We start from the raw sequence: 52,176 nt of genomic DNA on the forward strand, positions 1-52,176 counted from the left end.
CAGCACCGGCAACTGATACCGCCAGGACGCCCAGCATTCCGGGAACCCATGCAGGCACAGTACCAGCGGGGCACCGGCCTCACCGGACTCCGCCACAAAGAAATCCAGCCCATTCGCGGGGACCTGCCGCTCTCGCGTAAACGCCATACTCATATCCTAATTCAGGGCCGGGTAATAAACAGTCAGACGGCTACTTACCCGGCACGACGAAAATGCTATTGTTGGCATAAGGCACATGCCTGAATTTGACAGCAAGGACTGCCGCTGACAAGCACAGCGGGGGCCTGCTTGTCTTAGAAATCCGGAGAATCACCGGACAGCTATACCAGGGACAAGACGTGAGCACTGCACAGGGACCCGAACAATCCAGCCCGCCTCAACGCACCCGCCTCGGCGAGTGGCTTGCTCCCTATGTGCCCGCATATTTCCCGGTGGCCTGGAAGCTGGGGCTATCCATCTCCCTGCTGATTCTTTGCGGCATGACCATCCTCGGCACGCTGCTACTCAACAATCAGCTCAGCCGCATGCGCGACCAGGCCGACAGCTTTGGGACCGCCATCGCTCAGCAACTCGCTAACACGGCCCGGGAACCCCTGCTAGCTGACGACACCTTCTTTCTCAAAGTACAGCTCAACAACCTCACCCGCAGTGACAGTGTTCGCGGCGCCGCCCTGTTTGGCCGGGACGGAAACCTGATCGACAAGGCCGGCATTCTGCCGCTGGCCGCCAGCCCACTGCACGAACAAGTAAAACGGTGGGACTTGGAAGATGAGCCAGTCACCACCTACTACGCGCCCATCAAAATTAACGATGCAGTAGCCGGGCATACCGCCATTTCCCTGTCCGACCGCCCCATCATGGCTGCCCGCCAGGCCGTTCAGGACACCATGGTGACCGCCACCCTGATCATGAGCGTAATCGCCATTATCGTGGCCTTTCTGATCAGCCGCCGGCTTGCTCAGCCCATTCATGATCTGCTGGCCGCCACTAGCGCCATGCGCAAAGGCGACCTGAACTACCGCATTCAAGACCGCCGTAACGATGAAATCGGCGGTCTGATCGAAGCCTACAACACCATGGCTCACGGCATGCTGGAGAAAGACCAGGTGGAACGGGTGCTGCAACGTTTTGTCAGCCCCTCTGTGGCCCGCAACATGATGGCTGACCTGGATCAGGTGCAGCTCGGTGGCCGTGACGTTTCCGCCACCGTGGTCTTTGCCGATATTGTCGGCTTCACCCGGCTGTCCGAAAATCTGACGCCCGAAGCGATCGCCGACATGCTCAACGTCTACTTTGATGCTATCACCACGGCCACCAGCTTTTATCGGGGTACCATCGACAAATACATGGGCGATTGCGCCATGATTGTCTTCGGCGTGCCGGAGAAAGATGACGAACATCTGTTTCACGGATTGTGTTGTGCCGTGATGATCCAGCGGCTGGTTGAACGGCTCAATGAATATCGCAACGCCCGTGGCGAAACCACCGTGGCATTTCGTATCGGCATCAATTCCGGCGACATGCTGGCCGGCAATCTTGGCTCGCGCGATCGCATGCAATACACCGTGGTCGGCGATGCGGTGAACCTGGCTTCGCGACTGTCGAACATGGCCGGTGGCAACGAGATCATTGCTGCCGCACCGCTACTGTCCAACCCCAACATCGCCTCCCGGGTGCGTGCTACGGAATTCGGCGCCATGCGAATTCGCGGCAAGGCGGAACCGGTGAGCACCCACCGCATCGACGGTGTCCACGCCTTGTCGGAAACCCTGATGGAACAGCGTATTGCCCAGTTCCTGGCAAAACTGAACACGGAGCATCAACGTGTACAAGGCGAGTAGCCTAACCCTGGCCACGGTACTGGCTGGCTGCACGACCTTCGGCAATCCTCACCCGGAAAGCGACATCAGCGCCGCGCTGGAACAGCACGACTACGCCCGGGCTGCCACTATTATTGAAGAGACAAAACCCGGCCACCCCGAATACCCGGCCCTGCAAGAGCAATATCCCGGGATTCGCCAGGCCAGCAAGGCGTACCGCCAACACATCATTCAGCAGGCACAGGAACTGGGCAGAAACCAGCAATGGGAGGACGCCTTCACCCTGCTGAACAAGAACCGCGACAAGGTGCTGAATCCGGCGGCCATGGATGAATTAAGCACCGCCCTGTCGACCCTGGAAGAGCGCCAGCTGAACCATTTACTGGCAGAGCGACGCCAGGCCCAGGCTACCGCCATGCTGGCCCACGATAGACTGGAGCAGCAGCTGGCCGCCTTCCACGCCCCCCACGCCAAGCAGGAACGCCAGACCCTGGCCGAAGAACGTCAACAGCTGGTTCAGGACCTGACCACCCTGGGCGAATATTTCGGTGAACGGGAGCAGTGGATGCAGGCCCGCGACCTGCTGCGCTCCGCTCACCTGCTGGCTCCCCAAGCCGACGCCTCCCCGGTACTGGCTCAAGCCCAGCAAGTACTGAACAACGAAGAACAACGCGCCCGCGCCAAGCGTAACCAGGCCCTGCAAACCGAAGCGGAACAACTAATGAGCCGCTACCAGCGCAATGGCCAGCTGCAATCCCTGCTCGCCGCCCGCGCCTTCCTGAACCGGCATCAGGGCAACCCGGCCCTGGCCAGCCACCGAAAACGGCTGGAGCAATGGTGCCGCCGCCGCTTCGCGGAAGAGATGAACACTGGGGAAGCGCTCTACGCCCGCGGCCAATATCGCGAGGCTTACCGCATCTGGAAACAGGTCGCCCCGCTATATCCGGACAACGAAGAGCTCAATAAGAAACTGGAGCGCAGCCAGCGTGTACTGACCAACCTGCGCAGCCTCCAGCAATCCTGATCAGATTCTGATGCCTGATGCCTGATGCCTGATGCCAAGACATTCGTGGCAGCACTTACCCAGGCACAAGCCCATAAAAAAACGCGCCGAAGCGCTTTTTTTTGCCGAGAAACGAGCCCTGATTAAATATCAGGCTCACTCTCCGCCTTGCGATCGACACCAGGCACCTTGCGCGGCTCCTTGTCCTTGATCTCTTTCTGAGTGGCCGGAATCGGCGCATCCTGCTGATCAAAGTAGGCATCACGGAAGTCCTGTGGGACCGGGTTGCGCCCTTCAAAAATATGGTCCAAGGCCTGCGGGATCGGGTGTTTCTCTACCTGCTCCAACTCGCCCTCTTTGTTAAGACGGAACTGCAAGGCGGTGAGCCCCATGTACTTCTCGCGGCTCATCTGCACCAGCCGATCGTTGTTGGCCAGAATCGTCGGCTTCAGAAAAACCATCAGGTTACTCTTTACCCGATCCTTACTGGTGGACCGGAACAAAAAGCCCAGCACCGGGATATCGCCGAGCAACGGCACCTTGCGCACCGTAACGCGAATATCGTCCTTGATCAGACCGCCCAGCGCGATGGTTTCACCGTCGTCCGCCAGCACCGTGCTTTGCAACTTGCGGGTAGTCGTCACGATATCCACCGCATCACCGGCTGAATCTTTCACCGCGGAGTTTTCCTGCTCCAGCTCCAGACGAATGGTGGACAAGCCCGCCACATGAGGGGTGACCTTGAGAGTCAGGCCCACGTCTTCACGCTGAATGGTCGTAAACGGGTTAGACACCCCGGAACCGGTGTTGGTGCTTTGCCCGGTCACGAAAGGCACGTTTTCACCCACCACGATGGAGGCTTCTTCGTTGTCCAGGGTCAGAATGCTGGGCGTGGACAGCAGGTTCACATCCGATGACGTGGACAGCGCCTGAATCAGCGCCCCCCACTTCAAGTCGCCATTGGAATCGGTTTCGCCCAGGCCAGCAGTGATGCCATCGCCCAGACTCAGACCGGAAGGATCATCGGTGGCCACCGCCTGCAGCACAGAGTTGATGCTTAGCCCGTTGCCGCCAAAATTCACTGCGCCCACACCACTATCATCGCTACCGGCCACATACTGGAAGCCCAGGTTTTTGCCCTGCTCCCCGGAAATTTCCACAATCGCCGCTTCTATCAGAATCTGCGCTCGGCGCACATCCAGCTGGCTGATTACCGATTGCAGCTCTTTCATCATGGCCGGCTCGGCCCGGATCACCAATGCATTGAGTGACTCGTCTGCCTGGATGGAGACCTTGCTGTTGCCCGATGTCGTGCTTGCCGTAGTCTTGCCGTCGCCACCAGCCTTGGTCACCGAAGCGCCTTCGGCAAAGTTCTTGAGCAATTCGGCCAGGGTCTTGGCGTCGCCATGGCTGAGGCGCACGACCTGCACACCGCCGTTGTCGCTTTCTTCGGTATCCAGGCTGTTCACCATCTGCACCATGCGCTGACGAGTGATCCGATCACCTTTAATAATCAGGCGATTGGTGCGCTCATCGGCGACCACTGTGACGTCGCCTTCCGACGTTTTGCCACGTCGACCGCCGGTCTGGGGTGTCAGGCTTTCCAGCATTTTCACCATATCGCCGGCGAACGCATGCTTCAGCTTAATCACCTGCAGATCTTCGGATTCCGCATTGTCCAGGCTGGCAATAATGGCTTCCATACGGCGAATATTGTCCAGATGGTCACTGATAATCAGCGCATTGGCCGAGCCCACCGCAGCCAGGTGGCCGTACTGTGGCACCAAAGGACGCAACACCGGCACCAGCTCTTCCACCGGCGAGTTCTCCACCGGAATCACGCGAGTCACCAGTTCCTCACCGGAGGTGGTCCCCTTACCCACCAACGGCAGATTGCTCTGCTTGGCAGTAGTATTGGGTACAATCTTGATGATGTCGCCGGCCGGCACCGCCGCGTAGCCGTGCACCTGCAGCACGGACAGGAACAACTCATAGACTTCATTGGAAGTCAGTGACTTGGTGGACACCACCGTCACATCCCGAGCCCGAACCCGAGGATCCACCACGAAGTTCTTGCCCGTCATGTCAGCTACCTGACTGATAAACGCCTGAATGTCCGCATTGCGGATATTCACCGTCCAGCTCTTGCCGTCGTCACTGGCCTGCACTTCATTCGTTGTCCGCGCATGGGCTGTGGCCATGACAGCCGACAGCGCCAGCAGCATTATTATTCTTGATAGAGACGTTCTGAAAAAAGGCGTCATAAAACCACTCACTAAGGCGGATAGTTCACGGTAAATTGCTGGTCACCCCGTTGCACCACGATGGATGCCTGCTGGGTGTCCTGATACGAACGCAGAGCCGCCATGTCGTTGCTTTCTGTTCCCAGCGGGTGTCCGTTAACCGAGAGAATTACGTCATCGCTTTGCAGGCCAACCTGCGCAAGCAACTGTTTTGGCGCACGTTTGCCCAACCGGTAACCGGCGCTGCCACCCTCTGTGACAGGCTCCAGCCCCAGTTGGCCGATAATGGCGGTGCGCTGGCGTCCCAGGTCGGCTTCGCCCCCTTCATTGCCGGCAGGCGCGGGGCGCGCAGGACGCGTGGGTTCACGACGCACTTCGGTGACACCGCCCAAAGCGTTGTCACTCCAGCGCAGCGTTTCCAACCGACCCGCCCGGCGTAGGATCACCCGGTCGGGGTACACTTCTTCCAATTTGGCGTTACCCGGAATGCTGTCACCGATATGGTACAACTCACCTTCTTTGCCTTTCTCGGCAATAATCGCCGTGGCGCGCTTGGTATCGGCATTCTGGAAGACTCCCAGCAGCTCCAAGCGCAGGCGAGTATCGGGGGCGTCGGTGGGCTTGTCATTGCCGGTGCTGGCGACGGGTTCATAGTTACCGAACAGTTGCCAGTTATCGATCTGTGCCTGGGTGAGGGTCGGGGCATCGCCAGAGGAAGACACCTCCAGGCGCGTGCCGGTATTGGCCGGCACAGGCTCACTGGGCCCATACCACAATAGCCACACGGTCTGCGCCAGCACATAGGCCAGTGCGACCACCAGCAACACAGCGATCACCCACCGAAGCGGTGCGCCCCATTGCTGCTGCTTTCCCCAACTCGCCAGTTGCGACATAACCGTCCTGCGACTTCCTTTATCGTTATTGCCCATTACCGATATAACACAGGCTACAAATCTACCGGATTCTACGGCTTATTATTGCAATATAGTGTTACTGACCATCCAACAGGGCGAAAGGTTGCGACATCTGGAACACCACATCTTCCGGGTTGCCACCCTGGCTCACCCCCAGCAGCATGGGCCAGGCGCGCCGCACTTCCAGTTCGAAGCGCCCATCAGCAAGCCGGGCATCCACCAGCGACTCACTTTCTGGCCCCACCACCTGCAAGGTAGGCTGCGTATTTTCCATACTCAAACGGCCCTGCAGCACAGGGACCGTTGCGGAGCCATTGCGCCCCCAACTCACCGTACCACCACCGTACTGCAGCGTGCCTTGCAGCTGCTTGATCTTGCCATCGCCAAGGGTAATCTGCATCAGCGTCGCGTCCACGCGCCCGTCTGCGCTGCCCTGGGGAATATGATCAGCCACCAGCGACACCGGCAAGGAAAGCCGGGTCTGCTGCAATTGCCAATCGCCCCAATCCGCACCAAGCCAACCGGACAGGCGCGCGGCGTCATCATTACTGCGGGTCTTCAGCGCCAGGCCCGGCACTAACCCGTGCCAGTCCAGCGCCCACTGCACAGACCCTTGGCGGCGCTGCCATTGCCAATCAGCCTGACCGTCCCACCAGAGCCCCTGGGGGTTAGTGAGCACCAACGGTGCACCGCCGGGCCGCAAGGCCGGTACGCGCTCCACTAGTACGGCTGCCGGCATTAGCAGCAGCAGAAACAGTAGCAGGCTGACGCTGAAAAGCAGCGCCAGTGTTATTTTTCGTGGCATAACGGAGCCGCTTTCCTGTCTACCGATCAGAACGGGATGTCGTCGTCGAAGTCATCCGCCGGGCCGCTGAAACCGCCGCCCTGGTTGCTATTCTGGTTCTGCGCCGGCTGGCCACCACCGGACTGGCTATCATTGCCGTAGCCACCCTGGTTGCCTTGGGCCGGGGGAGACTGGGTATATCCGCCGCCCTGGCCGCCACCTTCACCGCGGCCATCCAGCATCTGCATTTCATTGGCCACAATTTCGGTGGTGTAGCGGTCCTGGCCATCCTGCCCCTGCCATTTGCGGGTACGGATGGAGCCTTCGATGTACACCTTCGAGCCCTTTTTCAGGTACTCGCCAGCAATCTCGCCCAACTTGTTGAAGAACACCACCCGGTGCCATTCAGTGCGTTCCTGCATCTGGCCGCTCTGGCGGTCTTTCCAGCTTTCGCTGGTGGCCAGCCGCACATTCGTGACAGCGCCACCGCTGGGCATAAAGCGGGTTTCCGGGTCCGCCCCCAGGTTACCGATCAAAATTACCTTATTAACGCCGCGCGCCATGTTTCTCTCCGTGACTTCTTATGGTCTGACTACTGTCTATCATCCTGTCATCGCCGGTGGACAACACACTCGGCCAAGCTGTCCATTGTGTCAGCTTTGCCCGGCTCCGGCGACACCCTGTAACTGTTGCTCATCCAGCTGGTCGGCATCCACCTTCAGCAGGGCTAAAGCCTGCTCTTCCACAATCACGGTTTCCACCACACCGGGCACGGATTTCAACCGCTCTGCGAGGGCCTGCCAGTCCTGTCCGGGTGACAACGGCAGAACCCGATTATCCAGCTTGGGCAGCTCTTTCATGCCCGCCAGCACCAAAAACCAGACCAGTGCCAGCAGCCCGCAGCCATAAAACACCGCTTCCGCACCCACCCATTGATACAAGGCGCCACCCATTTGCCCGCCGACGAACACACCGAGAAACTGGCTGGTGGAGTACACCCCCATGGCCGTTCCCCGGGTGCCGGCTGGGGCAGCACGCCCCACCAGCGAGGGCAGCAAGGCTTCCAGCAAATTAAAAGCCGTAAAGAAGACCAGCAATGCCAGCACGAAATGCCACAATTGTGCTCCGGCCAAGGCCAACAACAACTGGGAAATCGCCAGCAACACCACTGCCAGGCGCTTCATGGGCACCGCCCCGCGGCGCTCAGCCCGGATAATCAACGGCACCATGGCCAAAAAGCCCGCCACCAGCACGGCCAAATACAGCAAACTATGGCTTTGCAGCGTCAACCCCAGGCGCTCACTGAGCAGGGCTGGCACCACCACAAAAGACGCGGTCATAATCAGATGCAGGCTGAAAATGCCCATATCAAAACGCAACAATGTCTTGTTGCCCAGCACGCGCCGAAAGCGCTCCGACACCGGCAACGCCTCACCTTGCAAGGCTTTCGGGGCCGGCACCACAAAGGCAACCAGCAGGGCAAAGCCCCCCAGCACCGAGGTCATCCAGAACAGGCCAGATAAACCCAGCCAGCCCGCCAGCAGAGGCCCCAAAATCAGTGCCAGAACAAAAGCGCCGCCCACGGACATACCGATTAATGCCATGGCCCGGGTGCGGTGCTTCTCGGTCACCACATCGCCAATGAGTGCCATGATCACGCTGGCGATGGCCCCGGCGCCCTGCAGGGCACGCCCTGCAATGACTCCGTAGATATGGTCACTCATGGCCGCCACCGCGCCACCGGCAATGAATAACAACAGACCGATTAATAACAATGGGCGACGCCCAAAACGGTCCGAGAGCATGCCGAAAGGAATCTGCAGCAGGGCCTGCATCAGGCCATAGGCGCCAATAGCAGTACCAATTAATAGTGGAGACGCTCCTTCAAGCGCCTGCCCGTAGACTGCGAAAATCGGCAGAATCATGAACAGACCAAACATCCGCAACGCGAAAATGGTTGCCAAATACCCTGTGGTTTTCAGTTCTGTCCGCTGCAGGGCTTGGGAAGATGATGCCGTCATGAACCGTGATCGCTCCTAACCCGGGGAGGCCGCAAACACCGCAGCACACAGCTGCCGTCACCCCGGCCGATACAAAAGGGCACGCAGTGTAGCAGATTCCTGCCCCGTCAGGACTAGTGGGCCGAAGACGTAGCGCACAGCCTTTGATCGTGAAATCGGTAAAACTCGACTGCATCAAATTGAACCCCCGCCAAAGCGGTGATAAATTGGCAGGCTGATCAGTTTTTTTTCTTAGGTGTTTGCCTGAGCAATCACGGACGGGGCCAATGAATAGCCAAGAACATACCCAGCAAGTTTACGTGGTCGGCAGCCAACAGCTGCAAAACGCCCTGCTTACAGAGTTTCTCGTCAAGGAAGACGTGGCAGCCAAGAGCATTCCCACCGCCCTGGATATCACCACCGATATTCTTCGCGAACTGAACCAGAACCTGTTTCTGGTGGATTACCACTCCGTGGACGTGAATGAAGTCATTGCCCACTTGCTGGAAGCCGACCAGGAAGTGGAAAGCGATGTACTGATCGCCGTTTTCAACGTGGACAGCGATGAGTCGCTATCCAAGCTGGCCGGCCTGCCCATGGTGAACGGTGGTTTCCAGCACGACTGCCCCCAGGCCCTGCTTAGCAAAGGCATCAAGGCAATCTTCGATGGCGAATTGTGGTTCCCGCGTGCCGTCCTGCAAACTTACCTAATGAAGAGCCGGACCTTCAACAAGACTTTCTCACGCAGCGAAGTCAGCCTGACTGACCGGGAAGTAGAAGTGTTGAAAGTAATGTCCACCGGCGCCAAGAACTCGGAAATCGCCAGCAGCCTGAATCTGAGTCCACACACCATCAAGACCCACATCTACAATATCTTCAAGAAAATCAACGCCTCCAACCGCCTGCAAGCGGTGAACTGGGCCCAGGAAAATCTGTAACGGCGCCTGACACAAGACGCTCCGTGCCTGACAACGGCTTTTCGCGTCCTGCGTCTAGCGTCAGGCATCCAGCGTCCCTTATACTGCCCTGTTCATTTTGACAGTACTCAGGGGCAGTTGATGGATACCATTCTGGTTCGTGGCGCACGCACCCATAACCTGAAGAACGTGGACCTGGATATTCCCAGGGACAAGCTGGTGGTAATCACCGGCCTGTCCGGTTCCGGCAAATCCTCCCTCGCATTCGACACCCTGTACGCCGAAGGGCAGCGCCGTTATGTGGAATCGCTGTCCACCTACGCCCGCCAGTTCCTGTCGATGATGGAAAAACCCGATGTGGACCACATCGAAGGGCTAAGCCCGGCCATTTCCATCGAACAGAAATCCACTAGCCACAACCCTCGCTCCACCGTGGGCACCATTACCGAAATCTACGACTATCTGCGCCTATTGTTCGCCCGGGTCGGGGAACCCCGCTGCCCCGAACATGATGCCCCGTTGGCAGCACAAACCATCAGCCAGATGGTCGATCAAGTATTGACCATGGAAGAAGGCAGCAAGCTCATGCTGCTGGCACCGGTGATCCGGGAAAAGAAAGGTGAGCACGTCCACCTGTTCGAAGAACTGCGCGCCCAGGGTTTTATTCGGGTACGCATTGACGGCCGCATCTACGACATGGACGACACGCCGGACCTGGACAAGAACAAGAAACACACCATCGAAGTGGTCGTCGATCGTTTCAAGGTGCGTGATGATCTGCAGAACCGTCTGGCGGAATCTTTCGAAACCGCCCTGAATCTGGCCGACGACATTGCCGTGATCGCCCCCATGGAAGGCGACGGCGAGGAAACCACTTTCTCTGCCAAATTCGCCTGCCCCACCTGCGGCTACTCGATCCCGGAGCTGGAACCTCGCCTGTTCTCATTCAATAACCCTGCCGGCGCCTGCCCCAGCTGTGACGGTTTGGGCATGAAACAGTTTTTCGATGAAAGCAAGGTGATCAATTCCGACGAGCTTTCTCTCTCTGAGGGCGCTATCCGGGGCTGGGATCGACGAAACGTATATTATTTCCAGATGCTCAACTCCCTTTCCCAGAGCATTGGTTTCGACATGGATGCGGCCCTCAAGGATCTGCCCAAAGACGTGCGCAAGAAGGTGCTGCACGGCACCGGCAAAGAAAGCATCGAGTTCCGTTACCTTAACGACCGCGGCGATATCATCAAACGCAACCACCCGTTCGAGGGCATCATTCCCAACATGGAGCGTCGCTACCGGGAAACCGAATCCGACGCGGTACGTGAAGACCTACTCGGCTATATGTCGACCTCTAGCTGCCCCAGCTGTAACGGATCACGTTTGCGTGAAGCGGCTCGCCATGTCTTTATCGAACAAACCAACCTACCGGATGTAGTGCGCCTGGCCGTGGGCAAGGCGCACGCCTATTTCAGCGACTTGAAACTGCCTGGCAGCAGAGGTGAAATTGCTGACAAGATCCTCAAGGAAATCCGCGACCGGCTACAGTTCCTGGTCAACGTGGGGCTGGAATATTTAACCCTGGAACGTAGTGCAGAAACCTTGTCCGGCGGTGAAGCCCAGCGGATTCGTCTGGCCAGCCAGATCGGCGCGGGCCTGGTAGGCGTGATGTATGTACTGGACGAGCCATCCATCGGTTTGCATCAACGCGATAACGAGCGCCTGCTGAGCACCCTGACTCGACTGCGCGACCTGGGTAATACCGTCATTGTGGTGGAACATGATGAGGATGCCATCCGTCTGGCCGATCATGTGATCGATATCGGCCCCGGCGCTGGCGTCCACGGCGGCGAAGTCATCGCCCAGGGCCGCGCCCAGGATGTAGCCGACAACCCGGCCTCACTCACCGGCGATTATCTCTCCGGCCGGAAGCAAATCGCCATTCCGGCCCAACACCGACAACACAATGACGATCGCTGGCTGACACTGCACGGCGCCACTGGCAATAACCTGAAAGGGCACCCACTCAATATCCCGGTAGGACTACTGACCTGTATCACCGGCGTGTCCGGTTCCGGCAAGTCCACCCTGATCAACAGCACCCTGTACCCGTTGGCAGCCACCAAGCTCAACAAGGCCACCACACTCACCGCCTCACCCCATGAGTCCGTCGAAGGCCTTGAGCATTTCGACAAGGTGGTGGATATCGACCAGAGCCCCATCGGTCGCACCCCCCGCTCCAACCCTGCCACCTACACAGGCATTTTTACTCCGGTGCGCGAACTGTTCGCTGGCACCCAGGAAGCCCGCGCCCGCGGCTACAAGCCGGGCCGCTTCAGTTTCAATGTGAAAGGCGGCCGCTGCGAGGCCTGTCAGGGCGACGGCGTCATCAAGGTAGAGATGCACTTTCTACCCGATATCTATGTTCCCTGCGAAGTCTGTGATGGCAGACGCTACAACCGGGAGACCTTGGAAATCACCTACAAGGGTAAAAATATCTTCGAAGTGCTCGACCTGACTATCGAAGATGCCCGCGAGTTTTTCGATGCCGTCCCGTCACTGGCGCGCAAGCTACAGACATTGATGGATGTAGGCCTCAGCTATGTGAAACTCGGCCAGGCCGCCACCACCCTGTCCGGCGGTGAAGCGCAACGGGTCAAGCTGGCCAAAGAGCTGTCTCGGCGGGATACCGGCAACACCCTCTACATTCTCGACGAGCCCACCACCGGCCTGCACTTTCATGATATTCAGCTACTGCTGGACGTGCTTAACCGTCTGGCTGACCACGGTAATTCCGTGGTGGTGATAGAGCACAATCTGGATGTCATCAAAACCGCAGACTGGATTGTGGACCTGGGCCCAGAGGGCGGCGATGGCGGCGGCGAGATCATCGCCGAAGGCACCCCGGAAGAGGTAGCCAACGTCAAAGGCAGCCACACCGGCCGCTTCCTCAAACCCATGATGAAATAAGGCCGTTCGCCTGACACAGAAACGGGCAACGCAGTGCGGAAAAAGACTTCCCACTTATCCGCCAGCTCGTCAAAGAGGCTTAATCACCTGGAGCTACGCCGCTGCCCGCTCAGCGCTACCTGATCGCCTGCCTACTGGAGCCAGCCATGCAAGCGCGGGGCGGGCACAACCCAAGCATGGCTTCCGCCACCACCACCTTTTATGCCAACTGCCTGCGACCACACCGCCCGGCACGCTCCCACGCACAACAATAGCGCAACCACCCCACACTTTGCCCCGCCCGCCCCGCCACGGGGCACTATCCCCATCAGGAAAACCTGGATTAATGGCACGTTTTCTGCTTTGTACAACCCAATACACAGGCCGAGGAGTACGAGTATGGAATCCACCCCGGACCACCGTTGGCTGATGCAGTACAACATCGTCAATCTGGTCAATCAGTGCCGACGTTTGATCCGTGCCGAATTCGACGAAAACCTGTCCCTCACCGACCCACAGCTCCGCTTTAAACTGGCTCATTTTGCAGGCCATACCCGCTCTCAGGGATTCCAAAGGCTGTACTGCGAAATCCGGCTGGCGTTACTCAACCTGGAAGGTGCAGATCCGGAACCACAACAGCCCGCTGCCGCTACCGTGCGACGTTACCGAGGACAAGCGATCGATCCTTCACCTGAAGTCAGCAAACAGATGCCCACACGCAGCCGCTCAACACAGAAGGCCGTTATTTACCGGGGAAGAACGGTGGCACAAGGGTAACAAGAGGAAAGAGCCTGACATGTCAGGCGGAGAACTGAAAAATGCTTAAATCCAATGGCAGGCTCTCCCCCAGCCACATCACCAGCTCGCTATGATCGCGGAGATCGTCGCCGCTGAGCCCATGCACAAACACTGTTAGCCCGTTCCGGCTGGCCATCAGCCAGGGGATCACCTCTCCCGCCAAGCGCCGCGGAATGGTCAGCTGACAGCTCCAACAAGGGTGCGGCCCCACCGGCTTACGGTGCATGTGCCCCATGGGCACAGCAAAATGTTGATGGGCGGCCTGACAGAGAGCGGCCGCCTGAGAGAAGGTGTGCTCGTCGAAATAGACGTGTGCATGAAAACCGTTAATCGCCATACGCTATGCCTGTTAATCACAAGCCCAGCATAGCCGATGCTTTCACACTTGCAACAGGCACAAAAAAACCGGGCACAGGCCCGGTTTTTTCTGGAACCGTTAACGCTTACTCTTCGTCAGCGTCAGCCAGCTCAGGACGATCAACCAGTTCAACATAGGCCATCGGTGCGTTATCGCCCGCACGAAAACCCATCTTGAGAATGCGGATGTAGCCACCCGGACGCTCCTGATAACGAGGACCCAGCTCGTTGAACAGCTTACCGACCATTTCCTTTGAACGGGTGCGGTCGAAAGCCAGACGACGGTTAGCAACGGAGTCTTCTTTAGCCAGAGTGATCAGCGGCTCAGCCACACGGCGCAGCTCTTTGGCTTTCGGCAGAGTGGTTTTGATCACTTCGTGATCAAGCAGAGACACAGCCATGTTACGGAACATCGCCTGACGATGAGAGCTGTTCCGATTCAGTTTTCTGCCGCTTTTGCGATGACGCATGATTCTGTTCCTATGTTCAGGGGCGCTTCACAGCGTCCACAACAACTAATTAGCGCAATTTGGTGTTCAGCCGGTCATCATCCCGCAGGCTGACCGGTGGCCAGTTCTCGAGACGCATGCCCAGTGACAGACCTTTAGAGGCCAGCACATCTTTGATCTCGGTCAGCGACTTCTTACCCAGGTTCGGGGTTTTCAGCAGCTCAACCTCAGTACGCTGTACCAGATCACCGATGTAGTAGATGTTTTCCGCTTTCAAACAGTTAGCGGAACGAACGGTCAGCTCAAGATCATCCACCGGACGCAGCAGGATAGGATCGATCTCCTCACGCTCCTGCTTCGGCTCAGGCTTGGCATCCTGCTCCAGGTCTACAAACACCGCTATCTGCTGCTGCAGAATCGTTGCTGCACGACGAATCGCTTCTTCCGGATCAATGGTTCCATCTGTTTCCAGATCGATAACCAGCTTGTCCAGGTCAGTACGCTGCTCAACACGAGCTGCTTCTACCACATAGGCCACGCGACTAACCGGGCTGTAGCTGGCATCCAGCTGCAGGCGACCAATACCACGAGTCTCGTCGTCTTCTGACTGACGGGAATCCGCAGCAACATAGCCACGTCCTTTCTGAACCTTAAGCTTCACACGCAGTTCGGTGTCGCCTGTAATGGTGCAGATCAGGTGATCCGGGTTAACAATCTCAACGCTGTGGTCGCGCTGGATGTCATTCGCGGTAACAGCACCCGGGCCTTTTTTGACCAGCTCGAGGGTCGCTTCTTCGCTATCTTCCATTTGCAGGGCAACGCCCTTCAAGTTCAGCAGGATGTTGATCACATCTTCCTGAACACCTTCAATGGAAGAATATTCATGCTGCACACCGTCGATCTCCACTTCGGTGATCGCACAGCCGGGCATGCTGGAGATCAGGATGCGGCGCAGCGCAGTCCCCAGAGTGTGGCCAAAACCACGCTCCAGCGGTTCCAGAACCACTTTGGCGCGGGTCAGGTTGATCGCGTTGACCGCGATCGAGCGGGGCGTGAGAAAGTCGTTCACGGCGGTCATAGAGATCCCTCAGGCAGTCCTTACTTGGAGTACAGCTCGACGATCAGATTTTCGTTGATCTCGGCAGGCAGGTCGATACGCTCAGGCTTCGCCTTGTAGGTACCTTCCAGCTTCTTGTCATCAACTTCAATCCACGGCATAAAGCCGCGCTGTTGAGCGAGCTCCATGGCGTTCTTCACGCGCAGCTGGGTCTTAGACTTCTCGCGAACGTTGATCTGATCACCAGGCTTCACCTGGTAAGAAGCAACATTCACAGACTGGCCGTTAACCAGGATTGCACGGTGGCTAACCAGCTGACGCGCTTCGGAACGGGTAGAACCAAAGCCCATGCGGTAAACCACGTTATCCAGACGACCTTCCAGCAGCTGCAGCAGGACTTCGCCTGTGGCACCTTTGGAAGCAGCCGCTTTCTTGTAGTAGCTACGGAACTGCTTTTCGAGCACACCATAGGTACGACGAACTTTTTGCTTCTCGCGCAGCTGAACACCGTAGTCAGACAACCGTGCCGGGCGACGGCCGCTGGCACCAGCAGCCTGGCCAGGAGCCTGGTCAGCTTTACACTTGGATTCCAGAGGGCGGATACCGCTCTTCAGGAACAGATCAGTGCCTTCTCGACGGGAAAGCTTGCACTTGGGACCGATGTATCTTGCCATCTTGCTCTAACTCCCGTTACACGCGACGCTTTTTAGGCGGACGGCAACCGTTATGGGGAATCGGCGTTACGTCCTCAATATGGGTGATCTTGTAGCCGCAACCGTTCAGGGCGCGAATAGAAGATTCACGACCGGGACCGGGGCCTTTCACCCGCACTTCAAGATTTTTCAGACCGTAGTCCTTCGCAGCATTACCCGCAGTTTCAGCCGCCACCTGGGCAGCAAACGGGGTGCTTTTACGTGAACCACGGAAACCAGCGCCACCGGAGGTCGCCCAAGACAACGCATTGCCCTGACGATCAGTAATGGTGATGATGGTGTTGTTGAAGGAAGCGTGCACGTGCGCAATACCGTCTGCAACGGTGCGCGTTACCTTCTTACGACGTGCGCCACTATCTTTCTTTGACTTAGCCATAATGCCTATCCAAATCCAGCCGCTGTCTAATTCAGCTTATTTGCGAATCGGTTTACGCGGACCTTTACGGGTGCGCGCATTGGTCTTGGTACGCTGGCCGCGAAGCGGCAAGCCGCGACGATGGCGAATACCACGGTAGCAACCGAGGTCCATCAGACGCTTGATGTTCATGTTGATTTCCCGGCGCAGGTCACCTTCGGTAGAGAACTTGGCCACTTCACCACGAATGGCATCAAGTTGCTCACCGGTCAGATCGCGAACTTTCGCGGTCTGCTCAATACCAGTCGCCACGCAGATTGATCCTGCGCGGGTGCGACCGATCCCGAAGATGTAGGTGAGAGAAATCACCGTGTGCTTATTTTCCGGGATGTTAACGCCTGCAATACGGGCCATCCGAATATCTCCGATTCACAAAACGGGTGGCGCCAGGCTCACAGGCGCCGAAAGGCGGCAGAGTCTAGCGCTACACCGACTGAATTTCAACCAAACACTTAAAAGAAGACTAAACCTTAACCCTGGCGCTGCTTGTGCCGGGGTTCGGCACTGCAGATTACCATGACACGTCCCTTACGACGGATCACTTTGCAGTTACGGCAGATCTTCTTTACAGAAGCCTGAACTTTCATCGCACTCGCCTCGTTCGTTAACGCACCAGACCGGTGCCACCATACCCTTTCAGGTTGGATTTCTTCATCAACTTCTCGTACTGGGTGGACGTCAGGTGCGAATTAACCTGCGACCAGAAGTCCATAACCACTACCACAACGATCAGCAGAGAGGTGCCGCCCAGATAAAAGGGCACATTGGCAACAGCTTGCAGACCTAGCGGCAGTAAGCACACCAGCGTCATGTATACCGCACCGATCAGAGTCAAACGCCCCATCACCGTGTCGATATAGCGAGCGGACTGCTCGCCCGGGCGAATGCCCGGAATATAAGCACCGGATTTCTTCAGGTTGTCCGCGACATCCTTCGGATTGAATACCAGCGCTGTATAAAAGTAGCAAAAGAACACAATTGCCAAGGTAAACAGCAGAATGTACAGCGGTGTACCTGGCAGCAGGGCTTCACTGACATTACGCAGCGCCTGGCCCCACCATGAATCCGGATTGGAATCACTGAACCATTGGGTCAGCGACGCCGGAAACAGCAATATAGAGCTGGCAAAAATCGCAGGAATCACCCCTGCCATATTCACCTTCAGCGGCAGATGACTCTGCTGCGCTGCATATACACGACGCCCTTGTTGGCGGCGCGCATAGTTTACCGTAATTCGGCGTTGTCCGCGTTCCACGTATACCACACCGAAAATAACGGCCATGGCGACCAGGAACACAAACAGCATCATGATCAGGCTGAGGTCACCGGTACGCGCAGATTCAAACGTCTGCGCCACCGCACCGGGCAAGCCGGACACGATGGAGGCGAAAATCAGCATGGAAATACCATTGCCGATACCGCGCTCGGTAATCTGCTCACCCAACCACATCAGGAAGACAGTACCTGTTACCAAGGTGCTGACTGCCACAAAGTAGAAGCTGGCAAGCTGCATGGTGCTGGCTGTTTCAGGCAGCAGCGTAATGCCCTGACTGTTAAGACCGGCCACCATGCCGAAAGACTGAATCGCCCCCAGAACTACCGTCAAATACCGGGTGTACTGGGTAATCTTGCGCCGCCCTTGCTCACCTTCTTTACGAAGCTGCTCAAGCGTGGGGACTACAGCAGTCATCAGCTGAATCACGATGCTGGCTGTAATGTAGGGCATAATGCCCAACGCAAAGATACTCATGCGCTCCAGTGAACCACCAGAGAACATGTTAAACAGGCCAAGAATTGTGTCCCGGTTATTGTTGAACATCTGTTGCAACGCTTCCGGGTTCATGCCCGGGACCGGGATATGAGCCCCGACCCGGAACACCACCAGGGCGCCCAACAGAAAACCGATCCGCCGCCACAGTTCACGCATTGCGTTACCGTCAGCTTTCGGCGCACCGCCATTTAGTGTTTGAGCGCGATTCTTCGCCATAAAGCGCAGCCTTACTCTTCGACTTTACCGCCAGCTTTTTCAACCGCTTCACGGGCGCCTTTGGAAATGGCCACACCACGAACGGTCACTGCACGATCGATTTCACCTTGCAGAACAATCTTGGCACGCTTCATGTCACGACGAACAACGTTGGCAGCTTTCAAAGAAGCCAGGTCGATCACGTCACCTTCCACTTTTGCCAGTTCAGCAAGACGGACTTCAGCAGTACCCATTGCCAGCTTGGACGTGAAACCGAACTTCGGCACACGACGCTGCAGCGGCATTTGACCACCTTCGAAACCGGGCTTAACGGTACCACCGGAGCGAGACTTCTGACCTTTATGACCACGGCCACCAGTCTTACCCAAACCGGAACCGATACCGCGACCTACGCGCTTACCTTCCGGACGGGAACCTTCAGCGGGATGCAAATCATTAAGACGCATCACTTATTCTCCCTCTACCTGCACCAGGTACGAGACCTTGTTAATCATGCCGCGTACTGACGGGGTATCTTCAACTTCAACGGTGTGGCCAATACGGCGCAGACCGAGGCCACGCACGCAGGCCCTATGCTTTTCGAGCCGGCCGTTGGTACTTTTAACCAGCTTTACCTTGATCTTTTCAGCCATCGTATCGATTCCGCTTATCTGCGCTTAGTTCAGAATCTCTTCAACAGACTTGCCACGCTTGGCAGCCACAGATTCCGGAGAAGCCATGGATTTCAGACCATTGAAAGTAGCCCGAACCACGTTTACCGGGTTAGTGGAACCATAGCACTTGGCCAGTACGTTCTGAACGCCTGCGACTTCCAGCACGGCACGCATGGCGCCGCCGGCAATCACACCGGTACCTTCATCGGCCGGCTGCATGTACACCTTGGAGGCGCCGTGACGGGCCTTCATTGGGTGCTGGATGGTAGAGCCGTTCAGCTCTACCTGAATCATGTTGCGGCGGGCAGCTTCCAGGGCTTTCTGGATAGCAGCAGGCACTTCACGCGCCTTACCACGACCAAAGCCAACTTTGCCCTTGCCGTCACCCACTACAGTCAACGCGGTAAAACCAAAAATACGGCCGCCTTTTACTACTTTAGCAACCCGGTTTACCTGAACCAGTTTTTCCTGCAGACCTTCGTTGGGATCAACCTTCGCCATAACCAAGCACCCTTAGAATTCAAGCCCGTTTTCACGCGCGGCATCAGCTAGCGCCTTTACGCGACCGTGATATTTAAAACCAGAACGGTCAAAGGCTACGCGCTCAATGCCCGCTTCTTTGGCACGCTGAGCAATAATCTGACCAACTTTGGTCGCTGCATCAGCATTGCCGGTAGCGTCAGCACGCAAATCTTTCTCCACTGTACTGGCAGAAGCCAGAACCTGGTCGCCTGCCGCAGAGATTACCTGCGCATAAATATGACGCGGGGTACGATGTACGCAAAGACGAACTTCGCCCAACTCGCGGATCTTCAGACGAGTGCGCTTGGCCCTGCGTAGACGTGCAACTTTTTTGTCTTTCATGGCATCAATCTCGACGATTATTTCTTCTTGGCTTCCTTACGGCGCACTTGCTCATCAGCATAGCGCACCCCTTTACCCTTATAAGGCTCAGGCGGACGGAAGGCCCGAACATTGGCAGCAACCTGACCAACCAGTTGCTTATCAATGCCCTTAATGACAATTTCAGTCTGGCTCGGGGTTTCTACGGTAATCCCTTCAGGCAACTCGTAAGCCACCGGGTGGGAAAACCCGAGGGTCAGGTTCAACACCTTGCCCTGAGCCTGTGCGCGGTAACCAACACCCAAGAGTTGAAGCTTACGCTCAAACCCATCGGCCACGCCGGTTACCATGTTATTCAGCAGAGCACGGGTGGTCCCTGCCAGAGCCCAGGCCTTCTGGGAGTCGTCGTGAGGCTTAACAGACATCACGCCTTCTTCCAGAGACACGGCTACCAGCTCGTGAACTTCATGCTCCAAGCTGCCTTTGCCACCTTTTACGGCGACTTTCTGGCCGTCGACTTTAACTTCGACGCCCTTCGGCAGATTTACCGGATTTTTTGCTACTCTAGACATTGTTGCACCTAACCTGTCTACGCCGCTTCTGTTAGGACACTTCGCAGATCAGCTCGCCACCAATATTGGCTTTGCGCGCTGCGCGGTCAGAAATAATGCCCTGATTAGTGGATACGATCATAACACCGAGGCCGTCTTTGACCTTGGGGATCTCACCAGCGGACTTGTAAACCCGCAGACCAGGACGGCTTACCCGTGCGATCTTTTCGATCACTGGGCTGCCTTCGAAATACTTCAGATCAACCGTCATTACCGGTTTTTTATCGCTGGTCACTTCGTAACCTGCGATATAGCCCTCGTCCTTCAGTACTTTGGCAACAGCTTCCTTTGCTTTTGACGCAGGAATCTCTACCTGTACTTTCTTGGCCATCTGGGCGTTACGGATACGAGTAAACATATCCGCCAAGGTATCTTGCATGCTCATGCCGCAATCGCTCCGCTACCTAACTCTTGGCTTACCAGCTGGCCTTAACCAGACCGGGAACATCACCGCGCATTGCTGCTTCACGCAGCTTGATCCGGCTCAAGCCGAACTTGCGGTAGTAACCGTGCGGACGACCGGTGATACGACAGCGATTACGCTGACGAACCGGGGAAGAATCGCGCGGCATTTTTTGCAGCTGAAGCTGAGCATCCCACTTCGCTTCAGGTTCTGCATTGGGATCCTGGATGATCGCCTTAAGCGCTGCGCGCTTGGCGGCAAAACGCTGAACCAGCTTAGCGCGTTTTGCTTCCCGGTTTTTCATGGATTCTTTAGCCATGACAAATCCTCTTAGCCCTTCAGCGGGAAGTTGAAGGCGCGCAGCAGCGCCCGTGCTTCGTCATCGGTCTTGGCTGTAGTGGTAATGGTAATATCCATACCACGCAGCTTGTCGACCTTGTCGAAATCGATCTCCGGGAACACGATCTGCTCACGCAGACCCATGGAGAAGTTGCCCCGGCCATCGAAGGATTTCGGATTCAAACCACGGAAGTCACGGATACGCGGAATGGCGACAGAAACCAGGCGTTCCAGAAATTCATACATTCTCTGGTTGCGCATGGTCACCTTGCAGCCAATCGGCCAACCCTCACGGATCTTAAAGCCTGCAACAGACTTGCGAGCGTTGGTTACCAGCGGCTTCTGACCAGAAATGGCCGTCATGTCCGACAGTGCACCTTCCATCGCTTTACGATCCGCAGAAGCTTCACCAACACCCATATTCAGGGTGATCTTGGTGATCTTCGGCACTTCCATGATGTTACCGAGACCAAGCTCTTCTTTCAGCTTGGGCGCGATTTCGTCTAGATAAATCTTTTTTAGATCACTCATGGGTCACCTAACCTACAGCGTTTCGCCGTTGGACTTGAAGAAGCGAACTTTTTGGCCGTCTTCAAAACGGAAGCCCACACGATCCGCTTTCTGCGTCTTGGGATTCCAGATGGCAACATTGGAAGCGTTCAACGCTGCTTCCTGTTCTACGATGCCGCCTTGAATACCGCTGTTAGGGTTAGCCTTAACATGCTTCTTGACCATGTTAACGCCAGCAACGATGAGCCGGCCGTTGTCCAAAACCTGCTGGACAGCGCCACGCTTACCCTTGTCCTTACCCGCAATTACGATAATTTCGTCTTCACGCTTAATCTTGAGCATTACCTTCACCCGCCTTTACAGAACTTCAGGTGCCAGGGAAATGATCTTCATAAATTGCTCAGTACGCAGCTCGCGCGTTACTGGGCCGAAGATCCGAGTACCGACCGGTGCTTTGTTGTTGTTCAACAAAACGGCGGCATTTTCGTCGAAACGAATCAGTGAACCGTCGGGACGACGTACACCTTTACGGGTACGAACTACCACAGCGGTCATCACGTCGCCTTTCTTTACACGGCCGCGTGGAATTGCTTCCTTTACTGTGACCTTGATGATGTCACCAATGCCTGCATAGCGGCGGTGAGAACCACCCAGCACTTTGATGCACTGTACTCGACGGGCGCCACTGTTATCAGCTACCTCGAGCATGCTTTCGGTCTGAATCATCGCTTAATCTCTCCAACTCTGCCTCTACAGGCAGCCACAGCAACGGTCCGTTTAGGCCTTAGACTGTTCAACTACGTTAACCAGCATCCAAGCTTTACGCTTGGACAGCGGCCGGCACTCCTCGATGGTGACCAGGTCACCTTCACGGCACTGATTCTCTTCATCATGCGCCATCAATTTGGTGGAACGCTTAATGATCTTGCCGTAAATCGGGTGCTGAACCCGGCGCTCTACCAACACAGTGATAGTTTTGTCACCTTTATTAGAGATGACTTTGCCGGTAGCGGTCCGGCGCATTGTGTTCGCCTCTGCCATGACTAGTTACCCTGTTTCTCTCTCAGAATGGTCTTAACGCGCGCAATATTGCGGCGAACCGTCCCAAGCTCATGGGTTTTAGAAATCTGACCGGACGCGCTCTTCATACGCAGCTTGAATTGTTCCTCAAGCAGCTCGATTTGCGTCTGCTGCAGCTCCTCGACACTCTTATCTTTCAGATCGCTCGCTTTCATGGCTTACATCACCGTCCGAGTAACGACACGGGTGCTTACCGGCAGCTTGGCCGCGGCCAGACGGAACGCTTCACGCGCAACGTCTTCTGACACACCTTCCATTTCGTAAAGCATCTTTCCAGGTTGAATTTGCGCAACCCAGTACTCTACAGAACCTTTACCTTTACCCATACGCACTTCAAGAGGCTTATTGGTAATCGGCTTGTCCGGGAATACCCGGATCCAAATTTTACCGCCCCGCTTGATATGGCGGGTCATCGCACGACGGGCTGCTTCGATCTGGCGCGCAGTAATACGGCCACGACCGGTTGCCTGCAGGCCAATGGTGCCAAAAGACACCTTGCTGCCCCGCTGTGCCAGGCCACGGTTACGGCCCTTCATCACTTTCCGGAATTTGGTACGCTTCGGCTGCAACATCGTTCGTTACCCTTTAACCGCGGCCGCGCTTCTTCGCGCCCTTGGACTGCTTCTGCTCTTCCTGTACCTGCTCCATGCCACCAAGCACTTCGCCGCGGAAGATCCAGACCTTCACACCGATGGTGCCGTAAGTGGTTTCAGCACGTACGCTTGCGTAATCGATGTCAGCACGCAAAGTATGCAGTGGCACTCGGCCTTCGCGATACCATTCGGTACGCGCGATTTCTGCACCACCCAGACGACCGGACAACTGAATACGAATACCTTCAGCGCCTGACTTCATGGCGTTCTGCACCGCACGCTTCATGGCGCGACGGAACATGACTCGACGTTCCAGCTGGCCGGCGACATTGTCACCTACCAAGCGGGCATCCAGGTCGGGCTTGCGTACTTCCTCGATGTTGATGTGCACAGGCACACCCATCTTGGCAGCAACATCACGACGCAGACGCTCAACGTCTTCACCTTTCTTGCCAATAACAATGCCCGGACGCGCAGTAGCAATAGTGATGCGAACGTTTTCAGAAGGACGTTCGATCTTGATACGGCTTACCGATGCACTTTTAAGGCGCTTGAAAAGATACTCACGCACTTGCAGATCGGTAACCAGGCAGTCTGAATAAGACTTCGGTCCGGCATACCAAAGCGAATTATGCTCTTTGACAATGCCAAGGCGAATACCGACCGGATGAACTTTCTGACCCATCTGGTTACTCCTGACCTTCTGAGACTTTCACAGTAATGTGGCAAGTACGCTTGAGGATACGATCAGCGCGGCCTTTGGCGCGCGGGCGGATCCGCTTCATCGTCATGCCTTCATCCACGAACACCGTGGACACCTTCAGCTCATCAACGTCAGCGCCGTCGTTGTTTTCCGCATTTGCAATCGCGGACTCCAGCACCTTCTTAACGATTTTTGCCGCCTTCTTCGGGCTGAATTCCAGAAGATTCAGCGCCTTCTCGACCTCCAGGCCACGGACCTGGTCGGCTACGAGGCGGGCTTTCTGAGCCGAAATTCTTGCACCGCGCAGACGGGCTGCAACTTCAGTAGCCATAACTGTCACCTTATCGCTTAGCCTTCTTGTCCACGGCATGCCCGCGGTAATTGCGGGTCAGGGCAAACTCGCCCAGCTTGTGGCCAACCATATGCTCGGAAACCATTACCGGCACATGCTGCTTGCCGTTATATACCGCAATAGTCAGGCCTACCATCTCCGGAATGATCATGGAGCGGCGAGACCAGGTTTTAATCGGCTTACGGGAGCCGGCTTCCACCGCATCTTCCACCTTGCTTAGCAGGTGGTGATCCATAAAAGGACCTTTTTTCAGTGAACGTGGCACAGCCTGAACCTCTCTTTATCCCTTACTTACGACGGTCACGCACAATCATTTTGGTCGTGCGCTTGTTTGTACGGGTCTTGTAGCCTTTAGTCGGAACACCCCAAGGTGTAACCGGGTGACGGCCACCAGAACTGCGCCCTTCACCACCACCATGTGGATGGTCTACCGGGTTCATCGCCGCACCGCGTACGGTGGGTCGAACGCCCCGCCAGCGCGTCGCGCCCGCCTTACCCAGTGAGCGCAAGCTGTGCTCACTGTTGGATACTTCACCGATTGTGGCCTTGCAGTCAGCATGAACCTTGCGCATTTCGCCGGAGCGTAAACGCAGAGTCACATACTGGCCGTCTTTTGCCAGCAACTGCACGGAAGTCCCTGCAGAGCGAGCAATCTGGCCACCTTTGCCAGGTTTCATTTCCACATTGTGGATAGTGGAACCCAGCGGAATATTACGCAGCGGAAGGGCGTTACCCAGCTTGATCGGCGCATCTTCGCCAGACTGGATACGATCTTCTGCTTTCAGGCCTTTAGGGGCCAGAATGTATCGACGCTCACCGTCCAGGTACTTCACCAGTGCGATGTGCGCAGTACGGTTTGGATCATATTCCAGGCGCTCAACAACACCGGCAATGCCGTCTTTGTTGCGACGGAAGTCGATCACACGATACTTCTGCTTGTGACCACCACCTTTATGACGGGTGGTAATACGACCGTTGTTGTTACGACCGCCGTTTTTCGCCTTGGCTTCCAACAGCGGCGCGTAGGGAGCACCCTTGTGCAGATCTTCGTTGACCACCTTGACTACAAAGCGGCGGCCCGGAGAAGTCGGCTTGCACTTTACAATCGCCATTATTCCTTACTCCCTTCCTTACTCTGCGCCCAGGAAGTCAATGTCCTGGCCTTCCGCGAGGGAAACATAGGCCTTCTTCCAATCGACGCGCTTACCCGCGACACGACCGAAGAATTTGGACTTGCCTTTCATGTTGGCGGTACGAACAGCTTCAACCTTCACTTCAAAAAGCGCTTCTACCGCTTTTTTGATTTCCAGCTTGCTCGCATCTTTAGCAACCTTGAATACGAAGGTGTTATTCTGATCGGCTACAACTGTGGCCTTTTCAGAAACGTGCGGCGCACGCAGCACCTGCAAAATACGCTCTTGATTCATGCCAGGGCCTCCTCAAGCTTCTTCAGAGCCGGCACAGTGATCAGCACCTTCTCAAAAGCAATCAAGCTTACCGGATCAACGCCCTGAGAATCGCGCACATCAACCTTCGGCAAATTACGTGAAGCCAGGAACAGGTTCTCGTCAACATCATCAGTGACGATCAACACGCTACTCAGCTCCATGTCTTTCAACTTGGCCGCAACCGTCTTGGTTTTGGGAGAGTCAACAGAAAACTCGTCCACAACAACCAAACGCTCCTGACGCACCAGCTCAGACATAATGCACTGCAGCGCACCGCGGTACATCTTACGGTTCACTTTCTGAGAGTGGTCACGCGGTACAGCAGCAAAAGTCTTGCCGCCGCCACGCCAAATCGGGCTACGAATCGTACCCGCACGAGCACGACCAGTGCCCTTTTGACGCCACGGCTTACGACCACCACCACTCACATCGGAACGGTTTTTCTGAGCCTTGGAACCCTGACGGGCACCTGCCAGAAACGCAGTCACAACCTGATGAACCAGAGGCTCGTTAAAGTCCTTGCCGAAGGCGACTTCGGAAACGGTAACGGTACCTCCAGAGGCAGTATTGAGATTCATCCTCTATTCCTCTTTCAGGCCTTCGCCTTCACTGCCAGACGCACGATCACATCACCACCGGTAGCACCGGGGACCGCACCTTTAACCAGCAACAGATTCTTGTCAGCATCGACACGCACCACTTCCAGATTCTGGACAGTGACACGCTCAGCACCCAGATGACCAGCCATCTTCTTGCCTTTAAACACACGGCCCGGGGTTTGGTTCTGACCAATAGAACCCGGAGCACGGTGGGACAAGGAGTTACCGTGAGTGGCGTCCTGGGTGCTGAAGTTCCAGCGCTTAACGCCGCCTGCGAACCCCTTACCCTTAGAGGAGCCAGTGACATCGATCATCTGACCGGCCTCAAACCCCTCTACAGTCACCGAGGAACCCGCCTCAAACTCACCAGCTTCAGCACGAAATTCCCAGACACCACGACCCGCCTCAACACCAGCTTTCGCAAAATGACCGGCTTGCGCCTTGGTCACGCGGCTGGCACGGCGCTCACCTACAGTTACCTGTACGGCCTGATAGCCATCTGACTCTTCGGTCTTGACCTGGGAAACCCGATTAGGGCTCACCTCAATCACAGTCACCGGAACACTGACACCTTCTTCAGTGAAGACCCGGGTCATGCCGCATTTTCGACCGATCACACCAATCGCCATTGTTTACCTCTTCACAACCTGTCGGGATAAACCCGCCCGTTGTTAACCCAGGCTGATCTGCACGTCCACACCAGCAGCCAGATCCAGCTTCATCAGCGCGTCTACGGTTTTATCCGTAGGCTCGACGATATCCACCAGCCGCTTGTGGGTGCGGATCTCATACTGATCTCGCGCATCTTTGTTTACGTGCGGAGAGACCAGCACTGTAAAGCGTTCTTTACGCGTCGGCAGCGGGATTGGACCCGTTACTTGCGCGCCTGTCCGTTTGGCCGTATCCACAATCTCCTGGGCGGACTGATCAATCAGACGATGATCAAAGGCCTTGAGACGAATACGGATTCTTTGGTTAGCCATAGCTAACAAACTCCAGACCGTTTCGAGCCATAGTTTATATGGCAAAAAGCCCACCTACCTCATCGCTATCGGATAGGTGAGTGGTATCAAAACAAGCCCGGGAACAATGCCCCGGTTGGTACTGCCCGAAGGCAGGTGGCGAATACTAGCCATCCCCCGGGGGTATTGCAAGGGGCTTTTCAATAAAAACCCAAAATCAGTCGCAGAAATCATCGCCAGAGCACGACCGAAAGGCCGCAACGCCCTCTGAAACCGTCATATCCGGGCGCCTCGCACTGGATCAAACATAAAACGCCCAAACAAATATTTGCTGTTCACGCCTATGAGGCCAGCACCCTACGCCAGTTTCCCCTCCCCTCCAAGCCCTGCATTGCCTTATCCGAGCAGACCAGACCACGACTCTCTCATCAGCCAGCCAAACGCCGTCGCAGACAACCCAGACCAACAACCCTTGAGCCATTCTTTTGCGGAGCGCTCGACCGCCCAGGAGTCGCACCAGAGGCTATCGTTACTGGCTTTTCGGCTCCCCGAACCCCAGCCCCGCTAAGACTTGAAGCCTCCTGAGTGGCGTCATGAGCCACATTGTACCCCTCACCCACTCACAGGCTCAGGCCACAGCACTACAGCATGAACAACGAAACCTCATGGCGAACCTGCGACAACCCGCCGCTCCCTTGACAAAATAACGGGCAAAAAAAAGGGCCGCCGAAGCGACCCTTTCTTTATCACCGAAAGACTTACTCGGTGATTTTAGCTACCACGCCGGCACCAACGGTACGGCCACCTTCGCGAATCGCGAAGCGCAGGCCGTCTTCCATGGCGATCGGAGCGATCAGCTCAACGTCCATCTGCACGTTATCGCCCGGCATTACCATTTCGGTACCTTCCGGCAGAGTACATGCACCTGTCACGTCAGTCGTACGGAAGTAGAACTGCGGACGGTAGCCGTTGAAGAACGGAGTGTGACGACCACCTTCGTCTTTGCTCAGGACATAAACCTCAGCAACGAACTTGGTGTGCGGCTTGATGGAGCCCGGCTTGGCCAGTACCTGGCCACGCTCAACTTCATCACGCTTGGTACCACGCAGCAGAACACCAACGTTCTCACCAGCGCGACCTTCGTCCAGCAGCTTGCGGAACATCTCAACACCGGTACAGGTGGTCTTGGTGGTATCGTGGATACCCACGATTTCCAGCTCTTCACCCACCTTGATGATGCCACGCTCTACACGGCCAGTTACCACAGTACCGCGACCAGAGATGGAGAATACGTCTTCGATCGGCATCAGGAACGGCTGATCAACGGCACGCTCCGGCTCCGGAATGTATTCGTCCAGGCACTCAACCAGTTTCTGCACGGCAGGCATACCGATTTCGCTGGTATCACCTTCCAGTGCTTTCAGGGCTGAACCCTTGATGATCGGAGTATCGTCACCCGGGAAGTCGTAGTCGCTCAGCAGCTCACGCACTTCCATTTCTACCAGCTCGAGCAGCTCTTCATCGTCAACCATGTCCGCTTTGTTCAGGAACACAACGATGAAAGGTACGCCAACCTGACGGGACAGCAGGATGTGCTCGCGAGTCTGCGGCATGGGGCCGTCAGCTGCGGAACATACCAGGATTGCGCCGTCCATCTGCGCGGCACCGGTGATCATGTTTTTCACATAATCAGCGTGACCGGGGCAGTCTACGTGGGCGTAGTGACGAGTCGGAGAATCGTACTCTACGTGTGAGGTCGCGATGGTAATACCACGCTCACGCTCTTCCGGGGCATTATCAATACCATCGAAAGCAATGGCGCTACCGCCCCATACTTCTGCACATACGCGTGTCAGCGCGGCAGTCAGGGTGGTTTTACCATGGTCAACGTGACCAATGGTGCCTACGTTTACGTGCGGTTTATTACGTTCAAACTTTTCCTTTGCCACGGCTCTATACCTTTAACAAATTAACCGTAAATTTAAGATTTCTTGCCGCTGATGACTTCATCAGCGATATTCTTCGGTGCCTCAGCGTACTTCAGGAACTCCATGGAGTAGCTGGCACGGCCCTGAGACATGGAACGCAGGTCAGTAGCGTAACCGAACATTTCAGACAAAGGCACCTCGGCACGAATAATCTTGCCGGCCATGGTGTCTTCCATGCCCTGAACGATACCACGGCGACGGTTCAAGTCACCCATCACGTCACCCATGTAGTCTTCCGGGGTGACTGCTTCCACCTTCATCATCGGCTCAAGCAGAACCGCACCGGCTTCCTTCGCTGCGTTCTTCACAGCCAGAGCGCCCGCCATGCGGAAAGCGTTTTCGTTGGAATCCACCTCGTGGTAGGAACCATCGTACAGAGTCGCCTTCACGCCCAGAATCGGATAACCCGCCAGCACACCGGATTGCAGCTGCTCGTCGATACCCTTCTGTACCGCGCCGAAGTATTCCTTCGGTACGGAACCACCGTGAATCTGTTCTTCGAACTGGAACTCTTCATCACGATCGATAGGCTCGAACTTGACCTTAACGTGACCGTACTGACCACGACCACCGGACTGCTTCACGAATTTGCCATCCACATCCGCTGCACGGGTGAAGGTTTCGCGGTATGCAACCTGCGGCGCACCGATGTTCGCCTCTACCTTGAACTCACGTCTCATACGATCCACGAGAATATCCAGGTGCAGCTCACCCATACCAGAAATAATGGTCTGGCCGGTTTCTTCATCGGTCTTCACACGGAAAGACGGATCTTCCTGCGCCAGACGACCCAACGCCAGACCCATTTTTTCCTGGTCCGCCTTGGACTTCGGCTCTACCGCAACAGAGATCACCGGATCCGGGAATTCCATACGCTCAAGAACGATCGGGTGCTTCATGTCGCACAAGGTGTCACCGGTGGTGACGTCTTTCATGCCGACACAAGCCGCGATATCACCTGCGAGAACTTCTTTGATTTCTTCACGGCTGTTCGCGTGCATCTGCAGCAAACGCCCCACACGCTCTTTCTTTTCGCGCACGGAGTTGATCACGCTGTCGCCAGAGTTCAGCACACCGGAATAAACACGAATGAAGGTCAAGGAGCCTACAAACGGGTCGGTGGCGATCTTGAACGCCAGTGCAGAGAACGGCTCGTCATCGGAAGACTTACGCGCTTCAACCGTTTCACCATCCGGCAACACACCCTGGATGGCTTTTACCTCATCCGGCGCCGGCAGGAATTCAATCACTGCGTCGAGCAGAGCCTGAACACCCTTATTCTTGAACGCGGAACCACACAGGCCGAGAACGATTTCGTTGGCCAGCACCTGCTGGCGCAAACCTGCTTTGATCTCGTCATTGGAAAGGTCACCTTCTTCCAGGTACTTTTCCATCAGCTCTTCAGAACCGTCCGCTGCCGCTTCCGTCATTTGCTCACGGAGCTCGTCACAACGATCCTTAATGTCGTCCGGGATGTCCTTTTCTTCGTAGGTCATCCCCATGTCGTCTTCGCTCCAGTAGATAGCCTTCATCCGGATCAAATCGACGACGCCCTTGAAGTTATCTTCCGCACCGATGTTGTACTGAATCGGCACAACAGTGGCCCCCAGACGCTTGCGAATCTGGTTACAAACGGAGTCAAAGTCTGCGCCGGCGCGGTCCATCTTGTTGACGAACACGATACGCGGCACTTCATATTTGTTGGCCTGACGCCATACAGTTTCGGACTGCGGCTCAACGCCGGAAGAACCACAGAACACCACCACGGCACCATCAAGTACACGCAAGGAACGCTCTACTTCAATAGTGAAGTCAACGTGCCCAGGAGTATCAATAATGTTGATACGGTGCTGGTCGTACTGCTGGTCCATGCCCTGCCAGAAAGTGGTGGTTGCAGCGGAGGTAATGGTAATACCACGCTCCTGTTCCTGCTCCATCCAGTCCATGGTGGCAGCACCGTCGTGCACCTCACCAATTTTGTGAGACACACCGGTGTAGAAAAGAATACGCTCGGTAGTAGTGGTCTTGCCCGCATCAACGTGCGCACAGATACCGATATTGCGATAGCGATTGAGAGGAGTCTTACGAGCCACGGTGCTAACCTCGATTCACTGGTTCAAATACAAAAACCGGCCTGTACACAGGCCGGTTTCACTCGCTTATCTTCTGCCTTAGAAGCGGAAGTGGGAGAAGGCCTTGTTGGCCTCGGCCATACGATGCACGTCTTCACGTTTCTTCATCGCAGCGCCTTTGCCTTCAGCAGCATCCATCACTTCGCCGGCCAGACGAGCAGGCATGCTCTTCTCACCACGCTTACGGGCAGCATCTACCAACCAACGCATTGCCAAAGCAGTACGACGGCTGGGGCGAACCTCAACAGGAACCTGGTAAGTCGCACCACCAACACGGCGGCTCTTTACCTCGACGGCAGGACGGATATTGTCCAGCGCCTTTTCGAACGTCTCAAGGGAATCAAGCCCCTTACGTTCAGTGATGATATCCAGCGCACCGTAAACAATACGCTCAGATACCGATTTCTTACCACTGACCATTACATGGTTCATGAACTTGGCCAGAATTTGGCTTCCAAACTTCGGATCCGGCAGGATCTCCCGTTTGGCGACAACGCGACGTCTTGGCATCGGATGTGTTCCTCTAACATTCCCGCTTTGGGCGGGGAAAGCTTCAGGTGACTCCGGAACGGCATGCCGTCCGGACCTTACTCATCCCTCCGCAGCCACACAGGCTACGGCATTCAGAAAAGGTAGCTAGGTATTACTTCGGACGCTTGGCGCCGTACTTGGAGCGACGCTGCTTGCGATCCTGCACGCCTGCCGTATCCAGGGTGCCACGCACAGTGTGGTAGCGAACACCGGGAAGGTCTTTTACACGACCGCCACGGATCAACACTACGGAGTGCTCCTGCAAGTTATGACCTTCACCACCGATGTAGGAAGATACTTCATAACCATTGGTCAGACGCACACGACACACTTTACGCAGCGCGGAGTTCGGCTTCTTCGGAGTAGTGGTATACACCCGAGTGCAAACGCCGCGACGCTGGGGGCAGCCCTGCAGGGCTACGGAGTCGCTCTTTTCTACCTTGCTTTTGCGCGGCTTGCGCACCAGCTGGTTTACAGTTGCCATGAAACTACTGCCTCACGCTTACAGTTCTGTGACAAAACCGTCAATTTACGGTCCATGCCACCCAATTACCGCCCATGAAACCATGGGGGGCAGCGATTGTAGGGAGCCCCCGGCATCCCGTCAAGGCACCGGAGAATCTCTACTGTTAGCCCCTGGGGGCCAAATGGCACCAGCCACAAGTGACAAGTACCATTATTGGGACAGGAAACGCCCGGATTACTCGTCGGAGGAGCTAAGCGCCTCAGACAGAGCGGCTTCAACCTCATCCATGGTCGGCGCTTCCGGCCCGCGCGCTTCAACACGCTGACGGCGACGATCCATGTGGTAGGCATAGCCAGTACCCGCCGGGATCAGACGACCCACGACCACGTTTTCCTTCAGGCCACGCAGGTCATCTTCCTTGCCGGTTACCGCCGCTTCGGTCAGAACGCGGGTGGTTTCCTGGAAAGACGCCGCAGAGATGAAGGACTCGGTCGCCAATGAAGCCTTGGTGATACCCAACAAAAGGCGCTGGTACTGCGGCAGCATCTTGTCTTCGGCTTTCAAGCGATCGATCTCTTCCATAACGCGAGCATATTCTGCCTGCTCACCCTTGATGAAGTGAGACTCGCCCACTTCCTGGATCTCTACTTTGCGCAACATCTGGCGGATGATCGTTTCAATGTGCTTGTCATTGATCTTCACACCCTGCAGGCGGTAAACCTCCTGCACTTCGTTAACGATGTAACGAGCCAGTTCAGACTCACCTTTCAGGCGCAGGATATCGTGGGGGTTCAGCGGCCCATCAGAAACCACCTCACCCTTCTCAACCCGCTCACCTTCAAAGACGTTAAGCTGACGCCACTTGGGAATCAGTTCTTCGTAGTTGTCATCACTGTTATCCGGAGTGATAACCAGGCGAACCTTGCCTTTTGTTTCTTTACCGAAGGATACGGTACCGGTCTTTTCAGCCAAGATTGCCGCTTCTTTCGGGTTCCGTGCTTCGAACAGGTCGGCCACTCGGGGCAGACCACCGGTGATGTCACGGGTCTTGGAGGATTCCTGCGGAATCCGCGCAATCACGTCCCCCACACCGATGCTGCCACCGTCTTTCAGGCCACACAGCGCACCGCCTGGCAGGAAGTACTGCGCCGGCATATCGGTGTTGGGCATCACAACCGCTTTGCCCTTGCTGTCGACCACACGCACGACAGGACGCATATCCTTGCCTGCGGACGGACGGTTCTGGGAACCGAGCATTTCAATGTTAGTCAGGCCGGTCAGCTCGTCGGTCTGATGGTTTACAGTGATACCTTCTTCCATATCACCGAACTGCACCTTACCTTCCACTTCCGCAATGATCGGGTGTGTGTGCGGATCCCAGGTCGCAACGACCTGACCACCACCAACCTCATCACCTTCATTCACGGTAACGGTGGCACCGTAGGGCAATTTGTAACGCTCACGCTCACGACCCAGCTCATCAGCAACCGCCAGATCAGCAGAACGGGAAACAATTACCAGGCCGTCCTTATGCTGCACGTGCTTGGCGTTATGGAAACGCACCTTACCACCGTGCTTGATCTGGATGCTGGACACCGCAGACGCTCGGCTAGCCGCACCACCAATGTGGAAGGTACGCATGGTCAGCTGGGTACCCGGCTCACCAATGGACTGTGCCGCGATAACACCGACAGCCTCGCCCACATTGACCTGATGGCCACGAGCCAGATCACGACCGTAACAGGTGGCACACACGCCCCAGCGGGTGGCACAGGTAATCGGCGAGCGCACCAGCACTTCGTCCACACCCATGGTTTCCAGCTGCGCAACCCAAACTTCGTCCAGCAAAGTACCGGCCTCAACCGCTACTTCGTCCTGGTTGAGAGGATTCATCACGTCACGGGCAACCACACGACCGAGTACACGCTCGCGCAGCGGTTCCACCACGTCACCACCTTCGATCAGCGGCGTCATCAGCAGGCCCTCTTCGGTGCCACAGTCGATATGGTTGATCACCAAATCCTGTGCCACATCTACCAGACGACGAGTCAGGTAACCGGAGTTCGCTGTTTTCAGTGCGGTATCCGCCAGACCTTTACGAGCACCGTGAGTAGAGATGAAGTACTGGAGTACGTTCAAACCTTCACGGAAGTTACTGGTAATCGGCGTTTCGATAATGGAGCCATCCGGCTTCGCCATCAGACCACGCATACCGGCCAGCTGACGAATCTGAGCTGCGGAACCCCGCGCCCCGGAATCGGCCATCATAAAGATGGAGTTGAATGAGCCCTGCTCTTCGTCCTTACCGTCGCGGTTTTTCACCACTTCGACACGGAGGTTTTCCATCATCGCCTTGGCGATCTGGTCATTGGTGCGGGCCCAGATATCCACGACCTTGTTATAACGCTCGCCGCGAGTCACCAGACCGGAAGCAAACTGCTCCTCAATCTCGCGCACTTCCTCTTCGGCCGCGTCGATCATGGTGTACTTGGCATCCGGAATCACCATGTCTTCCACACCAATGGAAGAACCGGACAGCGTCGCTTCGCGGAAGCCCAGGTACATCAGTTGGTCAGCGAAGATACAGGTCTCTTTGGTGCCGAGAATCCGGTAGCAGGTATTAAGCAACTTGGAGATGGCCTTCTTGGTCATGTTCTGGTTGACCATATCGAAGCCCAGACCGGCCGGCACGATATCCCACAGCTTACAGCGGCCGGGGGTGGTATCGGCGATGAAGGTGCGCTCTTCCACGCCACCTTCCAGGTCTTTCACCACTTCATGCACACGTACTTTAACGCGGGCATGGAGATGCACCTGCTTGTTACCCAGCGCACGCATCACTTCTTTGGTATCCGCAAACACCTGGCCTTCACCCTGTGCATTTACACGGTCACGGCTGATGTAATACAGACCCAGCACCACGTCCTGGGTCGGGCCGATAATAGGCTCGCCGTTGGCGGGGGAAAGGATGTTGTTGGTGGACATCATCAGCGCACGGGCTTCGAGCTGGGCTTCCAGGGTCAGCGGTACGTGTACCGCCATCTGGTCACCATCGAAGTCGGCGTTGAATGCCGCACAAACCAGCGGGTGCAGCTGGATAGCCTTACCTTCAATCAGTACCGGCTCAAACGCCTGAATACCCAGACGGTGAAGGGTCGGCGCCCGGTTCAACATTACCGGGTGTTCGCGAATCACTTCGGCGAGGATATCCCACACCTCAGCTGTTTCGCGCTCGACCATCTTCTTGGCCGCCTTGATGGTGGTCGCCAGACCACGACCTTCCAGCTTGGCAAAGATGAACGGCTTGAACAATTCCAGCGCCATCTTCTTGGGCAGACCACACTCGTGCAGCTTCAGAGTCGGACCTACCACGATCACGGAACGACCGGAGTAATCAACTCGCTTACCCAACAGGTTCTGACGGAAACGGCCCTGCTTACCCTTGATCATGTCAGCCAAGGATTTCAGAGGACGCTTGTTGGAACCGGTAATGGCACGGCCGCGACGGCCGTTATCGAGCAACGCATCCACAGATTCCTGCAGCATACGCTTTTCGTTACGCACGATGATGTCCGGCGCACTCAGGTCCAACAGACGCTTGAGGCGGTTGTTCCGGTTAATCACACGGCGGTACAGATCGTTCAGGTCGGAGGTCGCGAAGCGGCCACCATCCAGTGGTACCAGAGGACGCAGATCCGGCGGCAGGACTGGCAGAACCGTGAGAATCATCCACTCAGGCGCGTTACCAGAATCCTTGAAGGCTTCCATCAGCTTCAAGCGCTTGGACAGCTTCTTCAGCTTGGTATCGGAGTTAGTGGATTCCACTTCCTCGCGCAGGATCTTGATCTCTTCAACCAGATCCAGCTCCATTAGCAGCTGCTGTACAGCCTCGGCACCCATCTTGGCTTCGAATTCGTCACCGAACTCTTCCAGGGAGTCGAAGTATTCTTCATCGGTAAGCAGCTGCCCACGCTCCAGCGTGGTCATGCCCGGCTCGGTCACGACAAAGGATTCGAAGTACAGGACCCGCTCGATATCACGCAGGGTCATGTCCAGCATCAGGCCAATGCGGGACGGCAGTGACTTCAGGAACCAAATGTGAGCCGTGGGGCTGGCCAGCTCGATATGGCCCATACGCTCACGACGCACCTTGGACAGGGTGACTTCAACGCCACACTTCTCACAGATAACGCCACGATGCTTCAAACGCTTGTACTTACCGCACAGGCATTCGTAGTCCTTGATCGGACCAAAGATACGCGCACAAAACAGACCATCACGCTCAGGCTTGAACGTGCGGTAGTTAATGGTCTCAGGCTTTTTTACTTCGCCAAAAGACCAGGAGCGGATCAGATCCGGCGGCGCAAGCGCGATGCGGATCTTGTCGAACTCCGTGACTTGTCCCTGACTTTTGAGCAAATTCAGCAAGTCTTTCAAGGCCAGTCCTCCGTAGTGAGCTTTCGCTCTAGATTCTTTCCTAAACCCGGGTAACAGTGGCGCTGCCGATTAACCGGCAGCGCCCACTGCCTCAGTCGTTTTCCAGCTCGATATTGATACCGAGTGAACGAATTTCCTTCAGCAACACGTTGAAGGATTCCGGCATACCCGGATCCATGCGGTGGTCACCGTCCACGATGTTCTTGTACACGCGGGTACGGCCATTCACATCATCGGATTTCACAGTGAGCATTTCCTGCAAGGTGTAAGCGGCGCCATAGGCTTCCAACGCCCACACTTCCATCTCCCCGAAACGCTGACCACCGAACTGCGCCTTACCACCCAGCGGCTGCTGGGTAACCAGGCTGTAGGAGCCAGTGGAACGTGCATGCATCTTGTCGTCCACCAGGTGGTTCAACTTGAGCATGTACATGTAGCCCACGGTGACCTTGCGATCGAAGGCTTCACCGGTACGACCATCCCACAACTGCACCTGACCGGAACGGTCATGGCCTGCCAGCTCCAGAAGCTCTTTGATCTCGAACTCTTTGGCACCGTCGAATACCGCGGTCGCCATGGGCACACCGCCCACCAGGTTCTTGGCCAAGTCGATGATTTCGTCATCGCTGAAGCTGTCCAGATCTTCCGGAGTGCCACCGGCACCGGCCTGATTGTAGATCTTGTCGAGAAAGACGCGAATGTCTGCAATCTTCTTCTGCTCGGCCAGCATTTCGCCGATCCGCTCACCAAGACCTTTGGCAGCCCAACCCAGGTGGGTCTCAAGAATCTGCCCCACGTTCATACGGGACGGTACACCCAGCGGGTTCAATACCACATCCACCGGCACGCCGTTCTCGTCATGCGGCATATCTTCTTCAGGCATGATTACGGAAATCACACCCTTGTTACCGTGACGGCCGGCCATCTTGTCACCGGGTTGAATACGACGCTTGATTGCCAGGTAAACCTTGACCACTTTCAGGACACCGTGAGCCAGATCATCACCACCGGAGATCTTGGCCTGCTTGTCCTTGTAGCGCTCGTCCTGCTCTTTCTTGTGCTGCTCCAGATACTGCTGGGCACGCTCAAGTTGCTCGGCCACATCATCGTCAGCCGGACGCAGTTCGAACCACTTGTCAGCATCGAGGCCATCCAGGATTTCACCGGTCATCTCAGCACCGCGCTTGAAGCCAGCACCGCCATTGACCTTCTTACCCACCATTACGGTGCGCAGACGCTCAAGAATATCCACCTCGAGAATACGGTACTCGTCCTTCAGATCCTTGCGGAACTGCTCTAGGGCAGCCTGCTCGATCTGACGAGCGCGTTCGTCTTTCTCTACACCGTCACGTGTAAATACCTGAACATCGATGATGGTGCCTTTTACGCCAGAAGATACACGCTGAGAGGTATCTTTAACGTCGGAGGCCTTCTCACCGAAGATGGCACGCAATAGTTTTTCTTCAGGCGTCAGCTGGGTCTCACCTTTTGGCGTTACCTTACCCACCAGAATGTCACCGGCTTCAACTTCTGCACCGATGTAGACAATGCCGGACTCATCCAGTTTGGACAGCGCCGCTTCACCCACATTGGGGATATCAGCGGTAATCTCTTCCGGACCCAACTTGGTATCGCGGGCGATACATGTCAGTTCCTGAATGTGAATGGAAGTGAATCGATCATCCTTCACCACCTTCTCGGAGATCAGGATGGAATCCTCGAAGTTGTAACCATTCCAAGGCATGAACGCCACGCGCATGTTCTGACCCAGGGCCAATTCGCCCATGTCCACAGAAGGACCATCAGCCATGATATCGCGGGCAGCAACCCGATCACCCACTTTCACCAGCGGACGCTGATTGATGCAGGTGTTCTGGTTGGAGCGGGTGTACTTGGTCAGGTTGTAGATATCTACCCCTGCTTCACCCTCGCTCACTTCGCTGTCATTAACCTTAACAATAATACGTGATGCATCGACCTTATCGACGATACCGCCACGGGTCGCAACCACACATACGCCGGAGTCACGGGCAACATGACGCTCGAAACCAGTACCTACCAGCGGCTTGTCCGCACGCAGAGTTGGCACAGCCTGACGCTGCATGTTGGAACCCATCAAGGCACGGTTCGCATCATCGTGCTCGAGGAACGGGATCAGGGACGCCGCAACAGACACCACCTGACGGGGAGAGACATCCATATGAGTAATGGTGTCTCGCTCCATCACGGTAAATTCGTAACGGTGACGCACGGTAACGAAGTCTTCTTCGAAACTGCCGTCTTCGTTCATCTTCGCGTCAATCTGTGCGATTACGCACTCGGCCTCTTCGATCGCAGACAGGTATTCGATATCTTCGCTGACCTTGCCATCAATCACCTTCAGGTACGGCGACTCCAGGAAGCCATACTCATTGGCGCGGGCATAGGTGGCCAGAGAGTTAATCAGACCGATGTTTGGACCTTCAGGGGTTTCGATCGGACACACACGACCGTAGTGGGTCGGGTGAACGTCACGCACCTCAAAGCCGGCACGCTCACGGGTCAGACCACCCGGGCCCAACGCAGAAACCCGACGCTTGTGGGTCACCTCAGACAACGGGTTGTTCTGATCCATGAACTGGGACAGCTGAGAAGAGCCAAAGAACTCTTTCACCGCAGCGGCAACTGGCTTGGAGTTAATCAAATCCTGCGGCATCAAGCCTTCGGATTCTGCCAGGCTCAGGCGCTCTTTGACTGCACGCTCGACACGTACCAGCCCCACACGGAACTGGTTCTCTGCCATTTCACCCACTGAACGCACACGACGGTTACCCAAGTGGTCAATATCATCGACCACACCGTTGCCGTTGCGGATATCGACCAGCGTTCTCAGCACCTCGATAATGTCGGAGGTTTCACCGCCCATCTGCTCAAAGTACTGCTTGCCTTCCTCATCAGAGCGATTGCTGAAGTAGCGACCATCGTAGAGGATGCCCGGGCCTGTTTCGTCTTCACGACCCAGACGACGATTGAACTTCATGCGGCCAACGCCAGACAGATCATAGCGCTCGTCGGTGAAGAACAGGTTCTTGAACAGGTTTTCGGCCGACTCTTTGGTCGGCGGCTCACCGGGACGCATCATGCGATAGATTTCGACCAGCGCCTCAAGCGGAGTGCGGGTCGGATCAGCACGCAAGGTGTCGGCAATGAACGGGCCGTTATCCAAGTCATTCGTGTAAAGCGTTTCAAAGTCGGCAATGCCGGCCTGATCCAGCTTTTCCAGCGTTTCCGCGGTCAGCTCGGTATTACACTCCACCACGACTTCACCGGTATCCTGGTCGACAATCGTCTTCGCCAGGTATTTGCCCTGCAGGTATTCAGCCGGGATTTCCAGGTATTCGATGTTGGCTTTTTCCAACTGGCGAATATGGCGCGCGGTAATACGACGACCACGCTCCACAACGACTTCACCGTCCGCCAGAATTTCGAAGGTTGCGGTTTCACCACGCAAACGCTCCGGCACCAGCTTCATGCGGTAAATGCCGTCTTCCACTGCGATTTCGTTTGTGTCGAAGAACATCTCCAACACTTCGTCAGAGGTATACCCCAACGCACGCAGCAGGATAGTCGCCGGCAGTTTGCGGCGACGGTCGATCCGTACAAAGACCTGGTCTTTGGGATCGAATTCGAAGTCCAGCCAGGAACCACGGTAAGGAATCACCCGGGCAGAATAGAGCAGCTTGCCTGAAGAGTGAGTCTTGCCTTTATCGTGGTCGAAGAACACACCGGGAGACCGGTGCAGCTGAGACACGATTACACGTTCGGTACCATTGATAACGAAGGTACCATTCTCGGTCATCAGGGGAATTTCGCCCATGTAGACCTGTTGTTCACGAATATCCTTGATCGCCCCGGATGATTCACGATCGTAAATCACCAGACGAATACGCACACGCAATGGCGCCGCGTAGGTAGTACCGCGAATGATGCATTCTTTTACATCAAAAACGGGTTTGCCGAACTCGTAGCCGGCATACTCCAGCGCTGCATTTCCTGAATAACTGGCGATCGGGAATACCGATCGGAAAGCGGCTTCCAGACCTTCTTCCAGGCGTTCTTCTGCGCTCTTATCCTGCTGCAGGAATTTACGGTAAGAATCGAGCTGTATCGCCAGGAGATAAGGCACCTCCATAACTTTCGGAAGCTTGCCGAAATCTTTGCGGATCCGCTTTTTCTCAGTGAATGAGTATGCCATCTGCGTTCCTCAGCTGTTGACCTATCACCCTGTGGTGATATTTCTGCATGAAACCCTTCATACAGAAACGACAAAAGGCTGGCAGCCAAAAAGCTGCCAGCCGGCGCCTTTCCGCGAAACCGCGGAAAGACATAGCGCTAATGCGCTTACTTGAGCTCGGCAGCGCCGCCAGCCTCTTCGATCTTTTTCTTGATCTCTTCGGCTTCGTCTTTAGTAGCGCCTTCCTTAACAGGAGCGGGAGCGCTTTCTACCAGCTCTTTGGCTTCTTTCAGACCCAGGCCAGTCACTTCACGGACAGCCTTGATCACGCCAACTTTCTTGTCACCGAAACCGGTCAGAACAACGTCAAACTCGGTTTGCTCTTCAGCGGCAGCAGCTTCACCACCAGCGGCTGCAGGAGCAGCAGCAACAGCAGCAGCGGCGGTAACGCCGAACTTCTCTTCCATGGTCTCGATCAGTTCAACGAGATCCATAACACTCATATCAGCGATAGCGCTGAGGATATCTTCTTTGGAAACGGCCATTTTCAATCTCCTAAATCACCCCGTGGGTGATCCGATTGGATCGGGTAGTTACGCAACCTGAAAAATCAGGCAGCACTCTGTTTCTGGTCCTTGACTGCAGCAACCGTGCGAACAAATTTGCCAGGCACCTCGTTGAGGGTACGAACAAACTTGGCCACCGGGGCCTGCATAACGGACATGAGCTGAGAAATTGCTTCGTCGCGAGTCGGCAACTTGGCGAGGACATCGATATCCTGTGCACCATAAGTTACGCCACCCACGGCCAGAGCTTTTACTTCCAGCGCGTCATGGTCTTTGGCGAAATCCTTGATGAGGCGAGCAGCAGCGCCCGGATCATCCTGGGAAAAAGCCAAAACAGTGGGGCCAACCAGTGCATCGTTCAGACACTCAAATTCTGTGTCTTTCACGGCGAACTTCGCCAACGTGTTCCGTACTACTTTCAGGTACACGCCGGTTTCACGGGCCTTACTACGCAACTCAGTCATCTGAGAAACAGTGAGACCACGATAGTCAGCAACCACAGCAGACAGCGCTTCAGTAGCAATAGCATTAACCGAAGCAACAATCGCTCGTTTGTCCTCCAGATTCAAAGGCATGATGTACCTCCTGGATTCACAAACATTAACCGTCAAAATCGACTGCAATCTGATTTCGAGGCGGTCGCCAGAGCCGGTTTCCCGGCTATTATCGCGGAGCCACAACCTGAACAAATCAGGAAACAACTACCGCGCCTGCGCAGGCGGTTACCCCTTAATTCCGGCGGCTTACTTACCTCATAAAGGCAGACACCAAAACGCACCGGAAACCTGCGGTCTTTGACGCCCCGGCGCCGCTCACTGCAAGAGACGCGCCGCCGGGATCAAAGCCCTTTTGATCCTGTCTTGCGACAGGATCGAAACTTCTTACATCGCCAGAGATGCAGGATCGATGGACAGACCCGGACCCATGGTGGTGGACAAGGTCACTTTCTTGAAGAAAGCCCCTTTAGCGGAAGATGGCTTGGCCTTTTTCAGGTCAGCGATCAACGCTTCCACGTTTTCTTTGATGGCATTGGAGTCGAAACCCACCTGACCGACGGTGCAGTGAATGATACCGCCCTTATCGGTACGGTAACGCACCTGGCCACCCTTGGCGTTTTTCACCGCCTGGGCAACGTCAGGAGTCACGGTGCCAACTTTCGGGTTCGGCATCAAACCGCGCGGACCCAAAATGGTGCCCAGCTTGCCGACAACGCGCATGGCGTCCGGGGAAGCAATCACCACGTCAAAGTCGAGCTCGCCCGCCTGAACCTTCTCGGCCAAGTCGTCAAAACCGACAACGTCCGCACCGGCTTCTTTCGCTTCTTCGGCTTTCGCGCCTTGAGCAAACACGGCAACACGTACCGTTTTGCCGGTACCATGGGGCAGCACAGAAGCACCACGAACGTTTTGGTCGGATTTACGCGGGTCAACACCCAGGTTCACCGCCACGTCCACAGACTCTTTGAATTTCACGGCAGAAAGTTCAGCCAGCAGGGCGACCGCTTCCTCAACCGGGTACAACTTACCCGCTTCAATTTTCTCGCGGATGGCACGGTTACGCTTAGACAGTTTAGCCATTGGTTAACCCTCCACATCCAGGCCCATGGAACGGGCAGAACCCGCGATAGTGCGCACAGCGGCATCCAGATCCGCAGCGGTCAGATCCGGCTCTTTAGCCTTGGCGATCTCTTCCAGCTGCGCACGGGTTACCTTGCCCACTTTCTTGGTGTTCGGCTCACCGGAACCGCTCTTGATGCCAGCAGCTTTCTTCAACAGGTAAGCTGCCGGCGGCGTCTTCATGGTGAAGGTAAAGGAGCGATCGCTGTAAACGGTAATCACGACCGGAACCGGCGCACCGGCATCCAGCTGTTGAGTCTGGGCGTTAAACGCCTTACAGAACTCCATAATGTTTACACCGTGCTGACCCAGAGCGGGACCAACCGGCGGTGACGGATTAGCCTTACCCGCTGCAACCTGCAGCTTGATGTAGGCCTGTACTTTCTTCGCCATTTTAAGACTCCTTGGGTGCAAACGCCGCGCCTATGACGGGCTCCCCTCAGGTTGTCAAAACGCCCCGGCCACCTTTACAGCGACCAGGGCACCCTAATTTATCCACTGTTATCAATCAGGTTTTTTCGACCTGACCGAACTCCAGCTCTACCGGTGTAGACCGACCAAAGATCATCACAGCCACCTGCAAACGGCTTTTCTCGTAATTCACTTCTTCAATCACACCATTGAAGTCAGCAAAGGGCCCGTCATTAACACGCACCACTTCACCAGCCTCAAACAATGTTTTCGGCTTCGGCTTCTCAACCGCATCATCCATGCGACGCAGAATAGCATCAGCCTCTTTCTGGGTAATCGGCGAAACACGACCCGGATTCTTCGGATCCTCACCAATGAAACCCATGACTTTCGGGGTTTCTTTGATCAGGTGCCAGGAGTCATCACACATCTCCATTTGCACCAGAACATAACCTGGAAAGAACTTACGCTCTGACCTGCGCTTTTGGCCGCCCTTGATTTCCACAACTTCTTCTGTGGGCACCAAGATCTCGCCAAAAAGCTCTTCCATAGAACGCAAATTAACGCGCTCCTCAAGAGCACGTTTTACGTATTTCTCGAAACCTGAATAGGCGTGTACTACGTACCAGCGCTTTGCCATGCTTACCCCTTAGCCAATAACCCAGGACATGAGCCCACCGAGAATCCAGTCGAGCACAAACAGCAACAGGGCCACAATCACAACAAAGACCAAAACAATCAGCGTGGTCTGCAAGGTTTCCTGACGCGTCGGCCACACAATCTTGCGCAGCTCGACCAGCGAATCCTTGCGCAACTGGTTGAACGCTTTGCCCTGCTCAGTCTGCAGAGCAACAAACACCGCCACCAGAGAAACAGCAACAACACCGATCGCCCGATACAGGGTCGCCTGGTCGGAGAAATAGCTATTGCCCACTACGGCCGCAGCAACAAACCCCACAACCAACAACCACTTCACCGCCTCAAAGGCGGCAGAGCCGGAACGCGCTTCTGTTTTCTCGCTCATCTGACGATGCACCCCACCACCCGAGTGGCAGTTTTGGGAAAATTGGCAGGCCAGGAGGGACTCGAACCCCCAACAGCCGGTTTTGGAGACCGGTGCTCTACCAATTGAACTACTGGCCTGTAACTCTTTAAACCTGAAACAAAACAGGGTGGCGGGCCTGCCCGCCACCCTTTATCACCGAAAGACTTACTCGGTGATTTTAGCTACCACGCCGGCACCAACGGTACGGCCACCTTCGCGAATCGCGAAGCGCAGGCCGTCTTCCATGGCGATCGGAGCGATCAGCTCAACGTCCATCTGCACGTTATCGCCCGGCATTACCATTTCGGTACCTTCCGGCAGAGTACATGCACCTGTCACGTCAGTCGTACGGAAGTAGAACTGCGGACGGTAGCCGTTGAAGAACGGAGTGTGACGACCACCTTCGTCTTTGCTCAGGACATAAACCTCAGCAACGAACTTGGTGTGCGGCTTGATGGAGCCCGGCTTGGCCAGTACCTGGCCACGCTCAACTTCATCACGCTTGGTACCACGCAGCAGAACACCAACGTTCTCACCAGCGCGACCTTCGTCCAGCAGCTTGCGGAACATCTCAACACCGGTACAGGTGGTCTTGGTGGTATCGTGGATACCCACGATTTCCAGCTCTTCACCCACCTTGATGATGCCACGCTCTACACGGCCAGTTACCACAGTACCGCGACCAGAGATGGAGAATACGTCTTCGATCGGCATCAGGAACGGCTGATCAACGGCACGCTCCGGCTCCGGAATGTATTCGTCCAGGCACTCAACCAGTTTCTGCACGGCAGGCATACCGATTTCGCTGGTATCACCTTCCAGTGCTTTCAGGGCTGAACCCTTGATGATCGGAGTATCGTCACCCGGGAAGTCGTAGTCGCTCAGCAGCTCACGCACTTCCATTTCTACCAGCTCGAGCAGCTCTTCATCGTCAACCATGTCCGCTTTGTTCAGGAACACAACGATGAAAGGTACGCCAACCTGACGGGACAGCAGGATGTGCTCGCGAGTCTGCGGCATGGGGCCGTCAGCTGCGGAACATACCAGGATTGCGCCGTCCATCTGCGCGGCACCGGTGATCATGTTTTTCACATAATCAGCGTGACCGGGGCAGTCTACGTGGGCGTAGTGACGAGTCGGAGAATCGTACTCTACGTGTGAGGTCGCGATGGTAATACCACGCTCACGCTCTTCCGGGGCATTATCAATACCATCGAAAGCAATGGCGCTACCGCCCCATACTTCTGCACATACGCGTGTCAGCGCGGCAGTCAGGGTGGTTTTACCATGGTCAACGTGACCAATGGTGCCTACGTTTACGTGCGGTTTATTACGTTCAAACTTTTCCTTTGCCACGACTCTTCACCTCTTAACTTGGCTGTGCTTTCTCGCCATATGGCGCGCATACACCCGATAAAGTCACATTTAAGGACTGCAGCTCATTCGCGCAGACCACCTTGGCACCATCAAGACACATGAAGCCGGACCCAGGATATACCCGGGCCCGGAAATTGGAGCTCATGACCGGATTTGAACCGGTGACCTCACCCTTACCAAGGGTGTGCTCTACCTACTGAGCTACATGAGCATAACCTTCATGCCACCTTAGCGGCGACCAAACCTCTCCGGATTGGAGCGGGTAGCGGGAATCGAACCCGCATCATCAGCTTGGAAGGCTGAGGTTCTACCTTTGAACTATACCCGCTAACCTTGTTTTGCCTTCCAGCAATCCGGCTTTTGATTTCGCTGCGCCGCTCATGCTGCGTGGCGAAATCAACTTATCTGGTGGAGGGGGGAGGATTCGAACCTCCGAAGCTTTCGCGTCAGATTTACAGTCTGATCCCTTTGGCCACTCGGGAACCCCTCCAGAAAAGGGCCTACATTCTCTTTACGCTTCAACAACTTGTCAACTTGTTTTCAAGTAGTTACCAAGCGTTTAAAAATTGGAGCTGGCGAGAGGAGTCGAACCCCCGACCGGCTGATTACAAATCAGCTGCTCTACCAACTGAGCTACGCCAGCTCACAAGGGTTGCGAATTCTATAGAAAGGTATGGGGGGACGCAATCCACTTAGACATCAAACGCCTAATAATTGCGCACTCAATCAGTAGCAAGAAACCTTGTCGGTACCAAGCGACTGATTTCCTTCGAGAAACACCTTCAAGTCGGCATTTTCTTCAGGCCTTGTGTCAGCCAGGTAAACCCAATATTCGGTCACATCTCGGGCCGTTTCACGGACAAACGCCGGATAGCCTGCATTCTGCATCTTCAATCGCAGCCCTTCTGCAGACTCAGAACTGGAGAAGTACCCCAGCGAAATGGCATTGGCGTCCCCTCCCTCCTTGACGATAAAGCTGTCCACACCGTGATCCTGCAATTCTCTCAGCACCCGCAGTGCTCGCTCTCTATCCTCATAAGGAGGCAAATAAACCCAGTTAAGGCGGTCTTTTTGCACGCTCAACCCCCGCACCCGCCCCGGCAGCCCAATAGCGTTGAGCTGCACTGCGCCAGCCTCTGCCTGTTCACGGCTTTCCCATGGCCCCACCACCGGACACAAGCTCCCACCGGACACGCTCGCTGCCGGCACACTCTGCGGCTGAGGACTATCCGCAAGTAACTGCAAGCGCTCGCCGCCCGCCGCAGCCTGAGACACCCGCAAGCGCAACGAAGGAGGCTCAGGGGCCAACGACTTAGTTAACTGAACCCCCACGTAGACCAGATTGATTACCAGCAAACTGTAGAATATCCACCGCACAGGTGTTCCCCCATTATTTATTGTTGTCGTGCCGCCACTCGCTCCAGCCCATCCAGGACCAGATCCGGTGCGTGCTGAAAGGCAAACGGAAACGATCCAATCAATTCCGGCGCATCGCCGCCCGTGACGAGCACTTTGCTAGTATCATCAAGCACTTGGCGCAGTTCAACCACCACCTCCGTGACAAAGGCCACAGACATGCGCAAGAGTCCGTTATGGACACATTCGCCGGTAGACTGCCCGAGCTGCAGCCGTGCCGTTCCCGGCTCAATATGTACATCGGAGGTATCGCGCAGCAAGGCGCCGCGCAACATGCCAAGCCCTGGCACAATGTACCCACCCAGAAAGTCGCCACGCCCATCTACAGCATCGATGGTCAACGCACTGCCGCAATCGACAATGATTGACGCCCCGTAGCGCTGAAAGCCTTCAATCATCGCAACCCAGCGATCGACGCCCAGCTTTCTCGGATCCGGATAACAGCTACGCACCCCAAAATCAGACTGGCAGGAATAATAAAACCGGGGCAGGCAGCCAGTAAGATCCGCAAGACAAGAGGCAATCACTGCATCAGCCTCCGGTCCGGCGACAGACGCGATCCATATTTCATCAGGTGACCGCCCCGCTCCCACCAACATGACATCCACCACTCGCGACCATTCGCGCTCATGGCGGCAGCCACCCTGATGCACCGTTGCGCCGTCGCAGTAACGCCACTTCATGGCGGTATTGCCCACATCAACAAACAGCTTCATTGGATTCTCAAACTCACTTCTCCGCCGTACAGGGAGCGCAGCCCATCTTTTGTTTTCAGCAATAGCGCCCCATCAGAGGCCACCCCAGCAGCAACACCAACGAGCTCCTGATCCACGGCCCTGACAACCACATTCTTGCCGGATACCGCATCAAGCTGAGCGAACGAGTCCGCAAACGCGTCAAATCCATCGCTCTCGAAAAGCGGCAACATACCCAGTAACCGGGCAATCACCAGGCTGGTGAGATCCGTGCGCGATGGCATCTGCGGTAATACAGCCGCCAAATCGACCCAGCGCTGATCAATGGCATCAGCCTGGCCCGCCGTCATCCGGCCATTGAGCCCCACGCCGATAACCACATCTACACGCCCATCCATCTCGCCCGCAAGCTCGATCAACACACCACCAATCTTGGCGCCATCAACCAAAAGGTCATTGGGCCATTTGAGCGCAATTGGCAGGGCGGGCTCAAGCTCGCGCAATGCCTCGGCAACAGCCACACCAACAGCTAAACTCAACCCACCCAACGCGGCAAAGCCACCACGTAACGTGAACCGAATGGAAACATAGAGATTCGCGGCGAACGGAGATTGCCAGGCCCGGCCGCGGCGACCGCGACCAGCCAACTGGCATTCGGTGACAAACACTTGGGGACGGGAGACAGGCCCCTCAAATGCAAGGGCATCCGCATTGGTGGAGCCGGTGACCCACTGATAGTGGAGGTCCGCAGCCCCGCCCAAGCGGCGCTGCACAATATCCGAGTCGATCAACTCCAGCGGCTGGGCCAGCCGGTAACCTTTGCCCTTCACGGATTCCAGAGTGAGGCCAAAATCTGCCAAGCGCTGGACACGCTTCCAGACCCCGGCCCGGGAAATACCCAACACATCCCCAAGCTCTGAACCTGAACGAAAATTTCCGTCGGCGAGAAGACGGACCAATGACTGGTCCGCCTCTTTCATCGCGCTCAAGCCTCCCAAACAACCCCGCGCGTCTTGGACCACTGAACAATATCATCGCCGTAACGCTTTTCGATTTCGTTGCGCTTCAGCTTCAGTGTCGGGGTGATCAGGTTATTCTCGACATTCCAGGCATCCTTGCACACGATCAAGGTCGTCATACGCTCGTGAGGATCCAGCACTTCATTTACTCGAGCGAGAAGCTTCTCCAGCTCCTTGGTGAAGTGCTCTTTCTCACTGCCTTTGCTCAAACGCTCCTGCTCTTCCGGAGTAATGTTAAGCAAGGCAACCGGCTGCCCCATTCCTTGCCCGACCACACAGGCCAACTCGAGACCCGGCATCGTCGACAGACGGTTCTCAATCGGCGCCGGCGCGACATACTTGCCTTTTTCAGTTTTAAAAATCTCTTTCACGCGACCAGTGATGCGCAAGCGACCCTTACCGTCAACCTCACCCACATCACCCGTGCGCAACCAACCGCCTTCGGTCAGATCTTCCGCTGTCTTTTCTGGCTGCTTGTAGTAACCCTTCATATTACCCAAGCTGCGCACCAGGATTTCGCCACTCTCGCCAATACGGCATTCCACACCATCATTCGGCGTCCCAACCCAACCGATTTGCTGGTCACCCACTTCCGTGGTGTGAGACCAAGCCAAGTTTTCGGTCATACCGTAGACTTCGAGAATTTCCAGATCCAGTTTCTTAAACCAGGTAATAATTTCCGGTGACAACGCAGCAGCTCCGGACAGCGCAATGCGGCATTCATCCAGGCCCATGGCACCAAGCACTTTTTTCTTGATGATCTTGTTGAGGAAAGGAACCTTAAGCAACCGATTGAGTTTCTTCGGTGGCACGGCCTCAGAGGCCTTCTGGTAAAACTTGGACCAGATACGCGGCACCGCAAAAAATATGGTTGGCTGTGCCCGCTTGATATCTTCGCCAAAGGTATCCAGAGACTCGGCAAAAAAGATTTTATTACCGACATACAGCACGGCGATTTCGACTGCCACGCGCTCAGCCACATGAGACAGAGGCAAATAAGAAATCATACGCTCGTCGGGCTTAAGATCGTACACCTTGATCATCTTCTCACCGACAGTGGAAAGACTCGCAAAGTCGTGCATCACGCCCTTTGGCATCCCGGTGGTGCCAGAGGTATAAACGATGGTTGCCAGATCGCTGAGATCCGGCACATTCACATCCGCCAACGGCGCCGTATCACGAATAATGTCCGGCCATTTCGGGAACGCCTGCAGGGCATCTTCAGGCGCCAGGCTCAATGCGATTTGTGCGACCCCTTCTGGCACACCGGCCTTCATCATGTCCCAGTCGTCAAGCTTGCCAACAAAGAGGAACTTGGACTCACTGTGCTCCATGATCTGACGCACCGTCTCGGCCACCAGCGTCGGGTAAAGGGGAACACTGACGCCACCGGCCATCCAGATTGCCACGTCAGTGATAATCCATTCCGCACAGTTCTTGGACACCAACGCAACGTGATCGCCTTTCTGCATCCCCTGGGACTGCAGGTAGGCAGCAATTTTACGCGCCTCTTCATCCACTTGCTTCCACGTATACTCACGCAGCTTACCGCCACCCAGGGGCTGAACAAACGCCACTGCATCACCGTGCTGTGAGCAGCGCTGAGCCAGCGCTTGCAATGGAGTTAGCGCACTTTTTTCTGTTGTCATAATCTTCAACCTTTCCCGAGTCCAAAATTCAAAGAAACAGACTGCTCAATGGCAAACCGGTGCGGACCGAACCTGCGGATTCTGTTAGCGATGGCCGGGCAGATGAAACATCTTCCCGGCAAGCCACCAGCCAAACGCTGTCAAGCAGATCACTTCCGCTACCAAGCCAAAGCAGCAAGGCTCAACCATACCACTTTCGCTCCCAGCAATGGAGCCTTTCCAAGCTACCGAACGAACGGTAAACGCTTGTTTACCTTAGGGATACCCAATGGCACAGCAACAAGAATAAAGACAGAAAGCCCCCGAATAAAGCGTGTTTAAAGCAAAACATTTATTAACTCGATGTGAACTAAATTCAGAGAGCTGATCCCGAATTGCGCACTGTCTACGCTTTAGCTCTAACGCAGAACAGATAAAGAAGGAAAACTTATTCAAATTAAAATCGCTTACACAATAAAAAAGAGCATCTTATGAATAAGCAGAGGGTTGCGACTTAGGGCCCGAACCTAAAACCATACATACTGCATCATAGCGAAAGGCCGTCGCCCTAACGCTGCCTCGAACTGACACACTCAGAAGAAACGATCAGCGGCGGGTCTTTTTGGCAAGGGTATTACAGGGAGGGTGTGGGGGCCTAGCAGTGCCTGGTGGTGACACAGAGCACGATTCTGCCCAGCCCGAACGCAAAAAAACCCCGACGCTTGCGCGACGAGGGTTCTTTGTTTCTTTAAGAGCCTGACGATGACCTACAGTGTGTGACGAGCATGCTCGTCATCCCTGCGGGACGCCTTCGGCGCACCAAGCTTGCTCCTGCGGAGCACTGCTTGTCACATGGTGGCCTTGCCGCAAGGTAGGGAAAATTAATTACCGTATCCACGTGCTTCGCTTGCGAAGCCGAACAGCCGTTTTTCAGGCTGGCCCGAAGGGTGAGCGCAGCGAATCAAATACAAAAAAAGCCCCCTAGCGCATTATGCTAGGGGGCTTTTTTTGTATTTAAGAGCCTGACGATGACCTACTCTCACATGGGGAAACCCCACACTACCATCGGCGATATGTCGTTTCACTTCTGAGTTCGGCATGGGATCAGGTGGTTCCAACATTCTATGGTCGTCAGGCAAA

At 55.7% G+C, this 52,176-nt stretch carries 57 protein-coding genes, 5 tRNA genes and 1 rRNA gene (1 of these 63 only partly in view); 5 read left to right on the top strand and 58 right to left on the bottom strand.

All coding sequences use genetic code 11. The annotated features are described in order from the left end of the window. Positions 1 to 147, bottom strand: partial view of an alpha/beta fold hydrolase gene (locus ABNH18_RS03625; RefSeq protein WP_349381515.1) — the start only. 837 nt of this gene lie to the left of the window's left edge; 147 of the gene's 984 nt are visible here — the first part of the coding sequence; it begins with the start codon at positions 145 to 147; its stop codon lies off the left edge, out of view. A 191-nt stretch (positions 148 to 338) separates the two neighbouring features. On the opposite strand from ABNH18_RS03625, the gene ABNH18_RS03630 reads away from it, so the two are divergent. Next, complete coding sequence (locus ABNH18_RS03630; protein WP_349381516.1) at positions 339 to 1,841, top strand: adenylate/guanylate cyclase domain-containing protein; 1,503 nt, start codon at positions 339 to 341, stop codon at positions 1,839 to 1,841. Continuing rightward, positions 1,825 to 2,844, top strand: a complete 1,020-nt coding sequence (locus tag ABNH18_RS03635) for a tetratricopeptide repeat protein (RefSeq protein ID WP_349381517.1) — start codon at positions 1,825 to 1,827, stop codon at positions 2,842 to 2,844. The genes ABNH18_RS03630 and ABNH18_RS03635 overlap by 17 nt, the downstream gene beginning before the upstream one ends. Positions 2,845 to 2,966: 122 nt before the next feature. Here ABNH18_RS03635 and gspD read toward each other — a convergent pair whose 3' ends face one another. The 5 genes from gspD to ABNH18_RS03660 form a co-directional block, all read right to left on the bottom strand. After that, entirely contained in the window at positions 2,967 to 5,048 is a 2,082-nt protein-coding gene (gene gspD, locus ABNH18_RS03640; RefSeq protein WP_349381518.1) for a type II secretion system secretin GspD, read from the bottom strand. A 50-nt stretch (positions 5,049 to 5,098) separates the two neighbouring features. After that, positions 5,099 to 5,959, bottom strand: coding sequence for a type II secretion system protein N (locus tag ABNH18_RS03645; RefSeq protein ID WP_349381519.1), 861 nt, complete (start codon positions 5,957 to 5,959; stop codon positions 5,099 to 5,101). A gap of 97 nt (positions 5,960 to 6,056) precedes the next feature. Next, positions 6,057 to 6,785: a type II secretion system protein N gene (gene gspN, locus ABNH18_RS03650; RefSeq protein WP_349381520.1), complete on the bottom strand. Its 729-nt coding sequence runs from the start codon at positions 6,783 to 6,785 to the stop codon at positions 6,057 to 6,059. 26 nt (positions 6,786 to 6,811) lie between these two features. Further along, positions 6,812 to 7,327: a single-stranded DNA-binding protein gene (gene ssb / locus ABNH18_RS03655; RefSeq protein WP_349381521.1), complete on the bottom strand. Its 516-nt coding sequence runs from the start codon at positions 7,325 to 7,327 to the stop codon at positions 6,812 to 6,814. A gap of 90 nt (positions 7,328 to 7,417) precedes the next feature. Continuing rightward, positions 7,418 to 8,785 carry an MFS transporter gene (locus ABNH18_RS03660; protein ID WP_349381522.1) on the bottom strand — a complete coding sequence of 456 codons (1,368 nt, stop codon included), beginning with the start codon at positions 8,783 to 8,785 and terminating at the stop codon, positions 7,418 to 7,420. A 266-nt stretch (positions 8,786 to 9,051) separates the two neighbouring features. On the opposite strand from ABNH18_RS03660, the gene ABNH18_RS03665 reads away from it, so the two are divergent. From ABNH18_RS03665 to ABNH18_RS03675, 3 genes are all read left to right on the top strand, one after another. Beyond that, the gene (locus tag ABNH18_RS03665; protein WP_349381523.1) at positions 9,052 to 9,702 is read left to right on the top strand and encodes a LuxR C-terminal-related transcriptional regulator; all 651 of its coding nucleotides are present in this window, start codon (positions 9,052 to 9,054) and stop codon (positions 9,700 to 9,702) included. A gap of 120 nt (positions 9,703 to 9,822) precedes the next feature. Then, positions 9,823 to 12,645, top strand: a complete 2,823-nt coding sequence (uvrA, locus tag ABNH18_RS03670) for an excinuclease ABC subunit UvrA (RefSeq protein WP_349381524.1) — start codon at positions 9,823 to 9,825, stop codon at positions 12,643 to 12,645. A 378-nt stretch (positions 12,646 to 13,023) separates the two neighbouring features. Continuing rightward, on the top strand, positions 13,024 to 13,401 hold the full coding sequence (locus ABNH18_RS03675) for a hypothetical protein (protein ID WP_349381525.1): 378 nt from the start codon (positions 13,024 to 13,026) through the stop codon (positions 13,399 to 13,401). 22 nt (positions 13,402 to 13,423) lie between these two features. Here ABNH18_RS03675 and ABNH18_RS03680 read toward each other — a convergent pair whose 3' ends face one another. The 52 genes from ABNH18_RS03680 to rrf all read right to left on the bottom strand — a co-directional run bounded on the left by ABNH18_RS03680 (position 13,424) and on the right by rrf (position 52,172). Next, complete coding sequence (locus ABNH18_RS03680; RefSeq protein ID WP_349381526.1) at positions 13,424 to 13,759, bottom strand: DOPA 4,5-dioxygenase family protein; 336 nt, start codon at positions 13,757 to 13,759, stop codon at positions 13,424 to 13,426. 106 nt (positions 13,760 to 13,865) lie between these two features. Beyond that, positions 13,866 to 14,249: a 50S ribosomal protein L17 gene (gene rplQ / locus ABNH18_RS03685; protein ID WP_349381527.1), complete on the bottom strand. Its 384-nt coding sequence runs from the start codon at positions 14,247 to 14,249 to the stop codon at positions 13,866 to 13,868. Positions 14,250 to 14,298: 49 nt separating this feature from the next. Then, positions 14,299 to 15,306 (bottom strand): DNA-directed RNA polymerase subunit alpha, encoded by a 1,008-nt coding sequence (locus ABNH18_RS03690; RefSeq protein WP_349381528.1) that lies wholly within the window; start codon positions 15,304 to 15,306, stop codon positions 14,299 to 14,301. Between the two features lie 20 nt (positions 15,307 to 15,326). After that, a complete protein-coding gene (gene rpsD, locus ABNH18_RS03695; protein ID WP_349381529.1) occupies positions 15,327 to 15,959 on the bottom strand; it encodes a 30S ribosomal protein S4 in 633 nt (210 codons plus the stop codon). A gap of 16 nt (positions 15,960 to 15,975) precedes the next feature. Beyond that, complete coding sequence (rpsK, locus tag ABNH18_RS03700) at positions 15,976 to 16,374, bottom strand: 30S ribosomal protein S11 (protein WP_349381530.1); 399 nt, start codon at positions 16,372 to 16,374, stop codon at positions 15,976 to 15,978. Positions 16,375 to 16,410: 36 nt separating this feature from the next. Beyond that, complete coding sequence (gene rpsM, locus ABNH18_RS03705) at positions 16,411 to 16,767, bottom strand: 30S ribosomal protein S13 (protein WP_349381531.1); 357 nt, start codon at positions 16,765 to 16,767, stop codon at positions 16,411 to 16,413. 116 nt (positions 16,768 to 16,883) lie between these two features. Next, complete coding sequence (rpmJ, locus tag ABNH18_RS03710; RefSeq protein ID WP_008928865.1) at positions 16,884 to 17,000, bottom strand: 50S ribosomal protein L36; 117 nt, start codon at positions 16,998 to 17,000, stop codon at positions 16,884 to 16,886. A gap of 17 nt (positions 17,001 to 17,017) precedes the next feature. After that, positions 17,018 to 18,400, bottom strand: coding sequence for a preprotein translocase subunit SecY (secY, locus tag ABNH18_RS03715; RefSeq protein ID WP_011587704.1), 1,383 nt, complete (start codon positions 18,398 to 18,400; stop codon positions 17,018 to 17,020). Between the two features lie 11 nt (positions 18,401 to 18,411). Then, the gene (rplO, locus tag ABNH18_RS03720) at positions 18,412 to 18,846 is read right to left on the bottom strand and encodes a 50S ribosomal protein L15 (protein WP_007151502.1); all 435 of its coding nucleotides are present in this window, start codon (positions 18,844 to 18,846) and stop codon (positions 18,412 to 18,414) included. 3 nt (positions 18,847 to 18,849) lie between these two features. Then, positions 18,850 to 19,032 (bottom strand): 50S ribosomal protein L30, encoded by a 183-nt coding sequence (gene rpmD, locus ABNH18_RS03725; RefSeq protein WP_007149547.1) that lies wholly within the window; start codon positions 19,030 to 19,032, stop codon positions 18,850 to 18,852. 24 nt (positions 19,033 to 19,056) lie between these two features. Beyond that, complete coding sequence (rpsE, locus tag ABNH18_RS03730; protein ID WP_007149291.1) at positions 19,057 to 19,554, bottom strand: 30S ribosomal protein S5; 498 nt, start codon at positions 19,552 to 19,554, stop codon at positions 19,057 to 19,059. Between the two features lie 12 nt (positions 19,555 to 19,566). Next, entirely contained in the window at positions 19,567 to 19,917 is a 351-nt protein-coding gene (gene rplR, locus ABNH18_RS03735) for a 50S ribosomal protein L18 (protein WP_011587701.1), read from the bottom strand. A gap of 17 nt (positions 19,918 to 19,934) precedes the next feature. Further along, entirely contained in the window at positions 19,935 to 20,468 is a 534-nt protein-coding gene (gene rplF / locus ABNH18_RS03740; RefSeq protein ID WP_007150172.1) for a 50S ribosomal protein L6, read from the bottom strand. 31 nt (positions 20,469 to 20,499) lie between these two features. Next, the gene (gene rpsH, locus ABNH18_RS03745) at positions 20,500 to 20,892 is read right to left on the bottom strand and encodes a 30S ribosomal protein S8 (RefSeq protein WP_349381532.1); all 393 of its coding nucleotides are present in this window, start codon (positions 20,890 to 20,892) and stop codon (positions 20,500 to 20,502) included. 31 nt (positions 20,893 to 20,923) lie between these two features. Beyond that, complete coding sequence (gene rpsN / locus ABNH18_RS03750; protein WP_007148355.1) at positions 20,924 to 21,229, bottom strand: 30S ribosomal protein S14; 306 nt, start codon at positions 21,227 to 21,229, stop codon at positions 20,924 to 20,926. A gap of 11 nt (positions 21,230 to 21,240) precedes the next feature. Beyond that, complete coding sequence (rplE, locus tag ABNH18_RS03755) at positions 21,241 to 21,780, bottom strand: 50S ribosomal protein L5 (protein WP_007151080.1); 540 nt, start codon at positions 21,778 to 21,780, stop codon at positions 21,241 to 21,243. 12 nt (positions 21,781 to 21,792) lie between these two features. Then, on the bottom strand, positions 21,793 to 22,101 hold the full coding sequence (gene rplX / locus ABNH18_RS03760; protein WP_349381533.1) for a 50S ribosomal protein L24: 309 nt from the start codon (positions 22,099 to 22,101) through the stop codon (positions 21,793 to 21,795). A 15-nt stretch (positions 22,102 to 22,116) separates the two neighbouring features. Further along, complete coding sequence (gene rplN / locus ABNH18_RS03765; protein WP_007151625.1) at positions 22,117 to 22,485, bottom strand: 50S ribosomal protein L14; 369 nt, start codon at positions 22,483 to 22,485, stop codon at positions 22,117 to 22,119. Between the two features lie 51 nt (positions 22,486 to 22,536). After that, positions 22,537 to 22,800, bottom strand: a complete 264-nt coding sequence (gene rpsQ, locus ABNH18_RS03770; protein WP_011587695.1) for a 30S ribosomal protein S17 — start codon at positions 22,798 to 22,800, stop codon at positions 22,537 to 22,539. A 2-nt stretch (positions 22,801 to 22,802) separates the two neighbouring features. Beyond that, on the bottom strand, positions 22,803 to 22,994 hold the full coding sequence (gene rpmC, locus ABNH18_RS03775) for a 50S ribosomal protein L29 (RefSeq protein WP_349381534.1): 192 nt from the start codon (positions 22,992 to 22,994) through the stop codon (positions 22,803 to 22,805). A 3-nt stretch (positions 22,995 to 22,997) separates the two neighbouring features. Continuing rightward, a complete protein-coding gene (rplP, locus tag ABNH18_RS03780) occupies positions 22,998 to 23,411 on the bottom strand; it encodes a 50S ribosomal protein L16 (protein WP_007150407.1) in 414 nt (137 codons plus the stop codon). 13 nt (positions 23,412 to 23,424) lie between these two features. After that, positions 23,425 to 24,117 carry a 30S ribosomal protein S3 gene (gene rpsC / locus ABNH18_RS03785; protein ID WP_007149325.1) on the bottom strand — a complete coding sequence of 231 codons (693 nt, stop codon included), beginning with the start codon at positions 24,115 to 24,117 and terminating at the stop codon, positions 23,425 to 23,427. Positions 24,118 to 24,121: 4 nt separating this feature from the next. Then, positions 24,122 to 24,466 carry a 50S ribosomal protein L22 gene (gene rplV / locus ABNH18_RS03790; protein ID WP_007149326.1) on the bottom strand — a complete coding sequence of 115 codons (345 nt, stop codon included), beginning with the start codon at positions 24,464 to 24,466 and terminating at the stop codon, positions 24,122 to 24,124. A 10-nt stretch (positions 24,467 to 24,476) separates the two neighbouring features. After that, positions 24,477 to 24,752: a 30S ribosomal protein S19 gene (rpsS, locus tag ABNH18_RS03795; RefSeq protein ID WP_323775353.1), complete on the bottom strand. Its 276-nt coding sequence runs from the start codon at positions 24,750 to 24,752 to the stop codon at positions 24,477 to 24,479. Positions 24,753 to 24,774: 22 nt separating this feature from the next. Next, complete coding sequence (gene rplB, locus ABNH18_RS03800; RefSeq protein WP_323775352.1) at positions 24,775 to 25,599, bottom strand: 50S ribosomal protein L2; 825 nt, start codon at positions 25,597 to 25,599, stop codon at positions 24,775 to 24,777. A gap of 18 nt (positions 25,600 to 25,617) precedes the next feature. Beyond that, on the bottom strand, positions 25,618 to 25,914 hold the full coding sequence (rplW, locus tag ABNH18_RS03805) for a 50S ribosomal protein L23 (RefSeq protein ID WP_323775351.1): 297 nt from the start codon (positions 25,912 to 25,914) through the stop codon (positions 25,618 to 25,620). Next, positions 25,911 to 26,513: a 50S ribosomal protein L4 gene (rplD, locus tag ABNH18_RS03810; protein WP_349381535.1), complete on the bottom strand. Its 603-nt coding sequence runs from the start codon at positions 26,511 to 26,513 to the stop codon at positions 25,911 to 25,913. The genes rplW and rplD overlap by 4 nt, the downstream gene beginning before the upstream one ends. Before the next feature lie 14 nt (positions 26,514 to 26,527). Beyond that, positions 26,528 to 27,163, bottom strand: coding sequence for a 50S ribosomal protein L3 (gene rplC, locus ABNH18_RS03815; protein ID WP_323775350.1), 636 nt, complete (start codon positions 27,161 to 27,163; stop codon positions 26,528 to 26,530). A 42-nt stretch (positions 27,164 to 27,205) separates the two neighbouring features. Beyond that, positions 27,206 to 27,517, bottom strand: coding sequence for a 30S ribosomal protein S10 (rpsJ, locus tag ABNH18_RS03820; protein WP_007148458.1), 312 nt, complete (start codon positions 27,515 to 27,517; stop codon positions 27,206 to 27,208). A gap of 737 nt (positions 27,518 to 28,254) precedes the next feature. Further along, the gene (gene tuf / locus ABNH18_RS03825) at positions 28,255 to 29,445 is read right to left on the bottom strand and encodes an elongation factor Tu (protein ID WP_007151164.1); all 1,191 of its coding nucleotides are present in this window, start codon (positions 29,443 to 29,445) and stop codon (positions 28,255 to 28,257) included. Positions 29,446 to 29,477: 32 nt separating this feature from the next. Further along, the gene (gene fusA, locus ABNH18_RS03830) at positions 29,478 to 31,577 is read right to left on the bottom strand and encodes an elongation factor G (RefSeq protein WP_349381536.1); all 2,100 of its coding nucleotides are present in this window, start codon (positions 31,575 to 31,577) and stop codon (positions 29,478 to 29,480) included. A 78-nt stretch (positions 31,578 to 31,655) separates the two neighbouring features. Continuing rightward, positions 31,656 to 32,126, bottom strand: a complete 471-nt coding sequence (rpsG, locus tag ABNH18_RS03835) for a 30S ribosomal protein S7 (RefSeq protein ID WP_011587676.1) — start codon at positions 32,124 to 32,126, stop codon at positions 31,656 to 31,658. 133 nt (positions 32,127 to 32,259) lie between these two features. Then, a complete protein-coding gene (gene rpsL / locus ABNH18_RS03840) occupies positions 32,260 to 32,631 on the bottom strand; it encodes a 30S ribosomal protein S12 (RefSeq protein WP_011587675.1) in 372 nt (123 codons plus the stop codon). A gap of 216 nt (positions 32,632 to 32,847) precedes the next feature. Next, positions 32,848 to 37,050, bottom strand: coding sequence for a DNA-directed RNA polymerase subunit beta' (gene rpoC / locus ABNH18_RS03845; protein ID WP_349381537.1), 4,203 nt, complete (start codon positions 37,048 to 37,050; stop codon positions 32,848 to 32,850). 91 nt (positions 37,051 to 37,141) lie between these two features. Then, positions 37,142 to 41,284 carry a DNA-directed RNA polymerase subunit beta gene (gene rpoB / locus ABNH18_RS03850; protein ID WP_349381538.1) on the bottom strand — a complete coding sequence of 1,381 codons (4,143 nt, stop codon included), beginning with the start codon at positions 41,282 to 41,284 and terminating at the stop codon, positions 37,142 to 37,144. A gap of 146 nt (positions 41,285 to 41,430) precedes the next feature. Further along, complete coding sequence (gene rplL / locus ABNH18_RS03855) at positions 41,431 to 41,808, bottom strand: 50S ribosomal protein L7/L12 (RefSeq protein WP_349381539.1); 378 nt, start codon at positions 41,806 to 41,808, stop codon at positions 41,431 to 41,433. A gap of 65 nt (positions 41,809 to 41,873) precedes the next feature. Further along, a complete protein-coding gene (gene rplJ, locus ABNH18_RS03860; protein ID WP_349381540.1) occupies positions 41,874 to 42,404 on the bottom strand; it encodes a 50S ribosomal protein L10 in 531 nt (176 codons plus the stop codon). A gap of 306 nt (positions 42,405 to 42,710) precedes the next feature. Further along, on the bottom strand, positions 42,711 to 43,406 hold the full coding sequence (rplA, locus tag ABNH18_RS03865; protein ID WP_349381541.1) for a 50S ribosomal protein L1: 696 nt from the start codon (positions 43,404 to 43,406) through the stop codon (positions 42,711 to 42,713). Positions 43,407 to 43,409: 3 nt separating this feature from the next. Continuing rightward, positions 43,410 to 43,838, bottom strand: a complete 429-nt coding sequence (rplK, locus tag ABNH18_RS03870; protein ID WP_349381542.1) for a 50S ribosomal protein L11 — start codon at positions 43,836 to 43,838, stop codon at positions 43,410 to 43,412. Between the two features lie 115 nt (positions 43,839 to 43,953). After that, on the bottom strand, positions 43,954 to 44,496 hold the full coding sequence (gene nusG / locus ABNH18_RS03875; protein WP_349381543.1) for a transcription termination/antitermination protein NusG: 543 nt from the start codon (positions 44,494 to 44,496) through the stop codon (positions 43,954 to 43,956). Between the two features lie 9 nt (positions 44,497 to 44,505). After that, positions 44,506 to 44,880 carry a preprotein translocase subunit SecE gene (secE, locus tag ABNH18_RS03880; protein ID WP_349381544.1) on the bottom strand — a complete coding sequence of 125 codons (375 nt, stop codon included), beginning with the start codon at positions 44,878 to 44,880 and terminating at the stop codon, positions 44,506 to 44,508. A 43-nt stretch (positions 44,881 to 44,923) separates the two neighbouring features. Then, positions 44,924 to 44,999, bottom strand: a tRNA-Trp gene (locus tag ABNH18_RS03885). Between the two features lie 67 nt (positions 45,000 to 45,066). Continuing rightward, the gene (gene tuf, locus ABNH18_RS03890; protein ID WP_007151164.1) at positions 45,067 to 46,257 is read right to left on the bottom strand and encodes an elongation factor Tu; all 1,191 of its coding nucleotides are present in this window, start codon (positions 46,255 to 46,257) and stop codon (positions 45,067 to 45,069) included. Positions 46,258 to 46,413: 156 nt separating this feature from the next. Further along, positions 46,414 to 46,489, bottom strand: a tRNA-Thr gene (locus ABNH18_RS03895). 43 nt (positions 46,490 to 46,532) lie between these two features. Continuing rightward, a tRNA-Gly gene (locus ABNH18_RS03900) sits at positions 46,533 to 46,606 on the bottom strand. A gap of 78 nt (positions 46,607 to 46,684) precedes the next feature. Further along, a tRNA-Tyr gene (locus tag ABNH18_RS03905) sits at positions 46,685 to 46,768 on the bottom strand. Positions 46,769 to 46,845: 77 nt separating this feature from the next. After that, a tRNA-Thr gene (locus ABNH18_RS03910) sits at positions 46,846 to 46,921 on the bottom strand. A gap of 83 nt (positions 46,922 to 47,004) precedes the next feature. After that, positions 47,005 to 47,655 carry an SPOR domain-containing protein gene (locus tag ABNH18_RS03915; protein ID WP_349381545.1) on the bottom strand — a complete coding sequence of 217 codons (651 nt, stop codon included), beginning with the start codon at positions 47,653 to 47,655 and terminating at the stop codon, positions 47,005 to 47,007. 17 nt (positions 47,656 to 47,672) lie between these two features. Then, a complete protein-coding gene (locus ABNH18_RS03920; RefSeq protein WP_349381546.1) occupies positions 47,673 to 48,410 on the bottom strand; it encodes a type III pantothenate kinase in 738 nt (245 codons plus the stop codon). Beyond that, the gene (locus ABNH18_RS03925) at positions 48,407 to 49,369 is read right to left on the bottom strand and encodes a biotin--[acetyl-CoA-carboxylase] ligase (RefSeq protein WP_349381547.1); all 963 of its coding nucleotides are present in this window, start codon (positions 49,367 to 49,369) and stop codon (positions 48,407 to 48,409) included. Before ABNH18_RS03925 ends, ABNH18_RS03920 begins: the two co-directional genes overlap by 4 nt. Positions 49,370 to 49,374: 5 nt before the next feature. Continuing rightward, a complete protein-coding gene (locus ABNH18_RS03930; protein WP_349381548.1) occupies positions 49,375 to 51,057 on the bottom strand; it encodes an AMP-binding protein in 1,683 nt (560 codons plus the stop codon). Between the two features lie 999 nt (positions 51,058 to 52,056). Next, positions 52,057 to 52,172: ribosomal RNA gene (gene rrf / locus ABNH18_RS03935) — 5S ribosomal RNA — on the bottom strand. Positions 52,173 to 52,176: the final 4 nt, after the last annotated feature.

Origin of the sequence: Alcanivorax sp., from assembly GCF_040118815.1 — a bacterium.
In the GTDB taxonomy this organism is placed as follows: Bacteria; Pseudomonadota; Gammaproteobacteria; order Pseudomonadales; family Alcanivoracaceae; genus Alcanivorax.

Bases quoted from the DNA above. Each gene is read 5' to 3' on its own strand.
- gspD (WP_349381518.1), bottom strand. From the start codon at position 5,048: ATGCTGCTGGCGCTGTCGGCTGTCATGGCCACAGCCCATGCGCGGACA.
- ABNH18_RS03660 (WP_349381522.1), bottom strand. From the start codon at position 8,785: ATGACGGCATCATCTTCCCAAGCCCTGCAGCGGACAGAACTGAAAACC.
- rpsD (WP_349381529.1), bottom strand. From the start codon at position 15,959: ATGGCAAGATACATCGGTCCCAAGTGCAAGCTTTCCCGTCGAGAAGGC.
- secE (WP_349381544.1), bottom strand. From the start codon at position 44,880: ATGAGCGAGAAAACAGAAGCGCGTTCCGGCTCTGCCGCCTTTGAGGCG.
- rplO (WP_007151502.1), bottom strand. From the start codon at position 18,846: ATGCGTCTTAATGATTTGCATCCCGCTGAAGGTTCCCGTCCGGAAGGT.
- ABNH18_RS03925 (WP_349381547.1), bottom strand. From the start codon at position 49,369: ATGAAAGAGGCGGACCAGTCATTGGTCCGTCTTCTCGCCGACGGAAAT.
- ABNH18_RS03690 (WP_349381528.1), bottom strand. From the start codon at position 15,306: ATGACCGCCGTGAACGACTTTCTCACGCCCCGCTCGATCGCGGTCAAC.
- rplF (WP_007150172.1), bottom strand. From the start codon at position 20,468: ATGTCTAGAGTAGCAAAAAATCCGGTAAATCTGCCGAAGGGCGTCGAA.
- rpsH (WP_349381532.1), bottom strand. From the start codon at position 20,892: ATGAGCATGCAAGATACCTTGGCGGATATGTTTACTCGTATCCGTAAC.
- rpsL (WP_011587675.1), bottom strand. From the start codon at position 32,631: ATGGCAACTGTAAACCAGCTGGTGCGCAAGCCGCGCAAAAGCAAGGTA.
- gspN (WP_349381520.1), bottom strand. From the start codon at position 6,785: ATGCCACGAAAAATAACACTGGCGCTGCTTTTCAGCGTCAGCCTGCTA.
- rplJ (WP_349381540.1), bottom strand. From the start codon at position 42,404: ATGCCTTTGAATCTGGAGGACAAACGAGCGATTGTTGCTTCGGTTAAT.
- rpsC (WP_007149325.1), bottom strand. From the start codon at position 24,117: ATGGGTCAGAAAGTTCATCCGGTCGGTATTCGCCTTGGCATTGTCAAA.
- rpsM (WP_349381531.1), bottom strand. From the start codon at position 16,767: ATGGCCCGTATTGCAGGCGTTAACATCCCGGAAAATAAGCACACGGTG.
- rpsK (WP_349381530.1), bottom strand. From the start codon at position 16,374: ATGGCTAAGTCAAAGAAAGATAGTGGCGCACGTCGTAAGAAGGTAACG.
- uvrA (WP_349381524.1), top strand. From the start codon at position 9,823: ATGGATACCATTCTGGTTCGTGGCGCACGCACCCATAACCTGAAGAAC.
- rpoB (WP_349381538.1), bottom strand. From the start codon at position 41,284: ATGGCATACTCATTCACTGAGAAAAAGCGGATCCGCAAAGATTTCGGC.
- rplX (WP_349381533.1), bottom strand. From the start codon at position 22,101: ATGCTCAAGATTAAGCGTGAAGACGAAATTATCGTAATTGCGGGTAAG.
- rpmJ (WP_008928865.1), bottom strand. From the start codon at position 17,000: ATGAAAGTTCAGGCTTCTGTAAAGAAGATCTGCCGTAACTGCAAAGTG.
- ssb (WP_349381521.1), bottom strand. From the start codon at position 7,327: ATGGCGCGCGGCGTTAATAAGGTAATTTTGATCGGTAACCTGGGGGCG.
- rplW (WP_323775351.1), bottom strand. From the start codon at position 25,914: ATGAATCAAGAGCGTATTTTGCAGGTGCTGCGTGCGCCGCACGTTTCT.
- rplA (WP_349381541.1), bottom strand. From the start codon at position 43,406: ATGGCTAAACTGTCTAAGCGTAACCGTGCCATCCGCGAGAAAATTGAA.
- nusG (WP_349381543.1), bottom strand. From the start codon at position 44,496: ATGGCAAAGCGCTGGTACGTAGTACACGCCTATTCAGGTTTCGAGAAA.
- rplC (WP_323775350.1), bottom strand. From the start codon at position 27,163: ATGGCGATTGGTGTGATCGGTCGAAAATGCGGCATGACCCGGGTCTTC.
- rpsG (WP_011587676.1), bottom strand. From the start codon at position 32,126: ATGCCAAGACGTCGCGTTGTCGCCAAACGGGAGATCCTGCCGGATCCG.
- rpmD (WP_007149547.1), bottom strand. From the start codon at position 19,032: ATGGCTGAAAAGATCAAGGTAAAGCTGGTTAAAAGTACCAACGGCCGG.
- rpsN (WP_007148355.1), bottom strand. From the start codon at position 21,229: ATGGCTAAAGAATCCATGAAAAACCGGGAAGCAAAACGCGCTAAGCTG.
- rplK (WP_349381542.1), bottom strand. From the start codon at position 43,838: ATGGCGAAGAAAGTACAGGCCTACATCAAGCTGCAGGTTGCAGCGGGT.
- secY (WP_011587704.1), bottom strand. From the start codon at position 18,400: ATGGCGAAGAATCGCGCTCAAACACTAAATGGCGGTGCGCCGAAAGCT.
- rpmC (WP_349381534.1), bottom strand. From the start codon at position 22,994: ATGAAAGCGAGCGATCTGAAAGATAAGAGTGTCGAGGAGCTGCAGCAG.
- rpsE (WP_007149291.1), bottom strand. From the start codon at position 19,554: ATGGCGAAGGTTGATCCCAACGAAGGTCTGCAGGAAAAACTGGTTCAG.
- rplL (WP_349381539.1), bottom strand. From the start codon at position 41,808: ATGGCCGTTTCCAAAGAAGATATCCTCAGCGCTATCGCTGATATGAGT.
- rplD (WP_349381535.1), bottom strand. From the start codon at position 26,513: ATGAATCTCAATACTGCCTCTGGAGGTACCGTTACCGTTTCCGAAGTC.
- ABNH18_RS03645 (WP_349381519.1), bottom strand. From the start codon at position 5,959: ATGTCGCAACTGGCGAGTTGGGGAAAGCAGCAGCAATGGGGCGCACCG.
- rpsQ (WP_011587695.1), bottom strand. From the start codon at position 22,800: ATGGCAGAGGCGAACACAATGCGCCGGACCGCTACCGGCAAAGTCATC.
- rplN (WP_007151625.1), bottom strand. From the start codon at position 22,485: ATGATTCAGACCGAAAGCATGCTCGAGGTAGCTGATAACAGTGGCGCC.
- ABNH18_RS03930 (WP_349381548.1), bottom strand. From the start codon at position 51,057: ATGACAACAGAAAAAAGTGCGCTAACTCCATTGCAAGCGCTGGCTCAG.
- rplE (WP_007151080.1), bottom strand. From the start codon at position 21,780: ATGAGTGATCTAAAAAAGATTTATCTAGACGAAATCGCGCCCAAGCTG.
- rplP (WP_007150407.1), bottom strand. From the start codon at position 23,411: ATGTTGCAGCCGAAGCGTACCAAATTCCGGAAAGTGATGAAGGGCCGT.
- rplV (WP_007149326.1), bottom strand. From the start codon at position 24,466: ATGGCTACTGAAGTTGCAGCCCGTCTGCGCGGTGCAAGAATTTCGGCT.
- rplB (WP_323775352.1), bottom strand. From the start codon at position 25,599: ATGGCGATTGTAAAGTGCAAGCCGACTTCTCCGGGCCGCCGCTTTGTA.
- rplQ (WP_349381527.1), bottom strand. From the start codon at position 14,249: ATGCGTCATCGCAAAAGCGGCAGAAAACTGAATCGGAACAGCTCTCAT.
- ABNH18_RS03680 (WP_349381526.1), bottom strand. From the start codon at position 13,759: ATGGCGATTAACGGTTTTCATGCACACGTCTATTTCGACGAGCACACC.
- ABNH18_RS03920 (WP_349381546.1), bottom strand. From the start codon at position 48,410: ATGAAGCTGTTTGTTGATGTGGGCAATACCGCCATGAAGTGGCGTTAC.
- ABNH18_RS03675 (WP_349381525.1), top strand. From the start codon at position 13,024: ATGGAATCCACCCCGGACCACCGTTGGCTGATGCAGTACAACATCGTC.
- rpsJ (WP_007148458.1), bottom strand. From the start codon at position 27,517: ATGGCTAACCAAAGAATCCGTATTCGTCTCAAGGCCTTTGATCATCGT.
- ABNH18_RS03665 (WP_349381523.1), top strand. From the start codon at position 9,052: ATGAATAGCCAAGAACATACCCAGCAAGTTTACGTGGTCGGCAGCCAA.
- rplR (WP_011587701.1), bottom strand. From the start codon at position 19,917: ATGAAAGACAAAAAAGTTGCACGTCTACGCAGGGCCAAGCGCACTCGT.